This is a genomic window from Nocardia sp. Tas62D01 (genome assembly GCF_055232035.1).
This window is the reverse complement of record NZ_JBUYUZ010000001.1, coordinates 7,830,282-7,885,923: the sequence shown is the minus strand read 5'-3', so window position 1 is coordinate 7,885,923 and position 55,642 is coordinate 7,830,282. Positions and strand designations below refer to the sequence as shown.

Here is a 55,642-nt window from a genome sequence, read left to right as displayed (position 1 = left end):
GGGCGCCGACCCTGACCGCAGCGCGGGAGGTGCTGATGTCGCACTACGACCACACCTACGTCGCACCCGGCGAGCAGGCGCCGCGGCGGTCGCAGACCAGCGACCCCGTCGATCGGGACGTCTCCGACTTCCCGCACACACTGGCGGACAGCGATTTCACCACCGTCGGCGAGATCTTCTCCGCCACCGCCAACCCGGACCGCAAGAAGCCCTTCGACATCCGGACCGTGATGCGGGCGCTCTCCGACCAGGACCACCCGGTGCTGGAACGCTGGGCCGGCATGGCCGACTCCGAAACGGCAGTGGTGCAGGACGCGCATCTCGGCGGCATCCCGGTGTGCCTTCTCGGCATCGAGTCACGGAACGTGCCGCGGCGCGGATTCCCGTCGACCGACGGCCCGGACACCTACACTGCGGGCACCCTCTTCCCGCAGTCGTCGAAGAAGGCCGCGCGGGCAATCAACTCGGCCAGCGGCAACAGGCCACTGGTCGTGCTCGCAAACCTGTCGGGCTTCGACGGCTCGCCCGAATCGATGCGGAAGCTGCAGCTGGAGTACGGCGCCGAGATCGGCCGTGCGATCGTGAACTTCCAAGGCCCCATTGTGTTCTGCGTGATTTCCCGATACCACGGCGGCGCGTTCGTGGTGTTCTCGAAGGAGCTGAACCCGAATATGACCGTGCTCGCGCTGCAGGGCTCGTTCGCCTCGGTGCTTGGCGGCGCTCCGGCCGCCGCAGTGGTGTTCTCCGGTGAGGTCAACACGCGCACCGCGGCCGATCCCCGGGTGCGAGACCTGGAGGCGCTCGCCGCGAACGCATCCGGCACCGATCGCGCGGCCCTGACCGCGGAACTCGACGAGATCCGGTCATCGGTCCGTGCGGAGAAGCTCGGTGATGTCGCCGCGGAATTCGACCGCGTGCACAATATTCAGCGTGCTGTCGAGGTCGGTTCAGTCGACGCCATCATCCGCGCCGCCGAACTGCGCCCACGCATCATCGAGGCCATCGAGGCGCGCCTGCGGTGAAGGGCTGGGCCTGGTGCCTTCGACATCAGGCCCGACCAGTGGGACGTCAAGGGTTTCCGCTGCGCCCCGGAGCTGTGCCCAGAGTTCCGGTTAGCCGCTGAGGGGTGCGGCGGTGACCTCGTAGCCGAGGTTGGTCAGTACCCCGCAGGAAGGAGAGCTACCGTATGGGGGTGGACCCGCACTACCAGACCCAGATGGACAGGTTGTCTGCCCGGATCGCAGACATCGGTGACTGGATGAATCTACAGCCACTGGAGTGGAGCCTGCGTGACGAACCAGCCGACGAATGTGGCCTGGGAGTCCTCATCGAGGCTGTTGGGACCGTCCCCGCAAACTACGACGCCATAGACGCAGAACTCCTCGCCCTGGAATGGGCTGATGCGCTCAACCTCACCGAACAGCCCACTGTCCTGGGACGGCGCGAGTTCACCAGACCGTGCGAGGAATCCGACGATATGCCCGTGGACCGGATTCGAATTCGGTGTATTTCGTTCCTCGTACAAGATCTCTGATCCAGAATCTCTCTAGCAAAACTTTCCTAAAGATGGGTAACAGGCAGACGGGACATGGAGGAGTCCCTCCAGAGCCGCGCCCGCGCTCTTCACCGCGCATCCTCACTTGGCGTCCCAGTAGCACTCCACCACCGCTGTCGTGAACGGGAACCGCACCGGTGTCTGCCCGAAGGCGATCCGGCCTGCGGTCTCTGCCGCAGTTGCGATCGCTTCGGCAACCGTCGTCGCCTCCTCCGCCGGGCAATGCACGATTACCTCGTCGTGCTGGAAGAAGACCAGTTCGGCGCAGAGCCCCGCGCGAGTCATCGCATGACGCACGCCCGCCAGTACCAGCAGGGCCCAGTCGGCGGCGCTGCCCTGCACCACGAAGTTACGTGTGAAACGGCCACGAGCGCGCGCCGCGGAGGTGCTGCGATATCCGCTGAAATGCTCCTCCTCCTGGGATAGGTCCGCCTGGTCGGGCGATGCGACCGACAGCGGCGGGCAGGTGCGACCCAGCCAAGTGCGCACCAGGCGGCCCTCCTCACCGGCGCGAGCCGCGTCATCGACATACGCCACTGCGGCCGGATAACGCCGGCGGAGTCCAGCCATATGGGTGAGGGCATCGCCGGAGGTCTGGCCGTAAATGGCACCCAGTAGGGCTATTTTGGCCTGGGCGCGGTCACCGCCGAAGGCACGGACCGCCAGATCCGCGTACAGATCTTCGCCGCGACCGGCCACCTCCATCAATCCTGGGTCGCGGGAGACTGCAGCAAGCACTCGCGGCTCCATTTGGTCGGCGTCGGCGACCACCAGACACCATCCCGGGTCCGCGCGTATCGCTTGACGGATCACCTTGGGGATCTGCAGCGCACCGCCACCGTTGGTAGTCCAGCGGCCCGAAACCGTGCCGCCGGGCAGGTACTCGGGACGAAAGCGTCCGCCGCGTACCCACTGCTCGAGCCAGGACCAGCCGTGGGCGGTGTACAAGCGGTAAAGCGATTTGTAGGCCAGCAGTGGCGCTACCGCGGGGTGATCGATCTGCTGGAGCTCCCATTTTCGGGTGGACGACAACGAGATCCCGGCGCGGGCGAAGGCTCTGATGATGTCGTTGGGCAGGTCTGGTCGGACCCGCACGCTTCCCCCGAAGGCCCGCGACACTTCGTCGGCCAACTCCGCCATCCGACGCGGTTCCAGCCCACCCGGAAAGCGCTCACCCAGCAGCTTGTCCAGCAACTCGCGGTGAACGTCCGCGCGCCAAGGGATCCCGGATCGGGACATCTCCGTGGCAACCAGCATGCCCGCCGATTCGGCGGCAAGCAGCAGCCGCATTCGCTCCGGATGTTCGGTCTTCGCCGTACGGGCCATCTGTCCCGCGTAGACCCCCAGTAGGGCGTTGAACTCGTCCGTGCCGGGTGGCAGCGGTACCGGGGCCGACTCGAACAGCGACGGCTGGGTCTCGGCGGCCCGTGCGGGCGCGTCCGGCGGGACGGGCAGGTTGTGCAGTCGCGCCCAGGCGGCCGCCAGCGAGCGGGCCTGGCCCGACTGGCCCTCCTCATGGCCGATCAGCAGGGCCTCCGCGGCCTGCACGTCGTAGCAGCGCTCGACCCGCACGCCGGCCGCCAGCAAGGGGCGGTAGATCTCGGCCGTGGATCGCCAGACCCACCGCTCGACCTCGGGGTGTGAGCGCACCGCCTCGGCGAGCGAGGGCTCGCGTACCACTGGTCCCGCGGGCCGACCGTCCTGATCGAGTGGACACAGACGCGCACCTCCATCACCCGTTTCCGCCACCGCCCATCTCACGTCCCCGAGTCTTGCACCGGGGACATCCGCTTTCGACATCCACCTCGGTGGCGGCCTCGAACCGACTGAAAAATCCCTATGGTTACCCCCGATTGGTCACCCCAGATCCGACGGCCGCTACGCCGACGCCAAGTCCCGCAAGAACTACGCGGGCACCGCGCCGATCACCCGCCAGTCCGGCAAGACCAAAACCGTCCACGCCCGCTTCATCCACAACGACCGGCTCGTCGATGCCGTGCACCTACAGGCCGGCGCGGCGATACTGCACGACGCCGGAGCACGCCTACTACGACGAGCTACACGCCCGCGAGATCAGCCACAACGCCGCGCTGCGCCAGCTCGGCAACCGTCTCGTCGGCATCCTGCACGGCTGTGCCTGAAAACCAAAACCCCTTACAACCAGGCATCGGCAACACCGCTACCAACACCTCGCCGCTTGGCATCTCAGCTCCAGAGATGTCTGACCAGCCCGGCCACACAGCCCCGACCTCACGACCGAAGTGGAAAAGCCGGCGAGACCAGCGGCTGCCCCCTGGCCCGAAACCAGCTGCCCGACCTGCACCGCAGCCGAATCCGACCCGCAACGACACACCAGACCAGTCGCTGGATTCGGGCTAACCCCTACCCCGGTCCTCGACCTCGGCGGGACGGGCCTTGATCCCCACCTCGGGCGTAACGAAACCCTTGCGGCGCCGGCGAGTTCGCGCGCGGCACCCGCAACGCCCGCCCGGTGCGCAGGCAGGGCAGTGTCGAAGCCCAGTTCCTCGACGCGATGCAGGTGGGCGCGGAAGCGTTCGGGTTGAACTCGCCGTCAGCATAGAACTGCGGGATGGAGATCGCGAAGCGCATGTCACAGGCAGCGCACTGTACGGTGTGACACATTCCCCCATTTCGTTAGTTAGCGATTGCAACTATATTAACTGGAGGCCCTACCCGATTACTGTCGATCAGGGAGATATCTTGACTTCCGCTCAATCCACCGATGGTTTGGACGTCGCCGACGTCCACACCATCGGCCGCCGACTCCGTGTGAACCGCGATCACCCGCACTACAAGTGGGTGGCGCTGTCAAACACCACGCTCGGCATGCTCATGGTCACCATCAACTCCTCGATTGTCATCATCTCGCTGCCGGCGATCTTCCGCGGTATCCACCTCAACCCGCTCTCGCCCGGCAACGTCAGCTACCTGCTGTGGCTGCTGATGGGCTTCCTGCTCACCTCTGCCGTGCTTGTGGTGATGTTCGGTCGGCTCGGCGACATGTTCGGCCGGGTGCGCATCTACAACGCCGGGTTCGTCGTGTTCACCGTCGCGGCGATCGCACTGTCGTTCGATCCGTTCGATCTCGGCGGCGGCGCGCTGTGGCTGATCGGCTGGCGCGTGCTCCAGGGCGTCGGCGGCGCCATGCTGATGGCCAACGCGGCGGCCATCCTCACCGATGCCTTCCCTGCCAGCCAGCGCGGCGTAGCGCTGGGCATCAATCAGGTTGCGGCCGTGGCCGGTTCGTTCCTGGGTCTGCTGGTCGGCGGCCTGCTCGCCGAATGGGACTGGAAGGCGGTGTTCTGGGTCAGCGTGCCGTTCGGTGTCCTCGGCACCCTCTGGTCCTACCGGTCGTTGCACGACAACGGCGCGCGTACGCCCGGCTCGCTGGACCTGCCCGGCACGCTCACCTTCGCACTGGGCCTGACCGCGCTGCTGACCGGCATCACCTACGGCATCCAGCCGCACGGCAGTTCCAAGACCGGCTGGACCAACCCGTGGGTGCTGGCCGCGGTGATCGGCGGCGTTGTGCTGCTGATGCTGTTCTGCGTCATCGAGGCCAACTCACGCCAGCCCATGTTCAACCTGGGGCTGTTGCGCAACCGCACGTTCGCGCTGGGCAACTTCGCCGGCCTGATGTCCTCGGTCGGCCGCGGCGGCATGCAGTTCATGCTGATCATCTGGTTGCAGGGCATCTGGCTGCCGCTGCACGGCTACGACTTCGAATCCACCCCGCTGTGGGCCGGTATCTACATGCTGCCGTTGACGATCGGATTCCTGGTGTCGGGACCGATCGCGGGCTGGCTGAGCGATCGCTACGGCGGGCGGATGTTCGCCGCGGGCGGCCTGCTGCTCGCGGCAGTGTCGTTCGTGCTCCTGGTGGTGATCCCGGTCGACTTCAACTACTGGCTGTTCGCGCTGATCATCCTGCTCAACGGCCTCGGCACGGGCATGTTCGCCTCGCCCAACACTGCCGAGGTCATGTCCGCGGTGCCGGCCTCGCAGCGCGGCGTGGCCTCGGGCATGCGGGCGACGCTGATGAACGGCGGCATGGCGCTGTCGATCGGCATCTTCTTCTCGCTGATGATCGTCGGTCTGTCCGGCACCCTGCCCGGCGCCATGGATTCCGGGTTGCGGGGGCAGGGCGTGTCCGCGCAGGTGGCGAGCCAGATCGCGGACATGCCGCCGGTGGGCAGCCTGTTCGCCACGTTCCTGGGCTACAACCCGTTCAAGGAGCTGCTGGGCCCCAGCGGCACCCTCGACCAGCCGGGCGTGCACGCCGATGTGCTCACCGGGCAGGAGTTTTTCCCACATCTGATCTCTGAACCGTTCCACTCCGGCCTGGTCGCGGTGTTCCTGGCCGCTGCGGCGATGATGCTGCTGGGCTCGATCGCCTCCTGGTTCGCCCGCAGCGACTACATCGAACACGAGGCGGAGGAACTGGCCGAAGCCGCCCGCGCGGGTCTCGTGATCGAAGCCGACACCGAAGCCGCGCTGCCCGCCATGAACCGACGGGCCGTGGCCACCGGCCGACACGCCATCGCCTCGACAGCCGTCCGTTCCGCACCCGCGCTATCGCCGCGCACGTCGACTCGCTCGATCAGCGGTCGCGTGCTGCGCGCGGACGGTCACCCGGTGGCGGGTGTCGCACTGACGCTGATCGACCAACGCGGACATCAGGTTTCGCGCGCCACCGGCGACCTCGAGGGCAGCTATGTCATCGATCCGCCGGCGCCGGGCAGCTATGTGCTGATCGTGTCGGCGGGCGGGCATCAACCGGCCGCGGTCAATGCCGGGGTCGACGGCCGACCGCAACGGCTGGATGTCACCCTGCACGGCTCGGGCGAACTGTCGGGCACGGTCCGCACGGTCGGACGTGGCCGGCCGGTGCCCGGCGCCACCGTCACCCTCACCGACCTGCGCGGCGAGGTCGTCGGGGCCGCGGTCTCCGCCGCCGACGGCGGTTACAGCTGCCCGGGAGTGGTCTCGGGCATCTACACGCTGGTCGCGGTCGCCACGCACATGCGGCCCAGCGCGATGATGCTGACCGTGCCCGACAGCGGGGTGCTGCACCACGATGTCGAGCTGACGCCGCTCGCCGTGCTGACCGGCTCGGTCTGGGCCGACGGCCGGACCGTGGTCGATGCCCAGGTCACCGTCCGCGACGAAGCCGGCGCGGTGCTCGGGACCGCCCGCACCGACGACGACGGCCGCTATACCGTGACCGATCTCGCCGAGGGCGACTACATCGTCGTGGCGCGCACTTATCCGCCGGTGTCGAGCCGGGTGATCGTCACCGGCGGTGCGGTCGAGCACGACGTGCAGCTCGGCTACGACCTCTCGTCCGGCAGCACTGGCGCCGCCGGGCGGGATACCTCGGTACATGCCGCGTCCGACACCGAATGACCCACGCGCAGTGCCGGGCGCACAGATCCGCTTCCGGCCTGCATACTTGCTGAAACGGACGGCGCGCTCCGCCCGGCACCAACGGTGTTGCCGGGTCTGCGGACGGAAAGCCCCCACCCGCCGAGGAGCGAACACGAGATGATTCAGCAGGAGCGCACCCAAGGCGCCGAACGGTTGACGGAAGCCTCCGAGGTCGTTATGGCCATCGGACGCGTCATCCGGCTGCTGCGCCGCACCGGTGGCATGGGGTCGCTGGGTCCCGGATCGGCCTCGGCGCTGGGCACGCTGGTCCGTACCGGACCGATGCGGCTGGGTGATCTCGCCGCCGCCGAACAGGTCACCGCGCCGACCATGTCGCGGATCGTGGCCGGGCTGGAGAAATTCGGCTATCTGCAGCGCACGCCCGACCCTGCGGACGGCCGCGCCCAGGTGCTCACCGTGACCGAACCGGCGCGCGCGCTGGTCAACGGGTTCACCTCCGCCCGTGTGCAGCACTTCGCGGACGTGCTGGACAAGCTCGACGCCGACGAGCGGGCCGCATTCGTCGGCGCCCTCACCAAACTGGTCGACCTGCTCGACGACTGATTTGCCCGCCGCCGGCGCACGAATTGTGCTTCAGCGCAGGGTATTCCACCTCGCGCCGCGCCGCCCGGGGCGCGCGCGGCGTTGTCGTCCCCGAGCCCGACGGTGCCGAGGACGGACACTTCGTCGGCGGTATCAGCGGTGGACAGTCCCAGCTTCCGTGGGCAGCTGGTGTCTGGCACCGTCTGCGGTGCGCACCCAGCAGTCCTCGCCGGTTAGCGCCCGGTCGAAGAGCTCGGAGTCCATTGTGCTCATCGCGGCGCCAGACTTCGATGGCGCAGCTCGGCAATGACCTGCGCGAAACGCCCGCCGCACTCGACTGCCACCCTCAGCGCATCGCCGAAAGTGTCGACGTCAGCGAATGTCGGCAGCGATTGCACCTGATTACCGCAGTCCTGCAAGGCTTTCCGGGTCAGCATGCCGGTCTTTGTGGTCGACATCGGGAGGTCGAGGAGGATTCGCGCGGCTTGCGGTGCGGGTAATCCGAGCGCCCACCATCCGCCGTCCTCCGCCGGGCCGAGCAGTGCGTGATCGCTTGCGGACAGGTCGCGGGCCGCTCGGTTGAGCACGTCGGGACCGATCTGCGGCGTGTCCATCCCGATCTGCAGCACAGGGAGGCCATGGTGAGCAGCGTCGGCGTGGGCGTTGACCAGCCGAGCCCCAAAGCTGGCGCCGCGCTGCGGCACGATCTCGAATTCTCTCAGGGCCCTGGTCAATTCACTACCGTTCTCGGCGGTGGCAAGATTTCCGGTGAACGCGACCATGCGGTGAGCCACCCGGGTCCGCAGCACCGAGTCGAGGGTGTCCAGCAGGGCCGCCGCCGCGACCCTGGCCGCCTCCGGCGGTGTCAGTGGCGGCGTCAATCGCGTCTTGGCGAAACCGGCAACCGGCGCCTTCGCCAGCACCAACAAGGTCACTGCCTGCGCCGCCGTCTCGCCGCAGGTCGTCATCGCAGTACCGCCCAGAAATCGCGGGTGGCGCGCAGCGATCCGCGCCACGAACCGGACACCTTGGAGACCCCACCGGCCCGTGGGCGGTACGTGATGTCGCGTTCGACAACCCGCCAACGCGCGTCTGCCGCGCCCATGAGCAACTCGAGTGGATAGCCGTAGCGGCTGTGCAGCGACCCGAGCGACAGCATCGCGGTCCGGCGGGCCACCCGCATCGCGGCGATATCGTGCACGGGCAGACCGTATTTGCGGCGCAACCGATAAGCGATCAGCCGATTGCCCAGGCGCGCATGCCACGGCCAGACGCCGGATTGCGCCGGTATACGACGACCGACCGCAAGGTCGGCGCCGTTCTGCACCAACTCGACCAACCCCGGCAATTCACCCGGATCCATCGAGCCGTCACCATCGAGCACCGCCACCAGTTCGGTGCGCGCCGCAGCGATCCCCGCTTGGACGGCGGCACCGTATCCAGCCCTGTCCTCGGACACCACCGTCGCCCCTCGCGCCCGCGCCACCGCCGCCGTCGCGTCCGTCGAGCCATTGTCGACAACCAGCGCGTGGTAGCCAGGCGGGATCGCTGCCAGCACGCCCGGCAACGCCTCAGCTTCGTCCCGGCACGGGATCACCACGGTCACCCCGTCCGGATTGCCCAGAGCTCCTGTCATGATCTCGACGCTAAGCCCCAGTGGTTGCCGAAAGACCGGAAAACCTGTGACGAAACGATGACGGCAACCGCGAGAGCAGCCAGATCGGCAATCACCGCCGAAGCGCAGACCTAGGGTGAGACTCGTGCAAGACGTCACCGAGGCCGCGATCAGGCCGCGATCAGGATTGCGCGGCGACATCATCGGCGCGGCCTTGGCAGGCGCGCTGGTCACCGCGGGGTTTTTGATTCCGCGAATCGCGAGCGAACCGTGGCGCCGCTCGTTGTACGCGGGCGCGGCGCCTATCTTCGGCAACTGGTTGCCACACATCGGCTGGGGCACAGTGCCAGCGGTCGGGGTTGCGGCAGTGGTGGTGATCTACGGCCCCACGGCGGCCGTGCGTCTACCCTGGCGAACGCTTCTGGCGGTGACGTGGCTAATGGCGCTCGCGTGGGCGTTCTCGCTCGCCATGGTCGACGGCTGGCAGCGCGGATTCGCGAGCAGGCTCACCGATTCCAACGAATACCTGCATGAGGTAGGCGGCGCCACAGAAATTGCGGCGACGCTGCGCGGGTTCTCCGACCGGATCCTGGATTTCCAACCGGACTCGTGGACCACGCACGTCTCCGGCCACCCGCCGGGTGCGCTGTTGTTCTTCGTGCTGCTGGATCGAGTAGGTCTCGGCGGTGGCGCGTGGGCAGGGGCCGCCTGCACACTCATCGGATGCAGTGCCGCGGTAGCGGTCGCGGTCACGCTGCGGGCACTCGGCGCCGAAGACCGGGCCCGGGTCGCGCTGCCGTTCCTTCTGTTGGCACCGGCCGCGCTGTGGCTCGCGGTCTCCGCCGATGCGATGTTCGCCGGCGTCACCGCGTGGGCAGTTGCTCTACTCGCTCTCGCCACTCGGCCAACGAGCCCGCCGATCGTTGCCGGTGCGGCCGGTGTGCTGTTCGCTGCCGGGCTCTACCTCAGCTACGGACTGGCGCTCATGGTGATCCCCGCGCTGGCCGTGCTCATCGCGGGCCGGACCGCACGGCCGGTGTTGCCCGCGCTCGGCGGCGCGCTCTTTGTGGTCGTCGCGTTCACCGCTTCGGGATTCTGGTGGCTCGACGGCTATCACCTGGTGGTGCAACGCTACTACCAAGGCATCGCCTCCGAGCGACCGTTCGCGTACTGGTGGTGGGCCAACCTCGCCGCGACAGTCTGCGCGATCGGCCTCGCGTCCGCGGCAGCGACTCATCGGGCGCTGTCCAGATCGAAGCTGCGGGGGCTCGACCCGGCCGCGCTGCTCGTGACCGCGGGCGTGTGCGCGGTCCTGCTTGCGGATGCCAGTGGATTGAGCAAGGCCGAGACCGAACGCATCTGGCTGCCGTTCGACATGTGGCTGCTGGCCGCGACCGCGTTCCTGCCCCGATCCACCGCCCGCGCCTGGCTCGCCGTGCAAGCGCTGGGCACACTACTGATAGCCCACACGATCCTGACGAATTGGTGACCGCCTATGTGCATTCTGATCGCAGACGACGATCCGGTGATCCGGGACGTGGTGCGGCGCTACCTCGAACGGGACGGGCACACAGTGATCGAAACCGGCGACGGCCCCACCACACTGTCCGCACTGGCCGGCAACAGCGTGCCGGACGGCGAGGTCGAGCTGGCGGTACTCGATGTGATGATGCCCGCCCCGGACGGCATCGACATCTGCCGCGAGGTGCGTTCCGGACCACGGCCGCACACGCCGATCATCCTGCTCACCGCGCTCGGTGACGAGGACGACCGAGTGCTCGGCTTAGAAGCCGGGGCCGACGACTACGTGACCAAGCCGTTCAGCCCGCGCGAGCTCGCGTTGCGGGTCTCCTCGGTGCTGCGCAGGTCACGGCAGGTACCTGAGACCGAACGAACCGTCTTGCGCGACGGCGCTATCGAGGTGCACCCAACCTTCCGGCTGGTGCTCGTGGACGGTGGGCCCGTGGAGCTGACCCCACGCGAATTCGACCTACTGGTCTTCCTGCTGCGGCACCCACAGCAAGTGTTCACCCGCGAGGATCTGCTTGCCCAAGTGTGGGGCTGGGACTTCGGCGATCTGTCCACGGTCACGGTGCACATTAAGCGGCTACGCGCCAAACTACGCGACCGGCACCGGATCGAGACAGTGTGGGGATGCGGGTATGCCTGGGCACGCAACAGCGCCGAACAGGGGGGTTCCGATGCCTGAGGACACCACCCAGCTCATCCTCTACACGCTGGCCTGTTCGGTACCGGTAGTCGTGATCGGCGCAATACTTCTGCGCATCACCAGCAATCGCTCGCTGACAACCAGCATGGCGGTGCTTGTGCTGATCCCGACGCTGTCGACACTCGCGGGCATCATCGGGGTCAGCGGGCTGATGTTCACCCACGAACTCCAGCGCACCGCCATCGTCCTTGCCGTCGTTGCCGCAGTCACCGTGCCCACAGCCTTCCTACTCGGCCGCGAGCAAGCGCGAAAGACCGTCTGGGAAAAGCAGATCCGCGAACAGGAACGGGCCGCCGAACGCTCCCGCCGGGAATTGGTCGCCTGGGTCAGCCATGACCTGCGCACGCCGCTGGCCGGTATCCGCGCCATGGCCGAGGCACTGTCGGACGGTGTCGTCACCGGCACACCCGATGTAATGCGCTACGCCGAACAAATCGGAACCGAAACCGATCGGCTCTCGCGCATGGTCGACGACCTATTCGAGATGTCGAAAATCAACTCCGGTGCCCTGCGACTCGAACTGGAGCCGGTGGATCTGCGCGAGCTCATCGACGAGGTGCTCGCCGCCAACCGCCCCACCGCCGAACGCGCCCAAGTGGCACTGCACGCCGAACAACCCGACTCCCGGATCGTGGTCGCCGCCAGCGACCACGCGCTCAGCCGAGTACTGACCAACCTCGTCTCCAACGCCATCGCGCACACACCGCCGGGCGGTCAGGTCGCGATCTCCGCAGGCGCCGCCGACGACCATGCCTGGGCTCGCGTGGAAGACACCGGCCCTGGCATAGCGGAAGAAGACCTGCCCCGCATCTTCGAGGTCGCCTACCGAGGCACCGCCGCACGCTCCCCCGTCGCCGCCGACGGTATCCCCACTGGCAGTGGCATGGGACTGGCCATCGCCGCCGGCCTGGTCGAAGCTCATCACGGCGACATCACCGCCGAAAACCGCGACCAAGGCTGCCGATTCGAAGTCCGGCTCCCACTGACCGACAACTGAAATCACCGCCGCTACACCGTCGGCGCACCGACTCCCGCAGTCGGCCGCAGCGGCGCGAACGCGAACCGTGTGAGACCCTCGACCGGGTCGATCCGAGCAGCGAATCCCAGCTCGCGCCTTGCCCGTTCAGGGTCGGCAACGATATGACGCACGTCGCCCGCCCGACAGCGACCGGTCACCACAGGCTCCGGCCCACCACGCGCGGCGGCCAGCACCGCAGCAACCTCTCCGATCGTGATCGGACGCCCGGAGGAGATATTGAGCGGAACGAAGCCGTGCAGCGGTCGTTCCACAGCCGCGATATTCGCCGCCGCGATATCGGTGACATGCACGAAATCCCTGGCCTGCTTGCCGTCCTCATACACCTGCGGCGCCTGTCCGCCCTCCAGCGCCGAACGGAACATCGCCGCCACACCCGAATACGGGGTATTCCTCGGCATCCCATCGCCATAGACGTTGTGATAGCGCAGTGCGGTGACACACGCCCCGGTCCCGGACGCCCATGCCGCCGCATAGTTTTCCTGCGCCAGTTTGCTCGCGGCATACAAGCTACGTGGTCGCAGCGGCGCATCCTCACCGACCGAGTCCCAGCCGAGCAACTTGCGGGTCTCTGGGCAGCGGTGTTCGAAGATCCCGGCGTCGAGGTCCTCTCGGCGGCGTGACCCGACCTCGACCCTGCCGCAACGCTCACTGCGGTAACTGCCTTCCCCGTACACCACCATCGAGGACGCCAGAACCAGCCTTCGGCACCCGGCCCGATCCATCGCGGCAAGCAGCACCGCCGTGCCGAAATCGTTGTGACTGGCGTAAGCAGGGGCGTCCTGAACGCTCACCCCGGCACCGACGACCGCCGCCTGATGACAGACGACATCGATGCCGCACAGCAATACTTCCAACGCGTCGCGATCGCGGATGTCGACATGCCCCACACCATCGGGCGTCACCGCCCCGAGCCCGTGCGCGGCCGCAAGCATCGCATCCACCGCGACCACATCATGGCCGGCAGCGACCAAACCGCTGTGGATATGGGACCCGATGAAACCGGCCGCGCCGGTCAACAACACACGCACCGCGCTCAAGCCCTGTCCAACGGCTGGTCGCAAACCCACACATCAGCCGACGGGACAACAGCGATCACGAGATTCCGTACCAGAGCTGAAGTCATGATCCGATCCTGCCTGCTCACCACCGTGTCGCCGCGTGGCGCGCCCATCGCGTCAGACTTTTGTCACGACCTCGCGGCGCCACCCGACACCTGTAGTCACGACGCCCTGACAGCACCCGGCACCCGGCGCCGGGCGCTGTGACGCGACCGACAGCAACGATGCGTGCTCGCCGACGCCCAAGCTCTCACCCAATACGCCACCGGCACAACCGAAATCACGGAGGGGCAGTCGGGAAGAGTTCGTTTGGGTAGATGGACACCAGATCCGTCTTCCTGCCCTGGGACACGGTGCAGGGCTGCGACTACACCGGTGGTGCAGTCGACAACTACTTGTCATCGACATGTTTCGACGCACATACAGCAGGCGTCCTCTGGCTCGAACATCCCGACCTGCAGCGCGTGCTGCGCAAACCGCTCCATGGCACCCACCGGGCGGCGCACCGCGGTGCACATCCTCGACCAACCGGTGTCTGCCATCGATCACGCCGCCGGGTCCTTCACCTACGAGAGGGTCCGCGTCCGCTGAGAACGGTTCACCCCAGCATCTGCTGGCGATCACGCAATCCGGGTCGCCGGAGCGCACGGCGATATGGCGCATTAGGGAGTGTCTAACCAGTCGAACATCGAGTTCCTGAATATGCTGAAGCGGCCGTGGGACGTGGCGGCGTCCGCGCGGCGCACGGGGAAGCGACCCGCCCGGCTACGCGTCAGCGGCGCCGGGCGGGTCAACTCCGTTCCAGAGTGCTTGCGCTGTCAGCTTCCTTCCACCGCGGCCATCGCCGCTACGGTAAACGGCGCGTTCCTGCTACGCATGCGAACTTCCGGTGGCCTGGTTCAGCATCTCGCCAGGCTGACGATCACACTGCGACGGCCGCCATTGACAATCGCGCCAGTTCGCTGGTTGGTTGCCGGGAGGCCGGGTACGCGCCGCACATGGAGATATTGGTGATCATCGTCCTCGTGCTACTCGTCGGCGCGGTGGTCGTCTATCGAAGGATGTCCGGCGAACCGACGGAACCACAAATACCGACAGGCAACCCACCCAAGCCGTCTGACCGTGACGATGGTTAGGAGAACGATGGCTTCGATGGACCCCAATCTGGCCAAGACACCCGACCTCGAACCGGGTGGCGGAGTGCCGCCGGGTGCGACTCCCCCGAAACACCGCAGACCTCCGGTTTGTCGGCGCCCGAGCCCACCACTCGGCATCACTTCCCGGCACCGGGATCGCCGCGACCGTCCTGCTGGTCCTGGTCTTCGTGGTGGTAGCGATCGCCATCATCGTGTCGATCGTGTGATCGGATTCTCGTGCGGATCAGGTGCACGGCGAGATGGTGTGTCCGCGCGGCCACAGGTGAAAGTGAAATTCTCGACCGACAAGAAAGCGCGGCGGATCAATGCTGACCTGGGAAGCGAAGCCGACCAGGCATCCTGCGAACTGCCCCTTCGAATAGGTCGTGACCACGTACATCGGGTAGTCGAGCAGCTCGATGAACGGTTGCAGATCAATCGACATACGACCTCCTCCCGCACCAACCGCGCGGCAGACAGCCCTACCGACGACGCTACTTGTTTGCTGCCCGTTCGCATGGGTAGCCGCACGCCATGGACGCTTCCTACACCTTCGAACCGGTGAGGGATATCGATTCGGTCGACCGCATGGTGGCTGGCGGCACCCGGATCGGGTGCGTGATCTCACCGGTCCGGGTCCGAGACCAAGTCGAAAAGGAGTTCTGATGGCCGCACCACTGATCGACCTCGCCGCCCCCGGCACACCTGACCGGATCTGGTCAGCATGGCGACAGCGCCGTCCGCACCTGCCCGTCGCCGGATGGCGCCGGTTGATTGTCATCGCGCCGCATCCCGATGACGAGGTGCTCGGCGCCGGCGGCCTGATCGCGCTGGCGCGGTCACACGGCCTACCCGTCACCGTCGTCACGGTGACCGATGGGGAAGCGTCAGACCCTGATTCGCCGACCTACTCACCCGCCGATCTCGCCGCCATTCGCACCGAGGAATCCCGCCGCGCCGCACTGGAGTTGTCCGTCGACCCCCCGATCCGTCTCGGCATCAGCAATGGTGGGAACGCGATGGAAGAAACTGCACTGAGCCGAACCCTCGAAACCATCCTGGCCGACAGCGGCGGTACCGGCGCGTGGTGTGTGACAACATGGCGTCACGACGGCCACCCCGACCACGAAGCGGTCGGCCGCGCGGCCGCGGTGGCCTGCGCACGCACCGCGACCAGGCTGCTCGAATTCCCGATGTGGATGTGGCACTGGGCCACCCCAGAACACCCCCTCGTGCCGTTTTCCCATGCTCGCAAGGTGACGCTGCCGCGCGCCGCGGTCGAGGCAAAGCGGCGCGCTCTCGCGCATTTCCGCAGCCAAACCCACGCGGTATCCGAGGACCCTGCCGATCAACCCATCTGGCCGCCGCATGTGATCGAGCGCTTCACCGGAGGCCACGAGACGTTCTTCATATGAGCCGAACCGCGTTACGCAGCGGTACCACCAGCAGTTCGGCCAACTGTTGCCTCCGGTTCAAGATCTATCATCATGGTGGCGGCGGGCACCAGGCTCGCGCCGTTCCGCGCCGCCATCGGCGACCGGGTCGCGCTGATCGAAGCGGGCGCGCAGATCCCGTCGGCAATCTGTTACTTCGGTTGTGATGCAAGGCATTTGGACTATCTGGATGCCGAGGAGCACGACGCCGCGCAGGCATACGGCGCCGTCCGCATACGGCCGACGTTCTCCCGGTCCCCCGAACGTCATGCTGCGCCACACCTCGAGCGCATCCGCCGACGCCGAAACCTGGTGGCAGCACATGGTTGCCGACAACCGCTACGTCGAAGACGTGTTCACCAGCCGGGAATCGGTGCGGCCGCAATAACAGGGCGTCGACCCACAGTGACCGAACGAGCAGCAGGAGGCCGATCCCCATGACCATTCGTCGGATCCGAACCAGCACACCGCGATACACCGGAGGAAGAACTCGTCCGGATGACCGGAATGACTGCCCATCGACTGCGCGAAGCAACCCAGGAGATCGACGCACTGCGCGCACGAATCCGCCGCGGCAAACATATCGGCGGCGGGCGTCGCAGCAGCGGACGCCGCGGCGATCCCGACGGCGGCGACCAGCAGTGCGGACACTGCAACGATTCTCTTCATCCTTCTCTTTCTGCTCGGATTCCTCGGCGCACTCACCGTCGCCGAAATCCGGGCGTTGCGCGGCGGCCGCATATTCAGTCGAATCGTGCTATCGCGATTGCCGATCGCACCGCACGTCTCCGATCGCCTCGCACCCGTCTGCTCCACACCAAATGCACAAACCGTGCCCTTCGGGTTGACCGCCGGCGAACCAAAGGGCAACGATGAGTTATGGAATATCAAGAGACGCAACAGATCCACGGCGTCGCTGGCCCATTGCCCATCCGTCTCGACGAGATCTCATGACCCCGCCGCCGCTCTTCGGCGATCCCGATGAAGAGCAAGCCCGGATATTCCTCGATCTACTCGATTCTCGGCTCCGGTTACTGGACAAAGAGATTCGGTTCGCACAACGCGCGGCGCCCGAGAACCTACGATCACTCCACGCCGAGATCCGCGCGATTCGCGGCTACATCGACCGTATCCACCGCCGATTCCCCGCCACTCGGGAGACCACGGACTCCGATACCGGTTAGTCGCTGGACTCGGCGGGGGTGTATAGCGACTTCCTGGGTGGACAGCATCACGAACTCGGTTGTCCACAGCAGGTTTCAGCCCGCTAGACTCGACGTGGTGACGTCACGCACGCTACTTGTAGTGCGACCGGATATAACTTGTCCGGTTATGTGGCCGACGGTTCGCGAAAAAGTCCATCAGCGGCGTCGTAGCATCCACCTACGTCGCTATCAACAAGCGGAACCCGTTGCCCGCGAATGCGCACGGCACCGCAAATATACTGGAGGCCAACAACTCCTGCTCCGACAGCGTGGTCAACGTGGCCTGCCAGGCTGGCACGCACGCCACCCACCACGCTCCGACCTACGCCGCGACCCCACCTCAGATGGCGCGACCGGATCCGCCCCCAGCACGTCGGTTCACAAATCTTGCTCACGACGCCAGCTACGCACCGCGTCGCGCGCCCGGTCGAACAACGCCAGCGGTGGACCCGCCACCAGGTTCGCCAGCGCGGACTCTCCCGCATGCGGATGCGGACGGGTCGGCGCCATCGCTTCGGCCGCGCGCACCGAACCCGCCATCCGTTCGAGTTGGTGAGCCGAGTACTGCTTGCGCAACATCACGAACTCTTCGGCCTCTTCATGCGCGGCATGAGCGGCTATCGCATCGGCGAATTCGGCGAACTTCGCATCGAAGTCGGCATGCTCGACACCGAGGTCGTAGAGGTCGGCAAGGGCGTGCTTCGCCTGGTTCTCCTCCGCCAGTCGAGGCTTCACCACATTGTCGGCACCGAACATGGCACGCCCGGCCACTGGATGCACGACCTCCTCCTCGGCGCTTTCGTGCACGGCCAACAGCCGCACCAGCTCGTTGAACACCTCCTGTTTGGCGTCATTGCCCGACTTCACCTGCTCCATCAGGGCCGTGATCTGCTCGTGCTGGGCGGTCAGGAGATCGACGACGTCCTGTTGTGATCGCTCGTTCATGGCGCTCCTCAACTCTCGCGTGACGACAGGGGTCTTTTGGCAGCCGGATACCCCGGCAGTCACCTGGCAATCAGCGGTACGCCCAACGACGATCGACGTCGCTCAAAAATCGGTCGAGATCACTTCCACCACGTTGCCGGACTCGGCGTTGTCCAGCACAGTCGCCACATCCGCCTGGGCGATGATGCCGACCAATCGGCTACCGTCGAGCACCGGGACGCGGCGCACCTGGTACCGCGACATGATCGATACGACCTTCCGAGCATCGTCGGTGACATCGACCGTCACTGGGGCGCCTCGGCCGAGTTCACCCGCCCGCACGGCCCGTGGATCCTTGCCTTGCGCGATCACCTTCACCACGATGTCGCGATCGGTGAGCATCCCGTGCAGCCGGTCGTCCGGCCCGCAAATCGGCAGCGCGCCGACATTCAGCTGGGCCATCATCCGCGCTGCGTCCAGCACGGTGTCACTGGATCCAATGCATTTCACGCCCGCCGTCATGAGGTCTCGTGCGATTGTCATAGCCGTCCTCCTGCACTGTGTGGGTCATGGGCACTGCGTCGGTCAGGGGCACTGCGTCGGTCAGGGCACTGTGTCGTTCCTGCGATTGCGTCGTCGATGTTGCGATGTGGTCGCCGCCACGCCGACGACCTGCTACGGATGTACCCCGCACCCGACCGGATACACAGCGCCGCCGCCACTCGGTCGGAGTGGTTTCGGGCGGGATCGGAAGGCACTCCTGGCCCGGATCCACCCTCGTCGGCAGTCATCCACCGAACAAGAGGTAGAGGCCGGTGAACGTGTATCCGATCATGGTCAGTATCATCGGCGGGCGCGTGGTCGTCGGGCTGATCGGCCTCGCCATCGTGGCACTCGGTGTCGCCCTGACACTGCGCGGTCTGCGGGTCGACTTCATCGACAATCTGCGGATGGGCTGGATGACCAGATCCACCCGGGATATGGTGATCTGGCTCGGCCGCATCGGCTACGTGGCGCGGGGCCTGAATGTCATCGGTATCGGAATCGCTGCACTTGGCCGTGATTGTAGAAGTAAAGGCCATCCGCGAGGTCAAGAAACACGTCGTCGGCGCGCGGTGGGACGACTGGACCGCGAGATCCCAGCCGATCCTGCTGATTCGGGGCGCGGACAGCCGCGTCATCTCCGCCGAGCACGCGATCGAGATAGTGCGGCGCCGTCCCAATACACAACTGGCCGTTATCGACGGCGCCGGACACGACTTCTACATCTCTCATCCCGACGAATTCGCCACGCGCGTAGAACAATTCCTGGAACAGGTCGCGTGAGCGGCCTGTTTTACTCGAGCTGGTGCTTGCGGCGGTCGTCGTCCTCGAAGCCGTCGGCCTGGTCGTGCTGTCGGTGCTGCTCGTCCGCAGCCGTCGTCAGCTCGAGGCCCTGCAGGCCAGGGTCGCCTCGCGACAGCTCTTGATGAACGGCGGCCGCGAGGCGGTGAAGACGGTGTGGGAGACCGCTAACCTGGTGCGCAAGAAGGGATTCCGGGGCGCGGCGCTCAGCTCGATCGAGGAACTGGCGGACTGGGCCCAGGTCGAACGCCCGGACCTCGCCCGGCTGACGCCGGACGGCCACGTGGTGATCACGTTTTCCGGCGCGGCGACGACCTGTTCGGGCGAAACGTGGCCATGGTGGCTCGGGTGGCCGGACAGGCCGGTGGCGGCGAAATCCTGATCAGCCAGACCGTCCGGGACCACATCGACGGCGAGCCGGACATCGCCGCCGATGTGGGTCGCCAAGTCGCGCTGAAAGGCTTTAGCGGCAGCCATCACCTTTACTCGGTCGAACGCGCGACCTGATCGGTTGCTGGGCCGCTGCCGTGGCGCGGTACTGTGCCAATTCGAGGAGGTTGATGTGCGACTGAGTCCGGACGAGGCGCGGCAGCGATTCGCGGCGAGCCCCGTGGCACGGCTGGCCACCGTCTCCGCGTCCGGTCGACCGCATATCGTCCCGATCGTCTTCGTCGTGGTCGACGGTGTCCTCTACACCAGTGTCGACGCGAAGCCGAAAACAACCACCGCACTGCAACGGCTGGCAAACATCGCGGCGAATCCGGCGATCGCCGTGCTCGCCGACCAGTACAGCGATGACTGGACACAGCTCTGGTGGGCGCGCGCCGACGGCAACGCCCGGATCGCGGGCGCCGACGAGGACCGAATGGCGAAGCGTCAGTTGGCCGCGCGCTACCCCATCTACACCGAACAGCCGCCGCCAGGACCCGTGATCGCAGTCGACGTCACGCGGTGGTCGGGATGGAGCTCGAGCTGACGCGGCACTGCCCTCCCTGATCCAAGGCAGTCCACACGCGAAGTTGGCCGCGGCTGCGGCAACCCCTGCGGCCGGCATAGACCGCAATCGCGCACCGCATGCAAACTGGACGTCGGCTCGGTCCCGGAGCGGCGACACGTCGCCGTATCGCATCGAATCCGGCCGTAATCCACCGCCATCAGACAGTGCAACCGCGCATTGCCCGCAGGGCTGCGCCACCCTATACCGAGCGCAGCCGTTCACAAGCGCGGAGTACAGCAGTCCGAGTCAGCGCTTGGCGACTCGGCGCATGGTGAGGGCGTCGAGCAGGCCGGGGACCGCCTCGTCCATCTCGGCGCGGCGCAGTGCGTTCATCCGTGAGGTGCCGACGTAGTACTGCCGGATCAGGCCCGCCTCGCGCAGCACCTTGAAGTGGTGCGTGGCGGAGGACGTGTATATAGAGGCACCTGACCGGTAATGCCGAGTCGTTGTGATTCTCACCGCGCGTCGCGGGTCATAGTGATCATATGGCCAACAACGCAACAGTCGCCGCCGCGTTTCAACCTTTGCTGCGAGCCGCCCTCGGGTCCCAGCCGTCGATGGCATTCGAATTCTGGGATGGCAGCGCGATCCGCCCCGATGGCGAGTCCCCCGGCACGATGCGCGTGCGGTCCAAGGACGCGCTGAGTCATCTGGTGTGGGCGCCCGGCGAACTCGGACTCGGCCGCGCATTCGTCTCCGGCACAGTGGATCTCGACGGCGACATTTTCAAGATCCTTCGATCACTACAGTCGACGGCGCCACGCGACGCCCACCTCGGCCTCGACGCCGCGTGGCACGCCATCGGCGCGGCGCGACAACTGGGCGCCCTGGGTCGACGCCCCGAGCCACCGCCCGAGGAGGCGAGGCCGCGTCGCGGACGGCTGCACACCAAGCATCGTGACGCGGCGGCGATCAGCCATCACTACGACGTCGGCAACGACTTCTACCGTCTGGTGCTCGGGGCGAGCATGACGTACTCGTGCGCGCGGTTCGTCGCAGCGGACGCAGGCAGTGGCGGCGCCGATCCCACGGTCTCCCTGGAAGATGCCCAGCGCGCGAAGCACGACCTGATCTGCCGCAAGCTGGGTCTGCCGGAGCGGTCGGGGATGCGCCTGCTCGACGTCGGGTGCGGCTGGGGCGCAATGGCGATGCACGCGGCCGCGACCTACGGCGCGCAAGTGGTCGGTGTCACGATCAGCAAGGCTCAGGCCGATCTCGCTCGCAAGCGCATCGCCGAGGCGGGACTGTCCGCGAACGTCGAGATCAGGCTTGCCGACTATCGTGAACTGCGCGGCGAGGAGTTCGACGCCATCTCCTCGATCGGCATGTTCGAGCATGTCGGCACGAAGCGCGCTGCGGAGTATTTCGAAACCCTGCGCACCCTGCTCCGTCCCAAGGGACGACTGCTCAATCACGCGATCTCCTCCGCGGGCGGATCCACGATGGGTAGTCGTTCCTTCGTCGGACGCTATGTGTTTCCGGACGGCGAGCTCATCGATGTCGGCGAAGTCGTGCTCGCCATGGAGCGCGCCGGATTCGAGGTGCGCGACGTGGAAGCGCTGCGGGAGCACTACGCGCTGACCCTGCGCAACTGGGTCGCTAATCTGGAAGGTGCTTGGGATCAAGCGGTTTCACTCGCCGGCGAAGGACGGGCACGGATCTGGCGGCTCTATATGGCGGCCTCGGCGCTGGGCTTCGAGGACGGCGGGCTCGGGCTCCATCAGGTGCTCGGGGTAGCGCCGGATGCGCAAGGGGAGGCCGGTATGCCTGCGACCCGACGCGCTTGGGGATGACCCGGGAACCTCGACCGGCTGGCACAGCTCCGTGAACATTTTCGCCAGCCGTGTCTCCATAGTCGTCCTGGGTTCAGGCTGCGTCCGCGACCAGCCGGGTGCCCCAAGCGCGCTGGCGGCCGAGGCGGGGGTGAGCAAATCGGCCATCAGCGCACATCTGGCCAAACTGCGTGAGGCGCAACTGCTCACCGTCCAGTACGACGGCCGTCGCCGCTACTACCGCCTGGCCACCCTGGACGTGGCCGGGCTGATCGAGCGACTAGCCCGGGTCGCTCACCCACTGCCGCCTCGATCACTACGGGAGGGCACCCGCGCACAGGCGCTGCTGCGGGCGCGACCTGATCAGCAAATTGCGCCGCAGGATCAGGCGGCTGTTTTCGTCATGGTGGCGTCGAAGGGGTAGAAAAGGTCGAGACAATGACACCAGTCGAACGAAGAGAGCGGGATTCATGGCGACCTCTACAGCGCGCGCACAGATCGGCGTTACCGGCCTGGCGGTCATGGGTAGCAACATCGCCCGAAACTTCGCCAAACACGGCTATACCGTGGCGCTGCACAACCGCAGCATCGCCAAAACCGACGCACTCCTCGCGGAGCACGGCGACGACGGCGACTTCGTACGCACCGAAACCATCGAGGAGTTCGTCGAGGCGTTGGAGAAGCCGCGGCGAGTACTGATCATGGTCAAGGCGGGCGCTCCGACGGATGCCGTCATCGAGGACCTCGCCGCCGTAATGGAGCCGGGCGACATCATCATCGACGGTGGCAACGCGCTCTACACCGACACCATTCGGCGAGAAGCCGCGATGAAGGAGCGCGGACTGAACTTCGTCGGCGCCGGTATCTCCGGTGGCGAGGAGGGCGCGCTCAACGGCCCCTCGATCATGCCGGGCGGCCCGAAGGAGTCCTACGACTCCCTCGGCCCGATGCTGGAATCGATTGCGGCGCAGGTCGACGGCACACCGTGCTGCACCCACATCGGTCCCGACGGCTCCGGGCACTTCGTCAAGATGGTCCACAATGGCATCGAATACGCCGACATGCAGCTGATCGGCGAGGCATACCACCTGTTCCGCGATGCGCTCGGCTTCGGCGCGAAGCAGATCGCCGACGTGTTCACGCAGTGGAACACTGGCGATTTGGAAAGCTACCTCGTCGAGATCACCGCCGAGGTCCTGAACCAGGTCGACCCGAAGACCGGCCGCCCGCTCGTCGACGTCATCGTCGATGCGGCGGAGCAGAAGGGCACCGGCCGCTGGACCGTGAAGGCCGCACTCGATCTCGGCATCCCCGTGACGGGTATCGCCGAAGCCGTGTTCGCGCGGGCGCTGTCCGGTTCCCGTGAGCAGCGCAAGGCGGCGGCCGGTCTTGCGTCGGGCACGCTTGCCGAAAAGCCCACCGACGTCGAGCAGTTCACCGAAGACATACGGCAGGCGCTCTATGCGTCGAAAGTTGTTGCCTACGCTCAGGGCTTCGACCAGATCGCAGCGGGCAGTGTGGAATACAACTGGGATCTGCATCCCGGCGACCTGGCGACGATCTGGCGCGGCGGATGCATCATCCGAGCCCGCTTCCTGAACCGGATCAAGGACGCCTACGACGAGAATCCGGCACTGCCGAGCCTGATCCTCGCGCCGTACTTCCGCGAGGCGATCGAGACGGCCATCGACAGCTGGCGACGCGTCGTGTCCACCGCGACCCTGCTCGGCATCCCGGTGCCCGCGTTCGCATCGTCGCTGTCGTACTACGACGCGCTGCGCGCAGAGCGGCTCCCGGCCGCACTCACCCAGGGCCAGCGCGACTTCTTCGGCGCGCACACCTACGAGCGCATCGACGCGGACGGCAAGTTCCACACCCTGTGGAGCGGTGACCGCAGCGAAGTCCGCGCGGACTGACCTCATGACCACCGTTCGGCGGTGATCGGGCCATCCACTACCGCCGCTTACGGCATCGATCGCAAACCCGCACCGCGTGCAACCATGCGGTGCATGGCCCATCGGCCATGCACCGCATAGAAAACGACGCGGCCCTGAACGAACTCGCGCTAAAACATCCACTGTTTCCGGGGCCGCGGATCGTCACAGTCCGGCGAGACCGGGCAAACGAGTGGCGACGGTGGCGGGCGCAGGCATCGCGGCGATTTCGTCGGCGACGAACTTTGCGTTGGCGGCGAGGGTCACGTCGGTGATCAGGATGCTCAGGTGCTGGTGGGTGATGCGCCTGGCGGGTACGGCAAGTCCGGTGCCGCTGCGCTCCAGCAATGTCGCGTTCCATCTGCGGTCGCCTGGGGCGGGGGTCGCGATCTGTGGAATGCCGGCGTGCAGGGCGGCGTAGACAGACCCCGCACCGCCGTGGTTGAGCATGGCGGTGCAGTACGGAAGAACATCGCGCAGGACCGTCCAACCGACGGTGCGCACGTTGTCGGGCAGATTGCGGGCACGCTCGAGTGTGCGGTTGGGCCGGACGATGACGAATTCCGCATCCACGTACGGTGCGGCGCGAATCAACGACGCCAGCATGGCGTCCGGCCCGTCGCCGAGCATGGTGCTGCGCGTGACGAGGATGCGCGGACGTTTTGGCCTGATGCGCAACCAGTCGGCGGAATCGGGGCCCGGGATGGCGTAAGGGACGTAGCGCATCGGCCAGCCGGGTACCTCCACCAGGCTCGGCGGGGCGACCGACAGCACTGCGGCGCTGCCCGGAGTGCGAACGTGCATGACATGCAACGTTTCTCGCAGGATGTGATCGCCGCGGTCGAGCGCGATGTTGTGCAGCACCGTCGGTGCGTCGACGGCGGCCGCCGCGATGGCGGCGGAGGCGGCGAAGGGTTCGTGGATCACCAGGTCGGGTCGGTAGCGGCGGGCCAGCGCGGTCAGCGGTGCGCTCATCGGCCGGTTGACGCGTGCGAACAGTCGGGCGCCCGCTTGTGCGTCGGCCATCCCCGACAGCGAGCGCAATGCGGCCCCGGGGTGCGCGAGGTAGGCGCGCACCGACGACTTGGCCAGACTCAGCGCGGGCGCGACCGCCTCGACCGGTAGTTCTGTCCGCAATGCGGTCGCCGCGTCGCCGCCGGTGGCCAGCAGCACATCGTTGCCGGTCGATTGCAGATGCAATGCCAGCGGCATCATGGGGAACGCGTGGCCGATCAGCGGGGAGGCGACGAATAGTACGCGCACACGGGTCCTTTCGTCCGATTGCGAGTCTGCTAGCGGGGTGGTGCGATAGCGCCCCAGAGAGTCCGCCAGCTGAGGGCGAGTTGGTCTACCCAGTAGGGCCAGCTGTGTGTGCCTTGCGGGGTGTAGTCGTAGGTTGCCGCGATGCCGGCCTCTTGTAGGCGTGCTTGCAGCGCCCGCGTGCACTGCGCGGTCGCGGCTTCAAGCAATCCGCCGTTGATAGCGACGTCCGGCAGGTTGGGCGTGTCGAGTGTTTCATGCGGACCTGGCAGTCCGGAGCCCGCCGCCAGATACACTGTCTTTCCGCGCAGCCCGGACGCATGCACCGCGACGTCGTGCGCCGCCCAATCGGGATCGTCGGGCGGACCCCACATGTCCTCGGCATCGCCGCGCTTGGACCTGACGATCATCCGCGCCGTGGTCTGACCGGTCGGGTCGCTCGTCGCGTAGCAGCTGCTGAAGGCGGCCACCGCGCGAAACAGCTGACCGGAGCGCTCGGTCAGCGCCAAGGCCGCCTGTGCACCCATCGACACACCGATTATCGCGTTGGCGCCATTGCCGTTGAACTCTCTATCCAGCAGTGGTGGTAGTTCGCGGGTGAGCAGAGTTTCCCATTTCTGGCGTCCGTAGACCGGGTCGTCGTTGTGCCAGTCGGTGTAGAAGCTTCCTGCGCCGCCGACCGGCAGGACAACGGTGACGTCCTTGTCGGCGAAGAATCCGACCGCCCCGCCTTGCGCGGTCCAATCGTTCTCACCGGGCCGGAGACTGTCGCCGCCCTCGAGCAGATACACCATCGGATGTGGCGCCGCCCGATCCGCGGGGAGCAGCACATCGACCTGTACTTCGCGACCCATCGCGGGCGAGTCGACAAACACGCGCATCCATCGGTCGGTCACGGCCTCGACCCGAGCGATGCCGGCGCTGCGCGGCGCGGCATGGGCCAGTGGCGCCCCGATGGTCACCGCGACGAACATCGCGACGACGAGCAGCCGGATCCGGGCGGTCACGATGCGCGCTGTTCGGGCGCGGTCGGATGCCGATGCCAGATAAGTTCGCCGCCGCGTCGGTGGTGGCTGCGCCGAATCATGGCCTCGATGGCGCATTCCGCGCCTAGCACTGCAGTCTCTGTACGGTACTGACGAACCGCGTCGATCTTCATGTCCTCCAACTCCGGTGTGCGCGACAGCGGCGACGCTCCACCGCGCCGGACCCGAAACCCGGCGCTCGACGAGTTCGTTCGCGGAAGGTCCACGCGCGAGCAGCGACATCGCTTCGAGTTCGAGTCCGGCGAGCGGGCCGGCCCAGCCGGGCGCCGCACGCCACCCGAACCTAGCGCACCTCGCGACCGGGTGGCGTCGACGGCAGCACTCGGACAGCGCGTTGAAGTCCTCGTAGTACACCACCCGCTCGTCGCCACCACCAGATCTCGCCCGCGGCTATCGAATTCGAACTCGGGAACAGACAGCTATCGGTCAGGGCTGCCGATGCGGTCGAGCAGGTCGAGCAGGGTGCGACGTTCGACGGCGGACAGTGTGGCGAAGGAGTCGGCCAGCACCGCGTCGGCGACCTTGTTTCCGGCTGACAGCACCTTTTGGCCCTCGGGTGTCAGACATCCCAGGAGCTTGGGTGTCAAGGAAATTCAAGCTGCGAGGTGCTGGTAGCGGTGTGACCAGGCCGCTTGCTGGCTGTAGGGAGTCTTGGTTTTCAGGCAGCCGTGCAGGATGCCGACGAGCCGGTTGCCGAGCTGGCGGAGAGCGGCGTTGTAGTTCATGTCGCGGGCTCGTAGCTCGTCGTAGTAGGCGCGCGCTCCGGGGTCGTGCAGGATCGCCGCACCGGCCTGCATGTGCAGGGCGTCGACGAGCCGATCGTTGTGGACGAACCGGGCGTGGACGGTTTTGGTCTTGCCGGACTGGCGGGTGATCGGGGCGGTGCCGGCGTAGTTCTTGCGGGATTTGGCGTCGGCGTAACGGCCATCGGCGTCGCCGAACTCGGCAAGCACCCGGGCGCCGGTGATCACGCCCATGCCGGGTTGGCTGAGGTAGACCTCAGCGTCCGGGTGCCGGCCAAAACACGACCCCACCTCGCCCTCGAGGATCTTGACCTGCTCGTTGAGGGTGCGCAGGACCGCGACCGTCGCGCGGACCGATGCCGCGTAGGCGCCGGCCACGATCTCGGCCTGGCCCAGGTGCTCACCGCGCAGCGCCGCCTGGATCGCGGCGGCCTTGGCGGGGATATCGCGGCGTCGTGCCCGCTTGAGCGCGGTAGTGATCTGGCCGATCGTCAACCGTGCCGCAGTGGCGGGATCGGCGGCCTTGCCCAGCAGTTCGAGGGTGTCGGCACCGGCGAGCCCGAGCGGCTTGTAGGCCTCGAGTGCCGCCGGGAAGTACTCGCGCAGCGCCGTGCGCAGCCGCAGCATGTGCCGGGTGCGTTCCCAGATCAACGTCTGATGCGCGCGGGCGGCGACCTTGACCGCCGCGGCCTCGTCGGAATCGGCGGCGACCTGACGCAGCTGGTGGCGGCGGGTGCGCAGCATGTCGGCCAGGGTCTTCGCGTCGGCCTTGTCGTCCTTGGCGCCCGACAGCGACAGCAGTTCCCGATGACGGGCAGCGGTTTTCGGGTTGACCCCGTACACCTGGTAGCCGGCCGCGACCAGCGCCCGCACCCACGTGCCGCGGTCGGTCTCGATGCACACCAGCACCTGCCCGGGATCGGAATCCTGTGGCAGGAACCGGGCGATCAGCTCATGCAGCCGGGTCATGCCCTCGACGCCCTCGGGTAGCCTGGCTGCCTTCAGGGTCTTGCCTTGTTCGTCCTGCACCTCCACGTCATGGTGATCTTCGGCCCAGTCGTCTCCGACGAACAGCATCGTGTGCTCCTGAATCTGCCGGTTCGGTCATCAGCAGCCGACGGGAGACCCAGCGCCCTAATGGACCAGTGCTCACACCAAAGGTGTTGGTGGGCACGACATCCCATAAGTTGTTTCGCTCCCGGCCACCGGCAGGGGCACGGTCTGACACAAGAACTCGAAGCTCAGGGTGCGTAAGTGCTCACCTGCCGGGGCTACCGGCACCGAGTCTGCCCTACCGACCGACCCGGTAGCTCCCATTAGGTGGTGCTCGATAGTCGGATCCTCCATCGGCGGCTGGATCGCCGCCGAGATGGCAGTGGGCGACCGCTCCGGCATCATCGGCGGCGTCCTTCTCATCGACGCCGTCGGCGTCCGGATCGACGACGAACCGATTCGCGATTTCTTCGCCCTCGATCCTCGCGGCGTCGCCGAGTTCTCGTACCACGATGCGCGACGCTTCTACCAAGACCCCGCCGACATTCCCGTCGAACAATTAGCCGCACGCCAAGCGAATATGGCGCCACTGCGCCTCTTCGCGGGCGATCCGTACATGCACGACCCAGACCTATTCGGCCGACTGGCAACGGTTTCCGTGCCGGCCCTGCTGCTCTGGGGCGAAAGCGACCGCATCGCCACCCCGGCCTACGGCGCCGCGTATGCTTCCGCATTCACCGACGGACGCCTCGAAACCATTCCCGAGGCAGGTCACCTACCGCATATCGAACAACCGGAGGCCACGTTCGCCGCTATCGATTTCTACGCCGCGCACTCCGGTAGGGCGATGTGCGCCGCGGGTGTGTAATGGTCACAGATAGGATCGTCCCCGATGACCGCTGACGATATAAATCTCACCGCAGGCGACGCTCGACTCACGATATCCGCCGGTAGTGGCGGGCGGATTCGCAGTTTCACCGTCGGCGACACAGAGTTGCTACGCCAAGGCGACAAGTTCGGCTGCTTCCCGATGGCTCCCTGGTGTGGCCGGATCAGGCAGGGCCGCTTCACCACCGGCTCGACCGTCCACCAATTACCGCTCAACGCGCCCCCGCACGCGATTCACGGCACCGCCCGCGACGGGCATTGGGAGGTGGCCAAGGCTTCCAGCACCGACACCGTCCTCACCCATGAACTCGCGGATCCGTGGCCGTTCGAGGGTCGAGTGACGCAATCCTTCTCGGTCGCCCCGAACCGAGTCACCTTGAAACTCGGTGTGACCGCATATTCCGATGCTTTTCCAGCACAGGCCGGTTGGCATCCGTGGTTCAATTGCCAGCCGATACCAGGCGGCCGACCGGTGACGATCGATTTCTCGCCGAGCTGGCAGGAAGAGCGGGGCGCCGATTATCTGCCCACCGGGCATCGGATCGAACCGAAACCTGGCCCCTGGGACGATTGTTTCGGTATGCCCGATGGTGTCGACGTCACGCTCACCTGGCCGGAGTTCCTCGAGCTGAACGTCAAAAGCCCCGAGCAATGGGTCGTCGTATTCGACATGAAGGACGAGGCGGTGTGCGTCGAACCGCAGTCGGGTCCGCCTAATGGCCTCAACACCATGCCGCGCCTCGTTACGCCCGGCACGCCGCTGGAGGTCGAATCAGTGTGGAGTTGGCGACACCTGTAAGCCACTCCCCCACAGCCTGATTCACCATTCGGCAAAGGAGCCGTCTTTGCGGTGCCAGACCGGATTGCGCCAACGATGCCCGGTCTCGGCGGCACGGGCGACCGCGTGTTCGTCGATCTCGATACCGAGTCCGGGCGCATGCATCAGGCCGACGTAACCGTCGCGGTAGGCGAAAACGGTCGGATCGACCAGGTAGTCGAGCAGGTCGGATCCGGTGTTGTAGTGGATGCCCAGGCTTTGTTCCTGGATGAGCAGGTTCGGGGTGGCGAACCCGACCTGCAGGCTGGCCGCGAGCGCGATGGGTCCGAGCGGGCAGTGCGGGGCCAGTGCGACATCACGGCTTTCGGCGATCGCGGCGATCCGGCGTACCTCGGAGATGCCGCCCGCGTGTGACAGGTCGGGTTGGATAACGGCGATGCCCTGGTCGAGCACTGTGTTGAAGTCCCAGCGTGAGTACAGCCGTTCACCGGTGGCGATCGGAATGCTTGTGGCGCGGGTGATTTCACCGATCTGGTTGCTGACCTCCGGTACCAGTGGCTCTTCGACGAAGAACGGCAGATAGGGCTCGAGCAGGGGTAGCACGCGCCGCGCCATCGGGATGGACAGGCGGCCGTGGAAGTCGACGGCGATATCGAACTGGTCACCGGTCGCTTCCCGCACCGCGGCCACCCGATCGACGATGTCCAGCGTCGCCCGAGGCGTGTCGATCAGGTCCAGTTCGGCCGATCCGTTCATCTTGATCGCGGTGAAGCCTTGTTGTTTTCGTTCGAGCGCGGCCTGCGCGACGTCGTCGGGCCGATCGCCGCCGATCCAGCTGTACACCCGAATCCGATCGCGGACCGCGCCGCCGAGCAACTGCCAGACCGGGACACCGAGCGCCTTGCCGGTGATGTCCCACAGGGCCTGGTCGATGCCGGCGACCGCGCTCGACAGGATCGGTCCACCCCGATAGAAGCCGCCCTTGGTGAGCACCTGCCAGTGCGCTTCGATGCTCATCGGGTCCTTGCCGACGAGATAGTCGGCCAACTCGTCGACGGCGGCGGCGACCGTATGCGCACGGCCCTCGATCACCGGCTCGCCCCAGCCGATGATGCCCTCGTCGGTGTCGACCCGCAGGAAGCACCAGCGCGGCGCGACCAGATAGGTGGTCAGTGCGGTGATTTTCACCGGGACTCCTTTCGCACGCTCCAGCCGCCGTCGACGACCAGGTTGGTGCCGGTGATGAAGGACGCGTCATCGGAGGCGAGGAAGGCGACCGCGGCCGCGACCTCCTCGGGTGCACCCATTCGGTCCAGGGCGGTGGCCCGAGCCGACAGCTGCCTCCCCTCGTCGTCCACGTCGTCCCAGACCGGGGTGAGGATGGGGCCGGGCAGGATGGCGTTGACCCGCACCCGGGACGGTCCGTACTCCACGGCGAGTTGCCGGACCAATGCGGTCAGCCCGCCCTTTGCGGCGGCGTAGACCGGATAGCCGGGGAGCCCGAATTGCGCGTGCACGCTGGAGATCGCGACCACGTTGCCGTTCCTGGCACGCAGATCGTCGATGAAGGTGTGCAGACCGAGGAACAGTGGCGTCAGATTGACCGCAAGACCCTCGTCCCAGGCCCGCAGTGTCAGCTCGTGCGCCGGGACGGTGGCCTGCATGGACGCATTGCTGCACAAGAAGTCCAGCGGCCCGAACAGCTCGTTGACCCGATCTCGCAGGTCGGCCCACGCCGCCTCGAGAGTCACGTCGCACCAGACGAATTCTGCGCGGTGACCGGCGGCGCGAATCTTCGCGGCGACCTCTTGTCCCGCTGGTTCGGCGATATCGGCGATAACGACCGCGGCTCCCTCGGCGGCGAGGCGCTGCGCGGTGGCCGCACCGATGCCCGACGCGGCTCCGGTGACGACCGCGACCCGATCTGCCAGACGACTCAATGGTCTTCCCTTCGTGGTCATCGGTTGATGTCGGCGCCGGTGAGCAGACCGAGTTCGTGCCGGAACGGCAAACCTTCCCAGTCACCGAGTGCAGCTACGGCGAACGCGCCGCAGGTGGCGGCCAACTGCAGGCGGTGGCCGACAGGCCTGTCATCGAGCACGCCGGCGAGGTATCCGGCGGCGAACGCGTCACCGGCCCCGACCGGGTCGACGCTGGTGACGGCGACCGCAGTCTGCCGGATCAACTCGCCGTCGTGCCAAGCGAGCGCGCCGTCGGCGCCGAGTTTGATCACGACCTGCGAAGGCCCTTGCGCGGCAAGGGCTTCGGCCATTTCGGCGGGACTCCCCATAGGCGCCAGCAGTACTGCTTCCTCGGGCCCTGCGAACAGGATGTCGCAGCGGGACACCAGCTTTGCCAGCTCCGCGGCGGCCTCCGATTCCGACCACAGCGCGCGGCGGTAGTTGATGTCCAACGACACCGTCACCCCGGCATCGACCGCGATGTCCAGTGCGGTGTGGACGGCTTCACGTGCGGACGGACTCAATGCCGGAGTAATGCCGGTCAGGTGCAGCACCTGCGCGGCGGCGATCTGCACACAGTCGATGTCGGCCGCCGACAGCCGTGAGCCCGCGAGCCCCCGGCGGTAGTAGGTGACGCGAATGTGATCGGCCGTGCGCCGCTCCCGCACCATCAGCCCGCTCGGTAGCTCCGGATCGATCCGGCACCGCGAGACATCGACACCTTCGGCCCGCAGCCGATCCAGCACCATGGCGCCGATGGCGTCGGCACCGACGCTGCCCACCCACGCACTGCGGTGGCCGAGCCTCCTGACGCCGATGGCAACCGTCGTCTCCGCACCCGCGAAATCCATCCGCAACGCCGCGCCGGGCGCCAACGGCCCGGGCTCGGTTGCGGCGACGACCCCGACGGCCTCACCGAGAGTAACCAGATTGCCCCTCATCACAACTGGTCCCTCACGATGAGTGCGCTGTCGCGCTGCGCGTCGAGATCGTCACCGGCACAGGCAAATCCGATGCACCTGTCGCCAAGAGCATTGCCACTCATGACAACTGCTCCCGTACCAAAGCTACGCGTTCGCGCAGTGCGTCGAGATCGCCACCGTCACAAGCGTCGCCTATGAGTGGCGAACCCATGCCCAGGGCCGCGGCACCCGCATCCAGGTACGCCCTGACGTCGGTGAGACCGACACCGCCGGTGGGCACCAACAGGATATCCGGCAGTGGCGCTCGGACGGCTCGGATATATCCGGGTCCGCCCACTGAGGCGGGAAAGACCTTCACCATGGTGCTACCCGCTGCCCACGCGTGGTGAATCTCGGTGGGGGTGAACGCACCCGAGATCACCGGGACGCCCAGACGACGCCCCTCCGCGATGACCTCGTCACTGACGACCGGGGTGATCAGGTAGGCCGCTCCGGCGTCGACCGCGCGGGCGGCGTCGGCGGCGGTCAGCACCGTGCCCACGCCGACCGGATGCGCGAGGCCCGAACAGTCGCGCAGTGCGTCCAGTGCACCGGAGGAGGTGAGGGTGAATTCCACTGCCGTGATACCGGATTCGTGCAGCGCGGCGGTGACCTCGGCGAACCGCGCAGCGCTAGGAGCGCGCAGAATCGCGATCACCGGAATATCCAGGTCCAACGGATTATCGGCCATCGACGCGCACCAACCCTGCATCGGCATAAGGGGTGGTCGGCAGCCCCGCGACACCCGGTGTACATGTGAAGAGGCGGCCCGCGTTCCGTTCCAGATGGGCCGGTTCCTCCGCCGCGGTGGTGATCACAAGTACGTTCAGCTCCGGACCGGCGAAGGCACAGCTGGACACCTGCGACGGCCCCACGTCGACGACCGCGCACTGTCGCCCGGCGGGGTCGAACGCACGCACCTGGCCCGCACCCCAGACCGCGACCCACACGCCGCCCCCGGCATCCACACTCAGCCCGTCGGGCTCGCCGTCGTCGAATGACGCGAACAGCCGCCCGCCGCTGAAAGTGCCGGTGGCGAGGTCGTATTCGAAGGCGTCGACGCGCCGGGTCGGGCTGTCGGCATAATAGAGGGTGGCGCCGTCCGGACTCCAGCCGAGCCCGTTGGAGATCGTCACCCCGTCGCGCAGGGTGCTCAATGTGCCATCGGAATCCAGTCGGTAGAGGGCCGCACTGCCCTGAACGCCGTCCTCCGACATCGTGCCCGCCAGCAGCCGACCCCGTGGATCGACCTTTGCGTCGTTCATGCGCCGCCGCACACCATCGTCCGGCAACGACAGTGCGCCGACCCGCGTGACCGTGCCGTCGTCACCGATCCGATAAAAGGTGTCGCCTACCGTAGCGAGCAACCCGCCGGACGCGCACGGCACCACAGCGCTGACCGGAGGATCCAGGCTCACCGTGGCCCGGTGGACGAGGTCGGGCGCGCCGTGGCCGCGAGTCAGTGCCGCGCGATGGATGTGACCGCCGCGAATGTCCACCCACAGCACTTCCTCGGTGCGGCTGTCCCAAACCGGGCTCTCGCACAACCGCCCGGGCGGCGGCGCGCATGGGTGCGCGCTCAGTGTGATCATGGTTCGCTCCCGATGTGTCGGTTGGCCACGGCGACGACGCCGATGACGGCCTGTCCCAAGGGCATTGCATGCAGGGGTCAGGTCGGCAAACCGACGGCTCGCTCGCCGCTGCGCCGCTGTTGAATGACCACCGCGGCCACGAGCAGCGATCCCTGGGCGACGTTCTGCCAAAAAGTGTTGACGCCAACCACATTCAGACCGTTGTCCAGCGCACCGAGCAGCACCACCGCGAGCAGCGTGCCGCCGACAGTGCCCTTTCCGCCCTTGAGCGCGCAGCCGCCGAGCGCCGCCGCGGTGATCGACTTCAGCTCGAGACCTTCGCTGCCCGAGACCGGCTGGCCGGACCCGGTGCGCGCGGTCAGGATGATCCCGGCGATCGCGGCCACCACCCCGGCGAGCACGTACACCGCAATCAAATACTTGTTGATGTTGATGCCGGAAAGCCTTGCCGCGGTGTCGTTACCGCCGATTGCGTAGATATTGCGGCCGATGTCGGTGTACTTCAGCAGGACGTGCACGCCCAATGCGACGATCGCGAGAATGATCACCGGCACCGGTAGCCCGAGGATCTTGCCTCTGGCGAGGAAAATGAACATGTCGTTGTCCAGCACGAAACCCTGCGCCTTGCCGCCCGAAATCAATTGGGCGAGACCCTTGTACGCGGCCAGCGTGGCCAACGTCGCGATCACCGGGTTGACCCGGCCGTAAACGATGATCACGCCATTGACCAGGCCGAGGAGCAGCCCGACGCCGATCGCGGCAAGGATGCCGAGGAAAGCGTTGCCCGAGGCTGCGGTAAAGGCCATCGCACTGATCACCGAGGCGACCCCGGCCTGCGAGCCGACCGAGATATCCAGCGCACCACAGATGACCACGACGGTCTGCACGACGGCCAGGAGACCGAAAACTGTTACCGCATCACCGATTCCGGCCAGGTTTGCCGGATCGAGATAGCCGTCGTTGAGCGAGCCGAAGATCACCACGATCACCACGAGCGCGCCGATCAGGCTCAGGTTGCCGGTACCTATGGCGCGCAGCAGGCGGCGGGGCGTGAGCGAGGCGCTATAGCGGGCCAGCCCCGGTGGCGGTGCGTCGGGACCGGTCGCCTCCGGCTCCGTCGATAGTTCGAGTTCGGTCATTGGTTTCCTCGCGATGTGTGCGACGTCAGGTCTCCGGCCATGGCCAGCGCGAGGATCGCTTCCTCGCTAGCCTCGCCGCGGTCCAGTTCGCCGGTGACATGCCCCTGCTGCATGACGACGATCCGGTCGGCAAGGCCGAGTACTTCGGGTAGCTCCGAGGAGATCACCAGCACCGCCACTCCGGACTCGGCCAGTTCCTCGATGATGTGATAGATCTCCACCTTGGCGCCGACATCCACGCCGCGGGTGGGCTCGTCCAGGATCAGCACCTTGGGCTTGCGGGCCAACCAGCGGGCCAGCACCACTTTCTGCTGGTTGCCGCCGGAGAGTTTGCGTACCTCCTGCTCGATCGAGGGTGTCCGCACCCGCAACGATTCGACGTACCGCAGGGCGAGCCGCCGTTCCTCGCCGCGCCGGATGAACCGCAACCGCCGCAGCCGATCGAGCATCGCGAGCGAAATGTTGTCGCGCACACCGCGATGCAGCAGCAGGGCTTGGGCTTTGCGCTCTTCCGGCGCGTAGCCGAGTCCGGCCCGCACCGCGTCGCGCGGCTGGCGCAGCCGCAGCGGCTTGCCGTCCACCCGCACCTCGCCGGAACGGATCGGCAGGTCACCGGCCAGCGCCCCGGCCAGCTCGGACCGGCCCGCGCCGACCAGGCCCGCAAGCGCGACAACCTCACCAGCCCGCACCTGCAGACTCACATCCCGCACGTCGTCGGTGGTCACCGCGACCGCGTCGAGCACGACCCGTCCCGGCGTATTGTGCTTGCGCGCGAACAACGTCGACAGATCCCGGCCGACCATCATCCGGACGATCTCTCGGTCGGTGGTCTCGCCGGTCGGCCGCACCCCGACGAGCGCACCGTCGCGCAGCACCGCGACATGGTCGGCCAGCCGGAAGATCTCCCGCATCCGATGGGACACGTAGATCACCGCCAGGCCCTGCGCGCGCAACCGGCCGATCAGCGCGAACAGCGACTCGGTCTCATGGTCCGACAGCGACGAGGTCGGCTCGTCGAAGGCGATCACCTTGGCGTCGGTGGTCAACGCCCGCATGATCTCCACCAACTGTCGTTGCGCCGCGGTCAATTTCGAACCGAGGGTGCCGGGGTGGAGGTCACGGTCGAAACCGAGCCGGGCGAGGTCGGCGCGCATCCGCTCGCGCAGTGCCGCTCGGTCGACCAACCGGCCCGCGCGCCGCGGCAGCGACCCGAGGTATACGTTCTCGGCGACCGATACATGCGGCACGATCTCCGGTTCCTGGCCGATCACCCGGATCCCCGCGGCCCGCGCATCGGCCGGGGTGGCCGGCTCGAGCATCACTCCGTCGAGCTCGAGCCGGCCACTGTCCGGGCGGTGATCGCCGCCGAGGATCCTGATCAGCGTGGATTTACCCGCACCGTTCTCGCCCATCAGGGCGGTCACCGCACCCGCCGGAAAGTCCAGGCTCACCTCACGCAGGGCAGGCACCCCGGCGAAGCTTTTACTGAGCCCGGTCACCCGCAGTCCGGTCAGCTGCATTTGACGCCCGCCTGCTGCCAGTTGGTCGAGTCCACCATCGTGGTCGGCGCGAACGCCTCGCCCGGCATCGCCTTGCCGTTCTTCAGGTAGTCGTAGATCGTCTGCACCGCAAGCGCACCGACGTCCTTGCCGTTGATGAACAGTGCCGCCTTGAAACCGGTCGGCTTGCCGCCACGCCATTCCTTGCACGCCAGGTAGGCGCCGAGGCCGACACCGAGCACGTTGTCGGCGGCGTAACCGGAGTTCTGGATCGCGGCGACGCCACCACTGACGTTCTCGTCGTTGCAGCCCATGACAATCCAGTTCTTGACCGACCGGTTGCCCGCCACCGTCGCGGAGATCTTGTTCTGCGCATCCGACGGGGTGTTGTCGGTGCCGACCTCGATCACCTTGACGTCGGCGCCGGAGGCGTCCTTGAACGCCTTCTGGTTGGCCTTGACCCGGTCGGTGCAGACGGTCACGTCCTGCTTCCAGGCGTCGATGATCGCGGTCTCCTCAGGCTTCCATCCGGCCTTCTTGAAGTCCTGACCGGCCCGGGTGCCGACTTCGGTGCCCATCTGCGTGCCGCTGAAGCCGACCCGGGGCACGAGCTGGTCCTTGGCACAGTTCGACGGGTCCGGCCCGTTCGCGCAGACCTGGTCGTCGGAGGTCAGCAGGGCAACGCCCCCGGCCTTGGTCAGCTGGGCGACCTGCGGCCCAACCGACGGATCCGGCACCACCACGATCACACCGCTGGCCTTCTGGTTGACCGCGTTGTTGACCTCGGTGACCGCTTTGTTCGCGTCGTTGCCCAGGTTCACCACCTTCAGATCGACGCCGAGTTCGGCGGCCTTGGCCTTGGCGCCCTCGGCCTCGCCGATGAAGTACTCCTGGTCGCCCTGCTTCTGGGCGTACACGAGGCTGATGGCGCCCGTGTTGTGCTGTGGCCCGCTGCTCTGCGAGCTGGTCTCCTTACCCGACGAGCAGGCTGTCGCGGCCAGCGCCAGCGACACCCCGCACAGAACGGCGCTGGTCCAACGGCGTCGGTGGGTCCAGGACATGGGCACTCCTAGGTGATCTGACGCACATTCGCGTCGCGTAGTAATGCCGGTTACAGTAGGACTTCGGATAACCGTTGTAAATACTGTTGGCCGAAGTGGTCCGGTATGTTTGCGAACATGAGCGGAAGGATTGGGCCCGACCGTGTACCAGCTGACCGCGCGCGACATCAGACGCCGTAACCGGTTCTATGTATTGCAGGCGGTTTACGCCGCCGAGGGCCACACCAGCCGACAGGAGATCGCCCAGGCGACCGGCCTGTCCTTCGCCACGGTCGGCAACATGATCGCCGAACTGCTGGACGTCGGCGTGCTCGCCGAGCTGGGCTACGACGCACCGGGGATCGGCAGGCCGCGCGCCCGCCTCGCGATCAATCCCGACCGCGGGACCCTCGTCGGTGTCGACATCGCCGAGACCAGCATCCATTTCGACCTGTTCGACCTGGCCATGTCGGTACTGCGATCGGTCGAGATCCCCGTCGACCCGGCAGCCACCCAGCCCGACGATGTCGCCGAGCTCATTATCCGCGGCATCGGCGAGGTGACCGCAGGGGAAGCCGACCGGGTGCTCGGCATCGGCCTGAGCGTGCCGGGCCTGGTCGAACCGGAGGGCGGCGTCTCGGTGTTCTCGCCGTACTGGCACTGGCACAACGTTCCGCTCGGGGCGCTGCTCGAACAGCGGCTGCCGCACCCGCTCTATCTGGACAATCCACTCAAAGCCAGCACCGCGGCGCATCTGTGGTTCGGCGCGGGTCGTGATGTGGACGACCTGATCGTCGTCACGCTCCGTGCCGGTGTCGGCATCGGTGTTGTCATCGACGGAATGCTCTACCGCGGCGTGACCAACAGCGCGGGCGAATGGGGCCACACCAACCTCGTGCTCGACGGACGCCGCTGCTCATGCGGGCGCAACGGCTGTGTCGAGGCGTATGTGAGCGCGCCAGGCATCGTGCAGACCCTGCGCGAACTCGCGCCGTCCAGCCCGCTGATCAGCACCGATGACGCACTCACCATCGCGGCCATCGCCACGGCCGCGACCCGCGGCGACACCGTGGCGCTGGAAGTCATCGATAGGACCGGCCACTACCTCGGTGTCGCCGTCGCCAATCTCGTGAACCTCTTCAACCCGCGCACCATGGTCTTCGGCGACCTGGTCGCGAACCACCTGGGCGCGCCACTGCTCGAGGTGACCCGACGCGTTGCCGCGCACCACGCCATGTCGGACCCGTTCGACGCGGTGACGCTGCAACTGTGCACGCTGCCGCACAACCCGGCCAGCCTCGGCGCCGCGACCTTCGCCCTCGAGGGCTTCCTCGCCGACCGGGAGACCTTCGGCTCGATCGCCGCCCGCCGCGCCCTCCGCGCATCTACGTAATCCTCGCGCTCGGAGACAGCCGCATTTCTCCATTGTTACGTGCACATTTCACGACGACGGTGGATCCTTTCCCATCGTTAACTCACAACGGCGAATTCCAGAGCATTCATTTCGTCGCTGTTACATCGTTTATCCGGCAATGATGGCCTCGCGGTGCTGAAAACTTTGCAACTTGTTGTGCTGCAGTCTATTTCAACACGAATGACCAGCCTCCCATTGTGCGGACTCGGCAACATCGCATTTTTCCCGATGTGACCAACCGGCAACATAACGGGCGTGAACTTGGTGCATCGGAATCGAAAAGACGAATCCGCAGCCGCACCAGATTTATTTGGGAGGATCACGTGTCCGCACCGACAACCCCCGACGTTATCGATCAGGCCATCGCCGACAACATCGCCAAGTCGCTGGCCGAAATTCCACACCCCGCCCTGCCGAAGGGCACCAACATCTACGGCTCGACGAAGATCTTCCCGGACTATCAGGCCGAGGCGGGCGAAACGTACTTCACGCTCGTCCACGGGATCGCCCACGAGTCCTCGGTCAGCTTCGTCGCGATCTTGCAGGCCACCAGGGCACTGCGTAAGGGCTTCGATTCCGCGATCTACTTCTATGGCCCCGGCGCGATCAATGCCGTTGCCACGCGCGGCTTTCCGACCACCGGAGACAGCGGCTTCCCCGGTGAGCAGAACATCAATGACGCGTTGGCCGCGTTCATCAAGGAGGGCGGCAAGGTCTTCGCCTGCCGTTTCGGCCTCGCCCTGCACGGTGCCCGCGAGGAGGACCTCATTGAGGGCGTCATCCCGGCGCACCCGCTCGACGTCCAGGACGCGCTGATCCACTACGCACGCAAGGGCGCCATCATCAACTCCACCTACCAGCTGTAGGCGACCATCATGACCGACCTGTCCACCCGGGTAGATATCGCGCTACTCGGAATCCGCGTCGATGTGCCGGTGCAGCGCCGCTCCGGGGCCGGTCCGAGCGATGACGGTCATGTGCTGATCGGGGGTGCCGGCGCCGCCATCCCCATCCGGTCCGATAGTCCCTACGAGATACGGAACAACCGGCTGCTGCTCGACGGCGCCGACCTCGGCATGACGATCGAGCCGGTGCGCAGACCCAGGTTCTACGACCTACGCACCGCCGACGGCGTCGCCTACGAGAAGATCGCCAAGCTGCACGGATCGAATGTGCTGGCGACCACCGTGGTGCAGACCTGCATCCGCTACGGCGAGGACCAGCGCTGCCGGTTCTGTTCCATCGAGGCGTCGCTGGCGGCGGCCAGCACCATCGCCGTGAAGCGTCCCGACCAGCTTGCGGAGGTCGCCGAGGCCGCGGTCCGGCTCGACGGCGTACGGCAAATGGTGCTGACCACCGGCACGTCCGCCGCGAAAGACCGTGGTGCGAGACATCTTTCGCGCTGCGTCCGCGCGATCAAGGCGGTCGTGCCGGAGTTGCCGATCCAGGTGCAGTGCGAACCGCCGGGCGAGCTGACCACGATTGCCGAGTTACACGCGGCGGGCGCCGATTCCATCGGCATCCACGTCGAGTCTCTCGACGACCGGGTCCGAGCCCGCTGGATGCCGGGCAAGGCGACGGTCCCGCTGGCGGAGTACCGGGCGGCGTGGGCCGAGGCGGTGCGGGTCTTCGGCCGCAACCAGGTGTCCACCTATCTGCTCGTCGGCCTCGGTGAGGACCCGGACGAATTGGTCTCCGGCGCAAAAGAACTCATCGAAATGGGCGTCTACCCGTTCGTGGTGCCGTTCCGGCCGCTGGCGGGCACGTTGGCCGTCGACGTGGACGGTGCGACCGCGCCGCCCGCGGAGGTGCTCGCCGACGTCAGTCGCCGCGTCGCCGCCGAATTGCGCCACGCCGGAATGCTTGGCGCCGACCAGAAGGCAGGCTGTGCGGCCTGCGGGGCGTGCAGCGTGCTGCAGACCGCGGGAGGGTGAGATGACTCGGACCGACCCGGCGACAACGTGGATCGATTCCGCCATGGTGCGCACCGACGCAGCGACAGCCGCAATCAGCACGCAGCCGGATTTCTGCCTGCTCACCGGCCCGAGCAACCCGCGCCCGGTGCAGCGCGAATTCCTGATCTATCCGGCCGACGCCCGGCAGCTCGCTGCGTATCGCGCCCTGCGTCGCGAGAATTTCGTCGTGGACCAAGGGCTTTTCGCCACCACGGATGCCGATGACATCGACGCTGATGCACGCACCCAGGTGCTGGTGGCCATCGCTTCCGGCGGCGAGCTGCTCGGCGGAGTGCGGCTGGCTCCCGCCGCTACGCCGGACCTCGGCTGGTGGACCGGCAGCCGCCTGGTCGTCGACCGCAGGCTGCGCACCCGAGGCGTGGGCCAGGCCCTGGTCCGCGCGGCGTGCGCCTACGCGGAGTCGAACAACGTGCTGCGTTTCGAGGCGACCATACAAGCCCGGTACGAACCGATGTTCGCCCAGCTCGGCTGGATTCGATTGGGCCACCGCATGATAGGAGCCAGCTTACACGTCTGGATGCGGTGGCCGATCGACCGGATCGAGCGACTCGCGCATGCCACCAAAGCGATGCTGGCCGAAGCCCTCGCTCCGTTCCGAGGTCAGCCATCCGGACTGGGCGGCACCGGATTTCGCGGCGACGACGGGGCGCCGGTGCCCGGCAGCGACGTCATCGCGGCCTGCGACGCCATCATTCCGTCGATGGTGGAACGCGACCCGGAGTGGGCCGGGTGGTGCGCCGCGCTTGTCAATGTGAACGATCTGTCCGCGATGGGGGCGGAGCCGGTCGGGCTGCTGGACGCGGTCGGCGCACCCACGCGGTCGCTGCTGACCAGGGTGCTGCGTGGGCTCGCCAGAGCCAGTGCGGCATGGGGTGTTCCGGTACTGGGCGGTCACACTCAGCTCGGCGTGCCCGCGGCGCTGTCGGTCACCGCGTTGGGTCGTACCGAGCGACCCATACCCGGCGGAGGCGGGAAAGTCGGACACGCGCTGCGACTGACCGCCGACCTCGAGGGCGGATGGCGACCGAATTACCAGGGAAAGCAATGGGATTCGTCATCACGGCGCACCGGGGAGGATCTGCGCGCACTCGGCAGATTCGTGGCGCGGACCGCGCCCGCCGCAGCCAAGGACGTCAGTATGGCCGGGCTCGCTGGCACCGTAGGCATGCTCGCGGAAGCCAGCGGCGTAGGCGCCGAACTAGAGGTGGCGCGAATACCGCGTCCGGCGAGCGCCTCGGTCGCGGAATGGGTCAGCTGCTTCCCCGGGTTCGCGATGATCACCGCCGACCGGCCGGGAGCGCCCACCGCGCCGGCCGGCCCCGCTGAGTCCGCGGTGTGCGGCGTACTCACCGCCACCCCGGGCGTCACATTGCGCTGGCCCGACGGGACGACGACAGATGCGGTGCACGGCACCGTCACCGGATTGGGAGAATCATGAGCGACATCACCATCTCCGTGGCCGCCGCGGAATTCGGCCGCGACATGGGCGCGTGCTACCGGACCATCGGCGGGTTGATCGATCAGGCCCGCGAGCGCGGCAGCCACCTGCTCGTGCTGCCGGAGGCATGCCTCGGCGGCTACCTCCCCAGCCTCGGCGGCGCGGACGAGAACGAAGAAGCCAAACAACGCAGGTTGCGCAGCCTGCCGCCCGCCCTCGACCTGGACGGACCCGAGCTGCGTCACATCGCCACCATGGCCGGTGATCTGGTTGTCACGCTGGGCTTCTGCGAGGCCGACGGCGACACTCGCTACAACGCGGCGGTCACCCTGCACGGCGACGGCATCCTCGGCTCCTACCGCAAGGTGCATCAGCCCCTCGGCGAAAACCTCTGCTACGCGGCCGGAACCGAGTACCAGGCATTCGAAACCCCGGTCGGGCGCATAGGCATGCAGATCTGCTACGACAAAGCGTTCCCCGAGGCCGCGCGCAGCCTTGCCCTCGACGGCGCCGAGATCATCACCTCGCTGTCGGCCTGGCCGACCGCGCGCACGGCGACGGTCGAACGGCTCGAAGACGATCGGTGGAAGCAGCGCTTCGACATCTTCGATCGGGCTCGAGCGGTGGAGAACCAACTCGTCTGGGTCGCGTCGAATCAGTCGGGCACGTTCGGTTCGCTGCGGTTCGTGTGCAGCGCCAAGATCGTCGGCCCTGGCGGCGACATCCTGGCCGGCACCGGAGTTGCGGCGGGGCTCGTGACGGCGACCGTGGATGTCACTGAAGCACTGCGGCTTTCGCGTGGCGGTGGGATGTACAACCTGCGCGATCGCCGACCGGATCTCTACCACAGTGTCGTGCGCGAGTACGGGGTCATCGGACAGCCCGACCCGGCAGCAGGATTGGAGACGACCCATGCCTGACATCACCGACATGCGGGAACACCGGGATGTCGTCGTCATCGGCGGCGGGCAGGCCGGACTGTCGATCAGTTGGCATCTCACCCGGCGAGGCGTCGATCACGTAGTCCTCGAACGTCATTCGATCGCGCACGAATGGCGCGACAGCCGATGGGACAACTTCACGCTGGTCACCCCGAATTGGCAGTGCGTCCTGCCTGGATACGCCTACTCCGGACCCGACCCGGACGGCTTCATGAAGCGCGATGAGGTCTACCACTTCGTCCGCCGCTACGCCGACACGTTCGACGCGCCGGTCCGCGAGGGCGTCACGGTCACCTCGGTAACCCATTCCGCGACAGGCAGTTTCGACATCGAGACGACCCACGGGCCACTGCACGCCGGACAGGTGGTCGTCGCGGCGGGCGGCTATCACATCCCCGTCATCCCCCGCTTCGCCGACAAACTCCCGACCTCGATCACCCAACTGCACTCATCGCAGTACCGCAGTGCGGCGCAGCTGCCTAAGGGTGGCGTGCTCGTCGTCGGGACCGGGCAGTCGGGCGCACAGATCGCCGAGGACCTGCATCTGGCCGGTCGCAAGGTTCATCTCGTCGCGGGCGCGGCGCCGCGCGTCGCGCGCTTCTACCGCGGACGCGACTGTGTGGCATGGCTGCAGGACATGGGCCACTATGACGTCCCGATCGAGGATCAGCCGGGCGGGCTCGGCAAGCGGGAGAACACCAACCACTACGTCACCGGACGTGACGGTGGGCGCGATATCGACCTGCGCCAATTCGCGGTGGAAGGCATGGCGCTGTACGGCCGTCTTGTCGATGTGCACGGCGGCACCGCGTATTTCGAACCGTCGCTGGAGAAGTCGCTGGACGCGGCGGACGCGGTCGCGGAGAGCATCAAGGATTCCATCGATGCCTACATCGCCCGCGAAGGGATCCGGGCGCCGGTGCAGGCGCGGTATGTCCCGGTGTGGCGACCCGAGCGGGAGATCACCGACATAGATGTGGCCACCGCGGGGATCACCTCGGTGGTGTGGTCGGTCGGGTTCCGGACCGACTATCGGTGGCTTCGGGTCGGCGTCTTCGACGGCGAAGGTCACCCCTGCCACAACCGCGGTGTCACCGCGACACCCGGCCTGTTCTTCCTCGGTCTGCCGTGGCTGCACACCTGGGGCTCGGGCCGGTTCGCCGCGATTGCCAGGGACGCCGAGTTCCTTGCCGAACAGATCGGCATCCGGGTCCGCGAAACCGCCGCGGCCTGAGGCATATAGGCATGGCCGCCACTCGAATCGCCGCCCTGGCAGCACATTTCGGCATCGGAATCGGACGGGCGCTCGACAAGCTCGAAGGCATTGTCGAACGACTCACCCGCGACGGCGTCGAGTTGCTCGTACTGCCCGACGCCACCCTCGGTGGCTACATCGGCGATCTGCGCAACCCGGACCCGGCCACCGCGCCGGAGGCGATCGACCCGGACGGGCCGGAGATCCGCATGCTGTGTCGGATGGCGGGCGATATGACCATCTGCGTCGGTTATGCCGAACGCGCGGACGGACTTCGATACAACGCGGCGGTATGCCTCACCGGCGACGGCGTGCTCGGACGGCACCGCAAGGTGCACCAGCCCGCGGGCGAACACCTCGCCTACGCGTCGGGCGACCGCTTCGCCGCGTTCGATACGCCGATCGGGCGGATGGGCATGCTGATCGACTACGACAAGACCTTCCCCGAGGCCGCGCGCACCCTCGCGCTGGACGGTGCGCGGACCGTCGCCGCGCTGTCGGCCTGGCCCGCCAGCGTCACCGATCGGGCCTCCCGGATGCCCAACGACCGCCAGGCCCGGCTCTTCGACCTCTACGACCAGGCGCGTGCCGCCGAAAACCAGGTCGTGGTCGCCTCTTCCAACCAGACCGGCATTACCGGCAGCCTGCGCTTCCTCGGCCAGGCGAAGGTGGTCGGACCGGGCGGCGATGTGCTGGCCAGGACTTGGTCCAAAGGTGGTCTGGCAGTGGCGAATATCGATATCGACGCGGAGGTGGACCGCGCTCGCCGTGTGCTGCGGCACCTCGACGAGCGGCGGGTGGACACCTACCGGAACCTGTTACTCGAGAAGGGCGGACACTGATGCGCGTCGCGCTGCTCACCTACTCCACGAAACCGCGCGGCGGAGTGGTGCACACGCTCAACCTGGCGGAGGCACTCGACGCGGCCGGGGCCGAGGTGACGGTGTGGGCGTTGGGTCGAGGGGGCGATAGTGGTTTCTTCCGACCTGTCGACCCCACGGTGCACCTCGAGGTGGTGCCGTTCGCGCCCGACGACACCGAAACGGTCGGACACCGGATCATGCGCTCGATCCAGACCTTGCGTGCGGCATTCGCGCCCGACGATTACGACATCGTCCATGCGCAGGACTGCATCAGCGCCAACGCGGTCGATCGCTGCATCCGCACCATCCATCACCTCGATCACTTCACCACGCCGGTGTTGGCGCGCTGCCATGAGCAGGCCATTGTCAGGCCCTATGCGCGGATCTGTGTGTCAGCCGCCGTCGCCGAAGAGGTCCGCGCCGGTTGGGGTTTCGCGCCGACAGTCATTCCCAACGGCGTCGAATTCGACCGATTCGCCACGGCTGCGCGCGACACTTCCACCGCGATGGCAGGCCGTGCGGCGTGGCAACGCCGGTTCGGCCGATACGTGCTCGCCGTCGGCGGCATCGAACCACGCAAGGGCAGCCTCGACCTGCTCGAAGCCTTCGCCTTGCTCGCCGCCGAGCACCCCGAACTGCGCCTCGTCTTCGCGGGCGGCGAAACGCTCTTCGACTATCGCCACTATCGCGCCGAATTCGACACCCGCGCCGCCGATCTCGGTATCGAGGCCACCGTGCTCGGGGCTGTCGACCACACCGAACTGCCCGCGCTGGTTGCGGGCGCGGCGCTCGTCCCCTTCTTCTCCACCAAGGAAGGCTTCGGCCTTGCCGCCATGGAAGCTCTCGCCGCCGGAGTACCGGTGGTAGCGCGTGACCTACCGGTGCTGCGCGAAGTCTTCGGCGACACAGTCCAATTCGCCGAGACAGCCGCCACGATGGCGACACTGATGGCCGCGGCCCTGACCCCGGACCCGACCCGGGTACAACACGGCCGGACTCTCGCGGCGGGACTCAGCTGGGAATCCGCCGCCGCCGCACACCTCGACTTTTACCGCACCCACGGACTCCGCGACAGCGCAGGGCCAGCTCCAGTCGCGGTTGGTGGACTGCGGTAGCAGTGCGAGGAAGATCAATAGGCCCTTGGGGTTGAGTCCGCTGACGCCGATGCCCTTCACCAGGGTGCCCAGTCCGTGCCGACCGCCACCTCAGCTGCCATGCTTGGCGCCGACGGTTTGGCGAAGGTCATCGCACATCAGGTAGACCCGCCGACGATGGTGAGACCGGTCAGGATTCCCGGTGACCCGGCCACCACGGCACCGACTCCAGCCGCCGCAATGACGGTGATAGTGGCGTAGCCGAGCACGAGACCGCCAACGGCGGGAACGACGGAGCGACCGCGCCGTCGGCCTCACCTTCCAGGCACTGGTCTTCGTCACCACACGTGGGCGATATACCGGGACCAGGCACCGCCAACATCGTGGTCCAAGACGGCTGTGCGCAAGACTATTCCGAGCACATCGCGCTGGCGGGCAGCCCACGCGCGGCCGCCTTCGTCCTGAACGCGCTCGACCCGACCCACCCGCGGCGCCGTGTGCGTCATCACACCGTTCACCGGCTGGCCGGGATTCGGGCTCGCCTATCCGGAACGATGCCGCCGCCGCATGGTCAGCACGCCCGTACCCCAACCGACTACGAACATCACCAGCAGAATCAGCCACATCGGTGACCAGATGGTGATCAGCAGGAACTCGATCGACACCTTGTTGCGGTTCTCGGCGACGAAGATCACCGCCAGCACCGTCAGCGCGAGCGCCACCCACTGCGTCGGTGAAATCCGCGTCAGCAACGATCGGTTCTGGTTGGTACTCACAGCTTCCCCTCTGTATCGGGTCGGCGACCGTCGTTCTCAACCGCCGCCGGTCAGGACAGCACGTAGTCGGCGCGTGTCCTCGGGCGTCCATCCCGGGGGTTGCAGGATCGCCGCCCACGCATCGGCGATATCGGCCTGGAAGGTGTGCCCGTGTCCGTCGGGCACGTCCACCGACGACCAACGCCGCTGCGTTCCGGAAGTTTTCGGCGAATCTGCATTTCCCGTGTGGTCGGGTTCTGGCGCTGTCGTCGGAGGTGAACTCATCTGTGCCCCGGTAGCGGAAACCGAAATACAGAACGATTCTAACGGCAACCCTCGGGTTGCGCGATGTGTGCCGAAATACCTCTGGTAACCGGCTCGAGGTGCCACCGTGTCCGATCTCATCCGACGGAGATCGTGCACCCGTTCACGCCGACGACGATGTGATTTCAAGCTATATCTCGATAGGATTCACCTATAGCACGTGCCAGCGCCATACGACGATGCGCCTGTTCTGAACTCAGCAAATCATGATCTTGCTGACCTCACACCGATTTCGGTAACATCTATCGCACTGCGCCACCCCACTTTTACCGGCGGCGTATAGATAGCTGACAGATCGCCAACGTGGGTTTCGAACCGGGTGGTGGATGGATGTCGGATAGGAAACTGATTCTGATCACCGGAGCCGGCTCCGGATTCGGCCGGGACGCGGCGCTGATTCCCGCCACGATCGGACATGATGTGCTCGCCGTGGTCCACGACGAGCAACAGCGAACCGAACTCGCCAACGAGGTCTCCGCGCGGGCACTTCCCCTTCGGATGGAGATCCGCGAACCTCTCTCGGAATCCGATCGCGCGGCCGTCCTCGAGCGGTATGTCGATGGTTGCGCGTGGCGCCGGTCTGGTGATCTTCGTGTCGTCGATCGCGGGGCTGACCACCGGCCGCAACAGTCCGAGGATCTCGTGCACGCACGGGAGCGTGACGCATGGAGCCGCCAGCAGACAGGAACCGACCGTTCGACCCGAGAGGCACGCCATCATGGACAACCGGCCCACTGCCACAGACGCGACCACCACACCGCGCCCCGGACGAAAACACGGCGCGACCGGCGAACTGACCACCATCTGGAAGGTCAAGCCGGGACACCAGAAGCAGATCCGCGAGGCCCTCGAAACGCTCGACAATTGGCCGCTGGCGGAAAAGGCCCACGCGGGCGAACCCATCGGCACCCTGCGCGATCGGCGCTGGGTGCTGTTCGACGACGACTCCCGAATGCTGTTCGCCACCAACTACGACGGTGAGTGGGTGCCCTACATCGAGGCGTTCGCCGAACACAACGCGGCCGCCTTCGAAGTGATCTTCACCCATATCGAGGGCTGGCCCGAACTCGGACTCAGCGATCCCGGCGTCTTCGATTACATCATCGAGCATCGGCTCACCGCGATCGAGTACATGCGCTTCTACGACGGTACCGTGCACGAAATCCGCAAAGCGCTGGCGCTACAGAAGTCGTTCGACAAGCTGATCGACTCTCCCGCATTCCAGCTGGCGGCCGCCTCATCGCAGCTGCGGCGGGCGCGCGCTCAACGACGACTTCCTCGGTACCTATTACACGCTGTTCTTCAACGGCGGTACCGGACCGCACATCAGCGATGGCGTGGATCAAGCCACGGTCCCTGCGGGTAACGAATTCCCTTATGTCGCAGCGCCGAACGGAGACCCGGTATGACAGCCTTACGGCTCGACGATATCCAGGGCGGTGTGCTGCATCCGCTGCCGTTGCCGTACGTCGGCGCCTTCGACCTGCTGCGCATCGACAATGCCGACGCGGGCCGGACCTGGTTGCGGCGGGTGATCCCGGCGCTTCGTTCGGCGGTCGATCCTACCAACCCGGACGCCGACGCGTGGCTCAGCGTCGCGTTCACCGCGGAAGGACTGCGCGCGCTGGAGGTGCCGGCTGCCTCGCTGCGCAGCTTCGCCCCCGAATTCCGCGAAGGGATGGCAGCCCGCGCGTCGCTGCTGCACGACGTCGGCGACAGCGCTCCCGAACACTGGGAGGCGCCGTTCGGCAGACGCGACGTGCACGTCGCGCTCAGTGCGATGGCGCCTGATCAGAACCGCCGAGACACCTTGTTGGCCATGGTCGCCGAGGCCACCGCCGAAACCCCCGGCGTCGTACGAACATATCGACAGGAATGCCGTTCCTCCGACGGGCGTGAGGCCTTCGGCTTCACCGACAACACCAGCCAGCCATCGGTCGAGGGCAGCGGGCTCGATCCGTCGAGTACCGGCGAAAAGCCGATCAGGGCAGGAGAATTCATTCTCGGCTACCTCAACGAGTCGAGCCGGGTCGAACCGATGCCGCACCCCTACGAGCTCGGCCGAAACGGCACCTATCTCGTGATTCGCAAGCTGCAGCAACGCGTGCCCGAGCTTGGGCACTGCCCGCATGCCGACGCCGCCGGCCACGAAGCCGAGGAACTGCTCGCCGCCAAGATCATGGGCCGATGGCGCAGTGGCGCACCGGTGGTGCTCGCCCCCGAACGCGACGACCCGCCCCTCGGCGCCGACCACAGCCGCAACAACGACTTCGGTTACCGCGTCGAGGACGATGACTGCGGCTTCAAATGCACACTGGGATCGCACATTCGGCGCATGAATTCCCGCGATGCGGAGACCTTCGGCAACCCGCGCACGCACCGACTTATTCGGCGCGAGGCAAACTGCGGGCCACCGCTGCCGGAAGGAGTGCTGACCGGCGACAGCGCCGAGCGCGGCATGCTCTTCGCGTGCATCGGCGCCTCGCTGCGCAGGCAGTTCGAGTTCGTGCAGCAAGAATGGGTGAGCAGCGGCATCTTCCTCGACCACAATGGGGAGCGAGACCCGTTGTGCGGAGCCAATAACGGCACGGGCGTCTTCACCATCCCCGAACGCCCCATCCGCAGACGCATCCACGAGCTGCCCACCTTCATCGTCACCCGCGGCGGCGAGTACTTCTTCATGCCCGGACTGTCCGCCTTGCGCTGGCTCGCCGACCAGCACCGGTGAGGAGCCGACGTGACAGCCGAATGTCCCTCGACCACAGCCGGTTCCATCGCCCTACGGAACCCGCGGCTGTCGAGAAACCGTTGGTGAGCTTTTCGAGATCGCCGATCGAGATGGTTCCAATGCCGTTGATGAGCCCATTGATTCGGCTCTGGCCGACCTTGATGATCTTCCCCCCTCGGCCTGACTGAGGCCCGCAGTCCTGATCATATGGTCGATTTCGCGTCCCAGCAGCAGTTTTCGTGCGGTGTGCGATCGCGTTGCCATGGCCCCCCAGCCTATCCGGCCGCCCCGTTTCACCGGCTCCGGCGACCTGCTCAGCTACTTGTCCGCTCAGGTTTCCGAAGCATGATTATCACGGTACATTTAACACGTTAACGATGTCACGGCACGCTGAGGCAGCGGGGCGTCATCGACGTCGACCGTATCACGGGGGAAGGCGTCGGATGATGACGACCAGACCGATCGCCGACGACAGGCTGTTCCACAACACCTCAGCGCCGTAAGCAGTTTCAGCCCGCAGGCCCGCCGCCGCAACCGTGCCGGTGGCCGGGAAGCGGATCAGCGCCGGACGGTACTGTTGCCAGCCGGACGGTGTCGAGCCGGGACTGACCGACCTCACCGCACGAGAGATCTTGGCCGCCGAGCACACACTGCCGTATGCCCGCCGGCCGGCGGCGGCCGCCTTCCTGTCGGCCGACCTGGACGACGAGTAGGCACGAGTGGATCCATACAATGGAGCAGAGTTGACTTTCCCTGGCGTACAACAGATTCGGCTGTCATCCCCGGCGCAGTTCGAGAGCGCGGCAGCGGCTCGATTACGAGCGCTTCCGACGGCGGACGAACTGGTCGCCGCGATCCAGGGTAATAAGTCGAGCAACCACCCGGTCGCGGAGTTGGCGAACCTACTGGGAACCGCACACCGGCAGCGCATCGACCATTCCGGCCCAATCACCGAAATCGACGGCCAGCGCGCCGAATTGATCGTGACGATCGATGCCTGGGTGAATCGCAATGTCCCGTCCGCGCACGCCGGGCCGACCCTGCACACCGAATGCCTCGGCCCCGTCGTGGACCGGATGGCCGAACGTCAGGTGCAGACGCAGCTTGCCGCCGACGCATTCCCCCGCCACAGCGCGGATGCCCCGTCGAGCACACAACCGCCTGGCCGAAATCACCGACGCCTACGACACACTCGTCGCGGAGGTGCTCGGCGGCAAGCGCCGACTCCCCCGCGCCTCAGTAGCCACCCTCCGCCAGACCGAATGACCCGCGAGCCGCCGACCGATCACCCCGCCGACCGATCACCCCGCCGATCGGTCACCCGGCAGGGTCAGTCGCTGCCGACGTCACCGGTCTCCCATGCGCCGCCTCGATATCGTGGCCGTGTCGTAGCCGTGCCTGCTGAACAGCTCGAAAGAGCCTCCATTGGTTCCCGACAGCGCGGCAGTAGACCGCGGACGGGGCGAGTCAATAGCCCTGATCGGCCGCCCAGACACTTGCATCTGGAACAGTTGTTACCCCACAATAGTTGTGTGAATACAACCGTTGGGGAGCTGACGCCGCGGCGGAAGCTGCTCGTGCTGGCCACCTGCTGTTTGAGCCTGCTGATCGTGTCGATGGACTCGACCATCGTGAACGTGGCGATTCCGGCGATCCGCGACGATCTGCACGCGCCGCTGCCGCGGTTGCAGTGGATCATCGATATCTACACGCTCACGCTTGCGAGCTTGCTGATGCTGTCGGGGGCTGCGGCGGATCGATACGGGCGGCGGCGGGTGTTCCGGATCGGGCTGGTGATCTTCGCGGTCGGGTCGCTGTTGTGCAGCCTTGCGCCCACCATCGAGACGCTGATCGGGGCGCGGTTCCTGCAGGCCGTCGGCGGTTCGATGCTCAATCCGGTGGCCATGTCGATCATTACCCAGGTTTTCACCGGGAAGGTGGAACGTGCTCGTGCGGTGGGCATTTGGGCTGCGGTGGTCGGCATCTCGATGGCACTGGGACCGATGGTCGGCGGCGGACTGATCGATCTGCTCGGCTGGCGATCGGTGTTCTGGATCAATCTGCCGATCTGCCTGCTCGCCGTGGTTCTCACGACTATCTTTGTGCCGGAATCGAAGTCGGCCACGGTGCGCGGCATAGACCCCATCGGCCAGGTGCTGGCCATCATCTTCCTCTTCACGCTGGTATTCGGACTCATCGAACAGATCCCCGCGGTCTTCGTGGCGTCGGCCGTCGCCTTCGCGGCGTTCCTCCGGCACGAATCACGACGCACCGACCCGTTCATCGAGCTGCGGTTCTTCCGTAGCGTGCCGTTCGCCTCCGCCACGGTGATCGCAGTGTTCGCATTTGCCGCGCTCGGCGCGTTCCTGTTCACCTGCTCGCTGTATCTGCAGACGGTGCGGGACTATTCGGCCGTGCACACCGGCTTGCTGTATATGGCGATGGCGGTCGCGATGCTGATCTGCTCGCTACTATCCGGGCGGCTAATCGGCCGCTACGGCACCCGGCCGTCGCTGGTCTCGGGAGGTGTGGCGATGACCCTCGCCGCGGTGCTGCTCACCCGCTTGGACCCGAATACCCCGGTGTGGCTGCTGATCTGCGTCTTCGCGATCTTCGGGATCGGGTTCGGCATGGTCAACGCGCCGATCACCACGGCGGCGGTCAGCGGCATGCCGCTGGATCGCGCGGGTGCCGCCGCCGCGGTCGCCTCGACCAGCAGGCAAGTGGGCGTGACCATCGGCGTCGCCCTCTGCGGCGCGCTGACCGTGGCCGGCCTCTGGTGGCTGATCGCGGGGTTCACCGTGTGCATCGCCATACTGGGTATTGTCGCCAATACCCAGTGGGCCGAACGGTCCCGCGAACGCGTCGCCCCGATGATCGAACAGAAGGTCCCATCTCATGTCGGATGACGCCCCCACCGCAGACGCGGTATGGACCCTGCTCGCCAACCTGGTGGTGGACACCCGTGACCCGTGGAAGCGCGCGGCGGCCGAGCGAACAGGGCTGCCGTTCAGCCGGATTCGCATTCTGCGCCGCCTACGCCCCGGCCCGCTGACGCTCAGCCAGATCGCGCATGCCGCGGCCATGGATGCACCCGCCACCACGGTGGCGGTCAACAATCTCGAGGAACTCGGCCTGGTCAGCCGGGAGGTGGACCCGACCAATCGCCGACGCAAGCAGGTCTCTATCACGCTGAAAGGCCGTGCCGTACTGGCCCAAGCGATGGCGACCCCGGACCCCGCCCCTGCCGCGATCGCCGCGCTACTCCCGAGCGAGCTGCGGGAACTGCGCGATCTGCTCCGAAAGATCGAGCGCTGAGCGATGACGCCCAGTACACGATCGCGACCGACTGGACCACCGCACTGGCGACCCTCGGTCACCCGAACGGGAAGTAGCGGGCTTCACGCCAGGGCTTCCCAGCTCAGCGACGAAAACCCAGCAGACTCACCAGGTTGTCGAGCTGCAGCTCGAACATCTCGGACCGATCGGCGAAGGTGTCGCGGCCGTACATATCGAACACATCGAAGCTCACCGCGCCGAACAGCGCACTCCACACGGTGACGCCGCGGGAGACCAGCCAGTCCGGCACATCGAGATCGAATTCGTCGCGAACTTGCGCGAAGTTCTCTGCGAGCGCCGCGGATGCAGTGACAGGCTCGGACGGCTCGGTAAGCAATCCGGCGCGGTGTGCCTGCCCGTAGATCTGCTGTAGCGCAGCGATCACCCGGACCCCCGGGGCAATGGTCTGGTCGGCGGGTGCGTCGTATCCCGGCACGGGGGTGCCGAAAAGTAGCCCATACCAGGACGGTTCGGCCAAGGCCCACTCTCGCACCGCTCGCCCGAGCACCCGTAGGCGCTGCTCCGGGTCGTCAGCGGGCACCTTCGCCAGCGCGGCGTCCACCGCATCACCCAGCGCGTTGTACCCATCGACCACGAGCAGCGTGAGCAATTCATCGCGACTGCGCACGTAGCGATACACGGCCGACGAGACGACGCCGAGATCGCGTGCCACCGCGCGCAACGACAGCGCGGCGGCGCCGTCGGTCGCCAAATGTTCGCGGCCGATGCGAACGATGTCGGCCATGGTCTGCGCGCGGGCGCGAGCACGTGGAGTAGTCGGCATAGTGCCACCTTGCATTTTTCAGAGAGCGATGTCAACAACTGAGAGCACTGCTCTTGAAAGGTGGCGCCGCCGATTTCGGCAAGGCGGCCGTCCGAGTGGAGCTGTTGCGCGCTCGCGACACGCACGTCACCCCGACGGTCAGCGTCGCCGCCGCGGATTTCCTCGGTCCCTATGTCCGCGCCGCGGTGGCCGGCGAGCAAATGTTCGCCCCGATCCTGACCGGCAAGCGGGTGCAGGCGCTCGGCAAGATCGATCTCCTCCATTCGTTCACCTACGTTCTGGACCTCGCGGCCGCGATGATCCGCGCGGGCGCCCACGAAGCCGTCTGGAACACCGTCCTGCACGCCCCGACTGCGTGGCCGATCACGCAGCGTCAACTCATCGACGCGGTCGCGGGCGCGGCGGGCGTCTCCGCCAAGGTATTCGCCACGCCCGTGCCGGTAATGCGCGTACTGGGCTTGACCAACGAGTTGATGCGCGAACTCGCCGAGATCAGTTACCAGTTCACCCGGCCCTTCGTCCTGGACTCGACCGACAGCGAGCACCGGCTCGACCTACGTCCCACATCCCTCGACGAGGCCGTCGCAACCACCGTCG

Annotated in this window: 55 protein-coding genes and 5 pseudogenes (2 of these 60 only partly in view); 37 read left to right on the top strand and 23 right to left on the bottom strand. The window is 66.7% G+C overall.

Annotated elements, in window-relative coordinates; genetic code table 11:
* Positions 1-1,022 carry the 3' portion of an ATP-binding protein gene (locus ACV7NQ_RS37825; RefSeq protein WP_463363927.1) on the top strand. Its footprint begins 4,432 nt before the window's first position, so the window shows 1,022 of its 5,454 coding nt (coding positions 4,433-5,454); the start codon falls outside the window, past its left edge; its stop codon occupies positions 1,020-1,022.
* 164 nt (positions 1,023-1,186) lie between these two features.
* A complete protein-coding gene (locus tag ACV7NQ_RS37820; protein WP_463363926.1) occupies positions 1,187-1,534 on the top strand; it encodes a hypothetical protein in 348 nt (115 codons plus the stop codon).
* A gap of 102 nt (positions 1,535-1,636) precedes the next feature.
* On the opposite strand, the gene ACV7NQ_RS37815 is transcribed toward ACV7NQ_RS37820, so the two are convergent.
* Positions 1,637-3,355, bottom strand: a complete 1,719-nt coding sequence (locus ACV7NQ_RS37815) for a bifunctional 3'-5' exonuclease/DNA polymerase (protein ID WP_463363925.1) — start codon at positions 3,353-3,355, stop codon at positions 1,637-1,639.
* A 191-nt stretch (positions 3,356-3,546) separates the two neighbouring features.
* Here ACV7NQ_RS37815 and ACV7NQ_RS37810 point away from each other — a divergent pair, with 191 nt between their 5' ends.
* The 3 genes from ACV7NQ_RS37810 (at position 3,547) to ACV7NQ_RS37800 (ending at position 7,567) form a co-directional block, all read left to right on the top strand.
* Entirely contained in the window at positions 3,547-3,696 is a 150-nt protein-coding gene (locus ACV7NQ_RS37810) for a hypothetical protein (protein ID WP_463363924.1), read from the top strand.
* Positions 3,697-4,402: 706 nt separating this feature from the next.
* The gene (locus ACV7NQ_RS37805) at positions 4,403-6,982 is read left to right on the top strand and encodes an MFS transporter (RefSeq protein ID WP_463365976.1); all 2,580 of its coding nucleotides are present in this window, start codon (positions 4,403-4,405) and stop codon (positions 6,980-6,982) included.
* 138 nt (positions 6,983-7,120) lie between these two features.
* Positions 7,121-7,567 (top strand): MarR family winged helix-turn-helix transcriptional regulator, encoded by a 447-nt coding sequence (locus ACV7NQ_RS37800; RefSeq protein ID WP_463363923.1) that lies wholly within the window; start codon positions 7,121-7,123, stop codon positions 7,565-7,567.
* A gap of 248 nt (positions 7,568-7,815) precedes the next feature.
* Here ACV7NQ_RS37800 and ACV7NQ_RS37795 read toward each other — a convergent pair whose 3' ends face one another.
* Both ACV7NQ_RS37795 and ACV7NQ_RS37790 read right to left on the bottom strand, forming a co-directional pair.
* Positions 7,816-8,514: a TIGR04282 family arsenosugar biosynthesis glycosyltransferase gene (locus ACV7NQ_RS37795; RefSeq protein WP_463363922.1), complete on the bottom strand. Its 699-nt coding sequence runs from the start codon at positions 8,512-8,514 to the stop codon at positions 7,816-7,818.
* Positions 8,511-9,182, bottom strand: a complete 672-nt coding sequence (locus ACV7NQ_RS37790; protein ID WP_463363921.1) for a glycosyltransferase family 2 protein — start codon at positions 9,180-9,182, stop codon at positions 8,511-8,513. The genes ACV7NQ_RS37795 and ACV7NQ_RS37790 overlap by 4 nt, the downstream gene beginning before the upstream one ends.
* Positions 9,183-9,306: 124 nt before the next feature.
* On the opposite strand from ACV7NQ_RS37790, the gene ACV7NQ_RS37785 reads away from it, so the two are divergent.
* Genes ACV7NQ_RS37785 through ACV7NQ_RS37775 form a run of 3 tightly spaced genes read left to right on the top strand, consistent with a single transcriptional unit; the run spans position 9,307 to position 12,388 of the window.
* A complete protein-coding gene (locus tag ACV7NQ_RS37785; RefSeq protein ID WP_463363920.1) occupies positions 9,307-10,650 on the top strand; it encodes a hypothetical protein in 1,344 nt (447 codons plus the stop codon).
* 6 nt (positions 10,651-10,656) lie between these two features.
* On the top strand, positions 10,657-11,370 hold the full coding sequence (locus tag ACV7NQ_RS37780; protein WP_463363919.1) for a response regulator transcription factor: 714 nt from the start codon (positions 10,657-10,659) through the stop codon (positions 11,368-11,370).
* Positions 11,363-12,388: a sensor histidine kinase gene (locus tag ACV7NQ_RS37775; RefSeq protein ID WP_463363918.1), complete on the top strand. Its 1,026-nt coding sequence runs from the start codon at positions 11,363-11,365 to the stop codon at positions 12,386-12,388. The genes ACV7NQ_RS37780 and ACV7NQ_RS37775 overlap by 8 nt, the downstream gene beginning before the upstream one ends.
* Positions 12,389-12,399: 11 nt before the next feature.
* Here ACV7NQ_RS37775 and ACV7NQ_RS37770 read toward each other — a convergent pair whose 3' ends face one another.
* Positions 12,400-13,467: an NAD-dependent epimerase/dehydratase family protein gene (locus tag ACV7NQ_RS37770; protein ID WP_463363917.1), complete on the bottom strand. Its 1,068-nt coding sequence runs from the start codon at positions 13,465-13,467 to the stop codon at positions 12,400-12,402.
* 1,173 nt (positions 13,468-14,640) lie between these two features.
* Here ACV7NQ_RS37770 and ACV7NQ_RS37765 point away from each other — a divergent pair.
* Positions 14,641-14,851 (top strand): annotated as a pseudogene (locus ACV7NQ_RS37765) (DUF6480 family protein).
* A 17-nt stretch (positions 14,852-14,868) separates the two neighbouring features.
* Here the strand turns inward: ACV7NQ_RS37765 and ACV7NQ_RS37760 are convergent.
* A complete protein-coding gene (locus ACV7NQ_RS37760; protein WP_463363916.1) occupies positions 14,869-15,069 on the bottom strand; it encodes a hypothetical protein in 201 nt (66 codons plus the stop codon).
* A gap of 220 nt (positions 15,070-15,289) precedes the next feature.
* Between ACV7NQ_RS37760 and ACV7NQ_RS37755 the strand changes: the two genes are divergently transcribed.
* The 3 genes from ACV7NQ_RS37755 to ACV7NQ_RS37745 all read left to right on the top strand — a co-directional run bounded on the left by ACV7NQ_RS37755 (position 15,290) and on the right by ACV7NQ_RS37745 (position 17,241).
* A complete protein-coding gene (locus ACV7NQ_RS37755) occupies positions 15,290-16,039 on the top strand; it encodes a PIG-L deacetylase family protein (protein ID WP_463363915.1) in 750 nt (249 codons plus the stop codon).
* A gap of 208 nt (positions 16,040-16,247) precedes the next feature.
* Complete coding sequence (locus ACV7NQ_RS37750; protein ID WP_463363914.1) at positions 16,248-16,445, top strand: hypothetical protein; 198 nt, start codon at positions 16,248-16,250, stop codon at positions 16,443-16,445.
* Between the two features lie 562 nt (positions 16,446-17,007).
* Complete coding sequence (locus tag ACV7NQ_RS37745) at positions 17,008-17,241, top strand: hypothetical protein (protein WP_463363913.1); 234 nt, start codon at positions 17,008-17,010, stop codon at positions 17,239-17,241.
* A gap of 399 nt (positions 17,242-17,640) precedes the next feature.
* On the opposite strand, the gene ACV7NQ_RS37740 is transcribed toward ACV7NQ_RS37745, so the two are convergent.
* Both ACV7NQ_RS37740 and ACV7NQ_RS37735 read right to left on the bottom strand, forming a co-directional pair.
* Entirely contained in the window at positions 17,641-18,207 is a 567-nt protein-coding gene (locus ACV7NQ_RS37740; RefSeq protein WP_463363912.1) for a hemerythrin domain-containing protein, read from the bottom strand.
* Positions 18,208-18,309: 102 nt separating this feature from the next.
* Complete coding sequence (locus tag ACV7NQ_RS37735; RefSeq protein ID WP_463363911.1) at positions 18,310-18,729, bottom strand: CBS domain-containing protein; 420 nt, start codon at positions 18,727-18,729, stop codon at positions 18,310-18,312.
* Between the two features lie 516 nt (positions 18,730-19,245).
* On the opposite strand from ACV7NQ_RS37735, the gene ACV7NQ_RS37730 reads away from it, so the two are divergent.
* The 3 genes and pseudogenes from ACV7NQ_RS37730 (at position 19,246) to ACV7NQ_RS37720 (ending at position 20,506) form a co-directional block, all read left to right on the top strand.
* A complete protein-coding gene (locus ACV7NQ_RS37730; protein WP_463363910.1) occupies positions 19,246-19,512 on the top strand; it encodes an alpha/beta fold hydrolase in 267 nt (88 codons plus the stop codon).
* Between the two features lie 19 nt (positions 19,513-19,531).
* Positions 19,532-20,037, top strand: a pseudogene (locus ACV7NQ_RS37725) (nucleotidyl cyclase domain-containing protein).
* 55 nt (positions 20,038-20,092) lie between these two features.
* Complete coding sequence (locus ACV7NQ_RS37720) at positions 20,093-20,506, top strand: TIGR03668 family PPOX class F420-dependent oxidoreductase (RefSeq protein ID WP_463363909.1); 414 nt, start codon at positions 20,093-20,095, stop codon at positions 20,504-20,506.
* 267 nt (positions 20,507-20,773) lie between these two features.
* On the opposite strand, the gene ACV7NQ_RS37715 is transcribed toward ACV7NQ_RS37720, so the two are convergent.
* Positions 20,774-20,986, bottom strand: a complete 213-nt coding sequence (locus ACV7NQ_RS37715) for a hypothetical protein (protein WP_463363908.1) — start codon at positions 20,984-20,986, stop codon at positions 20,774-20,776.
* 26 nt (positions 20,987-21,012) lie between these two features.
* Between ACV7NQ_RS37715 and ACV7NQ_RS37710 the strand changes: the two genes are divergently transcribed.
* From ACV7NQ_RS37710 to gndA, 3 genes are read left to right on the top strand one after another with little or no spacing between them, the layout of a single operon-like run.
* Positions 21,013-22,320 (top strand): class I SAM-dependent methyltransferase, encoded by a 1,308-nt coding sequence (locus ACV7NQ_RS37710; protein ID WP_463363907.1) that lies wholly within the window; start codon positions 21,013-21,015, stop codon positions 22,318-22,320.
* Positions 22,271-22,723, top strand: coding sequence for a helix-turn-helix domain-containing protein (locus ACV7NQ_RS37705; protein ID WP_463363906.1), 453 nt, complete (start codon positions 22,271-22,273; stop codon positions 22,721-22,723). Before ACV7NQ_RS37710 ends, ACV7NQ_RS37705 begins: the two co-directional genes overlap by 50 nt.
* Before the next feature lie 46 nt (positions 22,724-22,769).
* Positions 22,770-24,215: an NADP-dependent phosphogluconate dehydrogenase gene (gene gndA, locus ACV7NQ_RS37700; RefSeq protein ID WP_463363905.1), complete on the top strand. Its 1,446-nt coding sequence runs from the start codon at positions 22,770-22,772 to the stop codon at positions 24,213-24,215.
* Positions 24,216-24,398: 183 nt separating this feature from the next.
* Here the strand turns inward: gndA and ACV7NQ_RS37695 are convergent, their stop codons facing one another.
* The 4 genes from ACV7NQ_RS37695 to ACV7NQ_RS37680 all read right to left on the bottom strand — a co-directional run bounded on the left by ACV7NQ_RS37695 (position 24,399) and on the right by ACV7NQ_RS37680 (position 28,359).
* Entirely contained in the window at positions 24,399-25,496 is a 1,098-nt protein-coding gene (locus ACV7NQ_RS37695; RefSeq protein ID WP_463363904.1) for a glycosyltransferase, read from the bottom strand.
* A 29-nt stretch (positions 25,497-25,525) separates the two neighbouring features.
* A complete protein-coding gene (locus tag ACV7NQ_RS37690; RefSeq protein ID WP_463363903.1) occupies positions 25,526-26,500 on the bottom strand; it encodes an alpha/beta hydrolase in 975 nt (324 codons plus the stop codon).
* Between the two features lie 458 nt (positions 26,501-26,958).
* Positions 26,959-27,081 (bottom strand): hypothetical protein, encoded by a 123-nt coding sequence (locus ACV7NQ_RS37685; RefSeq protein ID WP_463363902.1) that lies wholly within the window; start codon positions 27,079-27,081, stop codon positions 26,959-26,961.
* Positions 27,082-27,132: 51 nt separating this feature from the next.
* Positions 27,133-28,359: an IS110 family RNA-guided transposase gene (locus tag ACV7NQ_RS37680; RefSeq protein WP_463363901.1), complete on the bottom strand. Its 1,227-nt coding sequence runs from the start codon at positions 28,357-28,359 to the stop codon at positions 27,133-27,135.
* 169 nt (positions 28,360-28,528) lie between these two features.
* Between ACV7NQ_RS37680 and ACV7NQ_RS37675 the strand changes: the two genes are divergently transcribed.
* On the top strand, positions 28,529-29,143 hold the full coding sequence (locus ACV7NQ_RS37675; protein WP_463363900.1) for an alpha/beta fold hydrolase: 615 nt from the start codon (positions 28,529-28,531) through the stop codon (positions 29,141-29,143).
* A gap of 24 nt (positions 29,144-29,167) precedes the next feature.
* Positions 29,168-29,962, top strand: coding sequence for an aldose epimerase family protein (locus tag ACV7NQ_RS37670; protein WP_463363899.1), 795 nt, complete (start codon positions 29,168-29,170; stop codon positions 29,960-29,962).
* A gap of 21 nt (positions 29,963-29,983) precedes the next feature.
* On the opposite strand, the gene dgoD is transcribed toward ACV7NQ_RS37670, so the two are convergent.
* The 8 genes from dgoD to ACV7NQ_RS37630 all read right to left on the bottom strand — a co-directional run bounded on the left by dgoD (position 29,984) and on the right by ACV7NQ_RS37630 (position 38,155).
* Entirely contained in the window at positions 29,984-31,129 is a 1,146-nt protein-coding gene (gene dgoD, locus ACV7NQ_RS37665) for a galactonate dehydratase (protein WP_463363898.1), read from the bottom strand.
* Positions 31,126-31,881: an SDR family NAD(P)-dependent oxidoreductase gene (locus ACV7NQ_RS37660; RefSeq protein ID WP_463363897.1), complete on the bottom strand. Its 756-nt coding sequence runs from the start codon at positions 31,879-31,881 to the stop codon at positions 31,126-31,128. The genes dgoD and ACV7NQ_RS37660 overlap by 4 nt, the downstream gene beginning before the upstream one ends.
* Before the next feature lie 17 nt (positions 31,882-31,898).
* Positions 31,899-32,843, bottom strand: a complete 945-nt coding sequence (locus ACV7NQ_RS37655) for a sugar kinase (RefSeq protein ID WP_463363896.1) — start codon at positions 32,841-32,843, stop codon at positions 31,899-31,901.
* A 100-nt stretch (positions 32,844-32,943) separates the two neighbouring features.
* Positions 32,944-33,555 carry a bifunctional 4-hydroxy-2-oxoglutarate aldolase/2-dehydro-3-deoxy-phosphogluconate aldolase gene (locus ACV7NQ_RS37650; protein WP_463363895.1) on the bottom strand — a complete coding sequence of 204 codons (612 nt, stop codon included), beginning with the start codon at positions 33,553-33,555 and terminating at the stop codon, positions 32,944-32,946.
* Positions 33,545-34,456, bottom strand: coding sequence for an SMP-30/gluconolactonase/LRE family protein (locus ACV7NQ_RS37645; RefSeq protein WP_463363894.1), 912 nt, complete (start codon positions 34,454-34,456; stop codon positions 33,545-33,547). Before ACV7NQ_RS37645 ends, ACV7NQ_RS37650 begins: the two co-directional genes overlap by 11 nt.
* Before the next feature lie 77 nt (positions 34,457-34,533).
* On the bottom strand, positions 34,534-35,595 hold the full coding sequence (locus tag ACV7NQ_RS37640) for an ABC transporter permease (protein WP_463363893.1): 1,062 nt from the start codon (positions 35,593-35,595) through the stop codon (positions 34,534-34,536).
* Positions 35,592-37,115 (bottom strand): sugar ABC transporter ATP-binding protein, encoded by a 1,524-nt coding sequence (locus tag ACV7NQ_RS37635; protein ID WP_463363892.1) that lies wholly within the window; start codon positions 37,113-37,115, stop codon positions 35,592-35,594. Before ACV7NQ_RS37635 ends, ACV7NQ_RS37640 begins: the two co-directional genes overlap by 4 nt.
* Positions 37,106-38,155 (bottom strand): substrate-binding domain-containing protein, encoded by a 1,050-nt coding sequence (locus ACV7NQ_RS37630; protein ID WP_463363891.1) that lies wholly within the window; start codon positions 38,153-38,155, stop codon positions 37,106-37,108. Before ACV7NQ_RS37630 ends, ACV7NQ_RS37635 begins: the two co-directional genes overlap by 10 nt.
* Before the next feature lie 130 nt (positions 38,156-38,285).
* Between ACV7NQ_RS37630 and ACV7NQ_RS37625 the strand changes: the two genes are divergently transcribed.
* From ACV7NQ_RS37625 to ACV7NQ_RS37585, 9 genes and pseudogenes are all read left to right on the top strand, one after another.
* Complete coding sequence (locus ACV7NQ_RS37625; protein WP_463363890.1) at positions 38,286-39,527, top strand: ROK family protein; 1,242 nt, start codon at positions 38,286-38,288, stop codon at positions 39,525-39,527.
* 344 nt (positions 39,528-39,871) lie between these two features.
* Positions 39,872-40,414: an MSMEG_0572/Sll0783 family nitrogen starvation response protein gene (locus ACV7NQ_RS37620; RefSeq protein ID WP_463363889.1), complete on the top strand. Its 543-nt coding sequence runs from the start codon at positions 39,872-39,874 to the stop codon at positions 40,412-40,414.
* Between the two features lie 9 nt (positions 40,415-40,423).
* Positions 40,424-41,482, top strand: coding sequence for an MSMEG_0568 family radical SAM protein (locus ACV7NQ_RS37615; protein ID WP_463363888.1), 1,059 nt, complete (start codon positions 40,424-40,426; stop codon positions 41,480-41,482).
* A 43-nt stretch (positions 41,483-41,525) separates the two neighbouring features.
* A complete protein-coding gene (locus ACV7NQ_RS37610) occupies positions 41,526-42,962 on the top strand; it encodes an MSMEG_0567/sll0787 family protein (RefSeq protein WP_463365975.1) in 1,437 nt (478 codons plus the stop codon).
* Positions 42,959-43,882 (top strand): carbon-nitrogen hydrolase family protein, encoded by a 924-nt coding sequence (locus ACV7NQ_RS37605; protein ID WP_463363887.1) that lies wholly within the window; start codon positions 42,959-42,961, stop codon positions 43,880-43,882. The genes ACV7NQ_RS37610 and ACV7NQ_RS37605 overlap by 4 nt, the downstream gene beginning before the upstream one ends.
* Before the next feature lie 10 nt (positions 43,883-43,892).
* The gene (locus tag ACV7NQ_RS37600; protein ID WP_463365974.1) at positions 43,893-45,137 is read left to right on the top strand and encodes an MSMEG_0569 family flavin-dependent oxidoreductase; all 1,245 of its coding nucleotides are present in this window, start codon (positions 43,893-43,895) and stop codon (positions 45,135-45,137) included.
* Between the two features lie 11 nt (positions 45,138-45,148).
* Entirely contained in the window at positions 45,149-46,000 is an 852-nt protein-coding gene (locus tag ACV7NQ_RS37595; protein WP_463363886.1) for a carbon-nitrogen hydrolase family protein, read from the top strand.
* On the top strand, positions 46,000-47,136 hold the full coding sequence (locus ACV7NQ_RS37590) for an MSMEG_0565 family glycosyltransferase (protein WP_463363885.1): 1,137 nt from the start codon (positions 46,000-46,002) through the stop codon (positions 47,134-47,136). The genes ACV7NQ_RS37595 and ACV7NQ_RS37590 overlap by 1 nt, the downstream gene beginning before the upstream one ends.
* 341 nt (positions 47,137-47,477) lie before the next feature.
* Positions 47,478-47,606: pseudogene (locus tag ACV7NQ_RS37585) on the top strand (lipase); the annotation flags it as partial.
* Positions 47,607-47,657: 51 nt separating this feature from the next.
* Here ACV7NQ_RS37585 and ACV7NQ_RS37580 read toward each other — a convergent pair.
* Together ACV7NQ_RS37580 and ACV7NQ_RS37575 are read right to left on the bottom strand one after the other, a co-directional pair.
* On the bottom strand, positions 47,658-47,891 hold the full coding sequence (locus tag ACV7NQ_RS37580) for a hypothetical protein (RefSeq protein WP_463363884.1): 234 nt from the start codon (positions 47,889-47,891) through the stop codon (positions 47,658-47,660).
* 36 nt (positions 47,892-47,927) lie between these two features.
* Positions 47,928-48,065, bottom strand: a pseudogene (locus tag ACV7NQ_RS37575) (alpha/beta-hydrolase family protein); the annotation flags it as partial.
* Between the two features lie 847 nt (positions 48,066-48,912).
* On the opposite strand from ACV7NQ_RS37575, the gene ACV7NQ_RS37570 reads away from it, so the two are divergent.
* From ACV7NQ_RS37570 to ACV7NQ_RS37540, 7 genes and pseudogenes are all read left to right on the top strand, one after another.
* On the top strand, positions 48,913-49,560 hold the full coding sequence (locus ACV7NQ_RS37570) for a hypothetical protein (RefSeq protein ID WP_463363883.1): 648 nt from the start codon (positions 48,913-48,915) through the stop codon (positions 49,558-49,560).
* Between the two features lie 39 nt (positions 49,561-49,599).
* Complete coding sequence (locus ACV7NQ_RS37565) at positions 49,600-50,922, top strand: Dyp-type peroxidase (RefSeq protein WP_463363882.1); 1,323 nt, start codon at positions 49,600-49,602, stop codon at positions 50,920-50,922.
* A gap of 542 nt (positions 50,923-51,464) precedes the next feature.
* Entirely contained in the window at positions 51,465-51,635 is a 171-nt protein-coding gene (locus tag ACV7NQ_RS37560; RefSeq protein ID WP_463363881.1) for a hypothetical protein, read from the top strand.
* A 6-nt stretch (positions 51,636-51,641) separates the two neighbouring features.
* Positions 51,642-52,007: pseudogene (locus ACV7NQ_RS37555) on the top strand (DUF4254 domain-containing protein); the annotation flags it as partial.
* 52 nt (positions 52,008-52,059) lie between these two features.
* Positions 52,060-52,188: a hypothetical protein gene (locus ACV7NQ_RS37550; protein WP_463366135.1), complete on the top strand. Its 129-nt coding sequence runs from the start codon at positions 52,060-52,062 to the stop codon at positions 52,186-52,188.
* Positions 52,189-52,454: 266 nt separating this feature from the next.
* Positions 52,455-53,831 carry an MFS transporter gene (locus ACV7NQ_RS37545; protein WP_463365973.1) on the top strand — a complete coding sequence of 459 codons (1,377 nt, stop codon included), beginning with the start codon at positions 52,455-52,457 and terminating at the stop codon, positions 53,829-53,831.
* Positions 53,821-54,240: a MarR family winged helix-turn-helix transcriptional regulator gene (locus tag ACV7NQ_RS37540; protein WP_463363880.1), complete on the top strand. Its 420-nt coding sequence runs from the start codon at positions 53,821-53,823 to the stop codon at positions 54,238-54,240. Before ACV7NQ_RS37545 ends, ACV7NQ_RS37540 begins: the two co-directional genes overlap by 11 nt.
* 103 nt (positions 54,241-54,343) lie before the next feature.
* On the opposite strand, the gene ACV7NQ_RS37535 is transcribed toward ACV7NQ_RS37540, so the two are convergent.
* Complete coding sequence (locus tag ACV7NQ_RS37535) at positions 54,344-55,045, bottom strand: TetR/AcrR family transcriptional regulator (protein ID WP_463363879.1); 702 nt, start codon at positions 55,043-55,045, stop codon at positions 54,344-54,346.
* 53 nt (positions 55,046-55,098) lie between these two features.
* On the opposite strand from ACV7NQ_RS37535, the gene ACV7NQ_RS37530 reads away from it, so the two are divergent.
* A protein-coding gene (locus ACV7NQ_RS37530) for a Rossmann-fold NAD(P)-binding domain-containing protein (RefSeq protein ID WP_463363878.1) crosses the window boundary here: on the top strand, positions 55,099-55,642 show its 5' portion. It continues 23 nt past the right edge of the window; 544 of the gene's 567 nt are visible here — the first part of the coding sequence; its start codon is at positions 55,099-55,101; its stop codon lies beyond the right edge, outside the window.

What these genes read in the sequence shown, in the direction of transcription:
- ACV7NQ_RS37790 (WP_463363921.1), bottom strand. Translation starts at nt 9,182, where the DNA reads ATGACAGGAGCTCTGGGCAATCCGGACGGGGTGACCGTGGTGATCCCG.
- ACV7NQ_RS37565 (WP_463363882.1), top strand. Translation starts at nt 49,600, where the DNA reads ATGACAGCCTTACGGCTCGACGATATCCAGGGCGGTGTGCTGCATCCG.
- ACV7NQ_RS37595 (WP_463363886.1), top strand. Translation starts at nt 45,149, where the DNA reads ATGGCCGCCACTCGAATCGCCGCCCTGGCAGCACATTTCGGCATCGGA.
- gndA (WP_463363905.1), top strand. Translation starts at nt 22,770, where the DNA reads ATGGCGACCTCTACAGCGCGCGCACAGATCGGCGTTACCGGCCTGGCG.
- ACV7NQ_RS37650 (WP_463363895.1), bottom strand. Translation starts at nt 33,555, where the DNA reads ATGGCCGATAATCCGTTGGACCTGGATATTCCGGTGATCGCGATTCTG.
- ACV7NQ_RS37810 (WP_463363924.1), top strand. Translation starts at nt 3,547, where the DNA reads ATGCCGTGCACCTACAGGCCGGCGCGGCGATACTGCACGACGCCGGAG.
- ACV7NQ_RS37610 (WP_463365975.1), top strand. Translation starts at nt 41,526, where the DNA reads ATGGTGCGCACCGACGCAGCGACAGCCGCAATCAGCACGCAGCCGGAT.
- ACV7NQ_RS37745 (WP_463363913.1), top strand. Translation starts at nt 17,008, where the DNA reads ATGACCCCGCCGCCGCTCTTCGGCGATCCCGATGAAGAGCAAGCCCGG.
- ACV7NQ_RS37600 (WP_463365974.1), top strand. Translation starts at nt 43,893, where the DNA reads ATGCGGGAACACCGGGATGTCGTCGTCATCGGCGGCGGGCAGGCCGGA.
- ACV7NQ_RS37735 (WP_463363911.1), bottom strand. Translation starts at nt 18,729, where the DNA reads ATGACAATCGCACGAGACCTCATGACGGCGGGCGTGAAATGCATTGGA.
- ACV7NQ_RS37630 (WP_463363891.1), bottom strand. Translation starts at nt 38,155, where the DNA reads ATGTCCTGGACCCACCGACGCCGTTGGACCAGCGCCGTTCTGTGCGGG.
- ACV7NQ_RS37535 (WP_463363879.1), bottom strand. Translation starts at nt 55,045, where the DNA reads ATGCCGACTACTCCACGTGCTCGCGCCCGCGCGCAGACCATGGCCGAC.
- ACV7NQ_RS37820 (WP_463363926.1), top strand. Translation starts at nt 1,187, where the DNA reads ATGGGGGTGGACCCGCACTACCAGACCCAGATGGACAGGTTGTCTGCC.
- ACV7NQ_RS37760 (WP_463363916.1), bottom strand. Translation starts at nt 15,069, where the DNA reads ATGTCGATTGATCTGCAACCGTTCATCGAGCTGCTCGACTACCCGATG.
- ACV7NQ_RS37670 (WP_463363899.1), top strand. Translation starts at nt 29,168, where the DNA reads ATGACCGCTGACGATATAAATCTCACCGCAGGCGACGCTCGACTCACG.
- ACV7NQ_RS37750 (WP_463363914.1), top strand. Translation starts at nt 16,248, where the DNA reads ATGCCGAGGAGCACGACGCCGCGCAGGCATACGGCGCCGTCCGCATAC.
- ACV7NQ_RS37655 (WP_463363896.1), bottom strand. Translation starts at nt 32,843, where the DNA reads ATGAGGGGCAATCTGGTTACTCTCGGTGAGGCCGTCGGGGTCGTCGCC.
- ACV7NQ_RS37540 (WP_463363880.1), top strand. Translation starts at nt 53,821, where the DNA reads ATGTCGGATGACGCCCCCACCGCAGACGCGGTATGGACCCTGCTCGCC.
- ACV7NQ_RS37815 (WP_463363925.1), bottom strand. Translation starts at nt 3,355, where the DNA reads ATGTCGAAAGCGGATGTCCCCGGTGCAAGACTCGGGGACGTGAGATGG.
- ACV7NQ_RS37635 (WP_463363892.1), bottom strand. Translation starts at nt 37,115, where the DNA reads ATGCAGCTGACCGGACTGCGGGTGACCGGGCTCAGTAAAAGCTTCGCC.
- ACV7NQ_RS37645 (WP_463363894.1), bottom strand. Translation starts at nt 34,456, where the DNA reads ATGATCACACTGAGCGCGCACCCATGCGCGCCGCCGCCCGGGCGGTTG.
- ACV7NQ_RS37605 (WP_463363887.1), top strand. Translation starts at nt 42,959, where the DNA reads ATGAGCGACATCACCATCTCCGTGGCCGCCGCGGAATTCGGCCGCGAC.
- ACV7NQ_RS37615 (WP_463363888.1), top strand. Translation starts at nt 40,424, where the DNA reads ATGACCGACCTGTCCACCCGGGTAGATATCGCGCTACTCGGAATCCGC.
- ACV7NQ_RS37780 (WP_463363919.1), top strand. Translation starts at nt 10,657, where the DNA reads ATGTGCATTCTGATCGCAGACGACGATCCGGTGATCCGGGACGTGGTG.
- ACV7NQ_RS37805 (WP_463365976.1), top strand. Translation starts at nt 4,403, where the DNA reads ATGCTCATGGTCACCATCAACTCCTCGATTGTCATCATCTCGCTGCCG.
- ACV7NQ_RS37755 (WP_463363915.1), top strand. Translation starts at nt 15,290, where the DNA reads ATGGCCGCACCACTGATCGACCTCGCCGCCCCCGGCACACCTGACCGG.
- ACV7NQ_RS37640 (WP_463363893.1), bottom strand. Translation starts at nt 35,595, where the DNA reads ATGACCGAACTCGAACTATCGACGGAGCCGGAGGCGACCGGTCCCGAC.
- ACV7NQ_RS37775 (WP_463363918.1), top strand. Translation starts at nt 11,363, where the DNA reads ATGCCTGAGGACACCACCCAGCTCATCCTCTACACGCTGGCCTGTTCG.
- ACV7NQ_RS37740 (WP_463363912.1), bottom strand. Translation starts at nt 18,207, where the DNA reads ATGAACGAGCGATCACAACAGGACGTCGTCGATCTCCTGACCGCCCAG.
- ACV7NQ_RS37550 (WP_463366135.1), top strand. Translation starts at nt 52,060, where the DNA reads ATGCCCCGTCGAGCACACAACCGCCTGGCCGAAATCACCGACGCCTAC.
- ACV7NQ_RS37710 (WP_463363907.1), top strand. Translation starts at nt 21,013, where the DNA reads ATGGCCAACAACGCAACAGTCGCCGCCGCGTTTCAACCTTTGCTGCGA.
- ACV7NQ_RS37705 (WP_463363906.1), top strand. Translation starts at nt 22,271, where the DNA reads ATGCGCAAGGGGAGGCCGGTATGCCTGCGACCCGACGCGCTTGGGGAT.
- ACV7NQ_RS37795 (WP_463363922.1), bottom strand. Translation starts at nt 8,514, where the DNA reads ATGACGACCTGCGGCGAGACGGCGGCGCAGGCAGTGACCTTGTTGGTG.
- ACV7NQ_RS37590 (WP_463363885.1), top strand. Translation starts at nt 46,000, where the DNA reads ATGCGCGTCGCGCTGCTCACCTACTCCACGAAACCGCGCGGCGGAGTG.
- ACV7NQ_RS37800 (WP_463363923.1), top strand. Translation starts at nt 7,121, where the DNA reads ATGATTCAGCAGGAGCGCACCCAAGGCGCCGAACGGTTGACGGAAGCC.
- ACV7NQ_RS37680 (WP_463363901.1), bottom strand. Translation starts at nt 28,359, where the DNA reads ATGCTGTTCGTCGGAGACGACTGGGCCGAAGATCACCATGACGTGGAG.
- ACV7NQ_RS37570 (WP_463363883.1), top strand. Translation starts at nt 48,913, where the DNA reads ATGGACAACCGGCCCACTGCCACAGACGCGACCACCACACCGCGCCCC.